Genomic DNA, 55,849 nt, shown 5'->3' with positions numbered 1-55,849 from the left:
GCGCAGTTTTGCCCGTATCCAATCCGCCGGTGCTGAAGATACGGTCACATTCGATGTGGGTGAAGGCATTTTGGATCAACTGGCGGGCAAGACGGCGACCTTCGATATCGTGGCGCGTGCTGATGATGGCAAGATGACCCAGATGTCGGTCAACTGCGATTTCGGCGGTCTCGGCGATTGCGGACGCAGGCGCTATGACGTGCGCGATTCCGCGAGCGATTTCCTTTTCGACATGGATATGCCATCGGGCAAGAAGGCAGGCCGTGCAGGCACGATCACGGTCAATTCGGACCTCAGCGGTTCCGGCAAGCCGGTCAACATCTACGAAATCCGCGTTTCCACGGCGGCCGAATAATCAGGTCAGCAGTTTTTCCAGTGTTTCAAGCCGGTCCGCTTCGCGGGGCGGCTTGTCCCAGCGAAGCCGCGAGAACCGCGGAAAGCGCATGGCGACGCCCGATTTGTGGCGCGTGGAGCGGTTAAGGCCTTCAAAGGCGACCTCCACCACAAGCCCATGATCGGGTTCGGCGCGTACGGATCGCACCGGCCCGAAGCGTTCGGTGGTATTCTCGCGCACAAACTTGTCCAGCAATTTCAGTTCTTCGTCGGTAAAGCCGAAATAGGCCTTGCCGACCGGCACGAGCACGGGTTCATCTTCCGGCCCTGTCCAGACAGCAAAGGTGAAATCGGAATAATAGCTGGACCGCTTGCCATGTCCGCGCTGGGCATAGACGATCACCGCATCGACGGTGAAGGGATCGCGCTTCCATTTGAACCACGGCCCCTTGGGGCGGCCGGGAAGATAGGCGCTGTCATGGCGTTTCAGCATGACGCCTTCGATGACCGGATGGGGCGGATTGGCGCGAAACCGCGCCAGTTCCCCAAAGTCGGCGAAAGGCAGGACGGGTGAGAGGTCGAACCGGCGTGGATCGAGCCTGCTGACGAAACTTTGCAGGCGGGCACGGCGCTCCAAGAAGGGAAGGGCGCGCAGATCGGTGCCGGTCTGCTGGTTGCCTTCCTGCAACAGGTCATAGGCCCGCACGAAAGCCGGATAGTCGCGTAGCTGCTTTGCGCTTACGGTCTTGCGGTTCAGCCTTTGCTGGAGGTCGGAAAAGGTAGCGGTTTCTATGCCGGTTTCGCCGTGATGGCCGACGAGCAACTCGCCGTCGATTGCACCTTCGAAATCCATGGCTTCCAGAATATCCGGAAACGCGCCGGAAATATCGTCCCCGGTGCGTGAATAGAGACGGCGTATACCGTTTTCGGCGACGGCCTGAACGCGAATGCCGTCCCATTTCCACTCGGCGGTAAAGGCGGATGCGTCGAGCGCGGGAATTTCCGCTTCATCAAGGGCCGTCGCCAGCATGACTGGGCGAAACGGCGCGGCTGCGGTGGCTGCCGGTTTTTCACCGCGACCTTCCAGCCATGCGAAAAGCGCTTCATAGGGCGGTGACTGGCCGTGCCAGAGTTCTTCTATTTCCACGACGTCGACGCCACCGAAATCCGCCAGGGCCTGTTTGGCGAGACGGGCGGAAACACCGACGCGCAGGCCGCCGGTGACAAGCTTCAACAGCGCGTAACGTTCAGAAATGCCAAGTATGTCGAGCCACCCGGCTACGAGCATCGGACCTTCGCGGCGCGACGCATTCTGTAATTCGTGCACCAGAATGCCAAGCGGCAGATCGGTGCCCGGAGCCGTTTCGCTGGGGCCGGGCCAGATCAGCGAAATCGTTTCGGCAAGGTCACCGACATAGTCGTAGGAATAGGCAAATAATGTCGGGTCTGTCCGCTCGGCGATGAGCGCCCGCAACATGGCCGGTTTTACGCTTTGCAGTTCAAGATCGCGGGTGATCGCGGCCAGCGCCACCCCGCGATCAGGATCCGGCGCGGTGCGGAAATAGTCGATGAGCAATCGCAGCTTGCCGTTGCGCTGCGGCGTCAGAACCAGCCGGTCGAGAAGTTCGGCGAAAGCGCGCATCAGTCGCCCTCATCCTCATAGCCGACGAGGTGCAGCGGCTTTGCCGCTATGTTCTGCAACTCGCACCAGCGAACAAGGGCTTCTTCCCGCCCATGTGTGACCCACACTTCCGCGGGAGCGATTTCCGTTATGGTTGCCGTCAGCTCATCCCAGTCGCAATGGTCGGAAATGATCAGCGGCAGTTCCACGCCTTGCTGCCTGGCGCGCTGGCGAATGCGCATCCAGCCGGAGGCGAAGGCTGGAACGGGATCGGGAAACCGCCGCGCCCAGCGGTCGGAAAACGCCGATGGCGGGCCGACGATGATCTTTCCTGCAAAATCCGGCTGTGCCTCGTTGCGTTCCAGTGTCGCCGGTTCGAGAGGCCCGAGATCGATACCTTGCGTTTGATAATACTCGCAGATCTTTTCCAGCGCGCCGTGAATGTAGATCGGCTCGGCATAGCCCGCATTGCGTATGAGTTTGATGACCCGCTGTGCTTTTCCCAGCGAATAAGCCCCGACAAGATGCGCACGCTCGGGAAATTGCCGGATTGATTTGAGAAGCGTCGCGATCTCGTGGGATGCCTCCGGATGACGAAATACCGGCAGGGCAAAGGTTGCTTCGGTGATGAAGACATCGCAGGCGACAGGTTCGAAAGGCGCGCAAGTCGGATCGGCTGCGCGCTTGTAATCGCCGGAAGCGACGATGCGGACGCCGTCCATTTCCACCGCGATCTGGGCCGAGCCAAGCACATGGCCCGCACCATGAAAACTTATCCGGACGCCGTTGATCGTCAGGCTCTCGCCGAGGTGTATCGGTTGCGTCGCTTCCGCGAAGTTTGCGCCGTAGCGCAGCGCCATGATGTCGAGGGTTTCGGGAGTTGCCAGCACATGCGAGTGGCCCGAGCGTGCGTGATCGGAGTGCCCATGGGTGATGAGCGCGCGTTCCACCGGGCGCACCGGATCGATGTAGAAATCGCCGGGCGGGCAATAAAGGCCTTTGGGAGAGGAGCAAAGAAGCTGATTGAAGCGCATGGCTTCAAGATAGGTCACGAAGTTTGCGACGCAAAGGGAGGGAACCCTTTGCTGCTGACAAAATGAGAACAAAAGTGAACAAACATCTTGGCGGCTTGCCTTGCTGCGATTAGATTGGCGGTGTGACACTGAACCTGAAACCCGCCGCCGCATCTGCCGCTTTCCCCTTGCCGGACCGTTTTCTCGAATGGTTTGCGGCCAAGGGCTGGTCGCCGCGCGCGCATCAGCTGGAGCTTTTGGCGCGTGCCGAACAGGGGCAGTCCACGCTTCTGATCGCGCCGACCGGAGCGGGCAAGACGCTGGCTGGCTTTCTGCCTGCGCTGGTGGACTTGGAACGAAATGGCCGAAAAAAACCGGGTATGGCGAAGCGCGGCGTGCATACGCTTTATATCTCGCCGCTAAAGGCGCTTGCGGTCGATATTCATCGCAATCTCACAGTGCCCGTCGAGGAAATGGGCCTCGACATCACCATCGAGACGCGCACCGGCGACACGCCAGCGCACAAGCGCCAGCGCCAGAAGCTGGCTCCCCCGGACATTCTGCTGACGACGCCTGAGCAGCTTGCGCTGTTGATCGCATCCAAGGGTGCGGAACAGTTCTTCAAGGGGCTGCGCTATGTGGTGCTGGACGAGTTGCACTCGCTGGTGATTTCCAAGCGCGGGCATCTTCTGGCGCTTGGGCTGGCGCGGCTGCGCCGCCTGCAACCACAATTGCAGACCATCGGCCTTTCCGCCACGGTGGCGGAGCCCGATGAGTTGCGCCGCTGGCTGGTGGAGCAGGATGGCACCGGCTCCATGGCTGGCCTTGTGACGGTCGATGGCGGTGCCAAGCCCGAGATCACCATTCTCGATTCCGAGGAGCGTGTGCCATGGGCGGGACATTCCTCGCGCTACGCGATACCCGATATTTACGAGGCGATCCGTCAGCACAAGACGACGCTTTTGTTCGTCAATACGCGCAGCCAGGCGGAGATGCTGTTTCAGGAGCTCTGGCGGATCAACGAGGACACGCTGCCGATTGCGCTGCATCACGGCTCACTTGATGCAAGCCAGCGTCGCAAGGTCGAGCAGGCCATGGCCGCCAACACATTGCGCGCTGTCGTTGCGACCTCGACGCTCGATCTCGGGATCGACTGGGGCGATGTCGATCTGGTCATCCATGTGGGCGCGCCAAAGGGCGCGAGCCGCCTTGCGCAGCGTATCGGCCGCGCCAACCATCGGATGGATGAGCCAAGCCGGGCCATTCTCGTGCCCGCCAACCGCTTCGAGGTGATGGAGTGCCGTGCCGCACTCGACGCCAATTATCTGGGCGCGCAGGACACGCCGCCCTTGATCAACGGCGCGCTGGACGTGCTGGCGCAGCACGTCCTCGGCATGGCCTGTGCCGAACCTTTCAATGCCGATCAGCTTTATCGTGAGGTGCTAAGTGCTGCACCTTATTCGACCCTTCCGCGGGACACGTTCGACCGCATTCTGGAATTCGTGGCGACGGGCGGCTATGCGCTCAAGACCTATGAGCGGTTTGCGAAAATCCGCAAGACGGTGGACGGCACATGGCGGGTGTCCAATCCGCGCATCGCGCAGCAATATAGGCTCAACATTGGCACGATCGTCGAAGCGCCGGAATTGAATGTGCGGCTTACACGCGGAGGAAAGGGCGGAAATGCCAGGGGCGGACGAGTCCTTGGCCGCATCGAGGAATATTTCCTGGAAACGCTGACGCAAGGCGACACTTTCCTTTTCGCGGGCAAGGTGCTGCGTTTCGAAGGCATCCGCGAAAACGAATGCATCGCCTCCAATGCTGCGGGGCAGGACGCGAAAATTCCCGTCTATGCAGGCGGCAAGTTTCCGCTTTCCACCTATCTCGCCGCGCAGGTGCGCGCCATGCTTGCCGATCGCACACGGTGGCAGTTTTTGCCGGAACAGGTGCGGGAATGGCTGGAAGTGCAGCAATGGAAATCCGTGCTGCCAGCAACGGATGAGCTGTTGATCGAAACCTTTCCGCGCGGCAATCGCTTCTACATGGTCGCCTATCCGTTTGAGGGCAGGCTGGCGCACCAGACGCTCGGCATGTTGCTGACGCGCCGTCTGGAGCGCATGGGCGCGCATCCGCTTGGCTTTGTCGCCACTGATTATTCGCTGGGTCTCTGGGGCCTCAAGGATATGGGCGCGATGATCGGCACGGGAAAACTCAGCCTCACCCGCCTGTTCGACGAGGACATGCTGGGCGATGATCTCGAAGCATGGCTTGATGAAAGCTACCTGTTGAAACGCACTTTCCGCAATTGCGCCGTGATTTCCGGGCTTATCGAACGCCGTCATCCGGGACAGGAGAAGACAGGCCGTCAGGTTACGGTTTCCACCGACCTGATCTATGACGTGCTCAGGACCCACGAACCGGACCACATTCTGTTGCAGGCGACGCGCGCGGACGCAGCGACCGGACTTCTGGATATCAAGCGTCTCGGCGACATGCTGGCGCGCGTGAAAGGCCATCTGCTGCACAAGCCGCTCGACAGGATTTCGCCATTGGCGCTGCCGGTGATGCTCGAAATCGGGCGCGAGCGCGTGGCAGGCGAGGGCGATGAAATGCTGCTTGAAGAAGCTGCGGACGATCTGATCAGGGAAGCAATGCAATGAAGACTGCGGTGTGGGGAAATGGAGAGGCCTACAATATGGCCCATGCCGAAGTGCGCGGCGTCGCGGCTCTATGCGATCCATCCGGCGCGCTGTTCCTGCCCGACCTGCATATACTCATCGTTTCCGACCTGCATCTGGAAAAAGGCTCGTCCTTTGCCCGGCGCGGCCAGCTTATCCCGCCCTACGATACGGCAGCAACGCTCGACATGCTGGCGCTTGCAATCGCGCGCTATCAGCCGCGAACCGTCATCAGCCTCGGCGACAGTTTTCACGATGCCAAGGCCAGCGAACGCCTGCCGTCGCTTTATGCCATCCGGCTGAAGTCGCTGATGGAGCATCGCGACTGGTTCTGGATTACCGGCAATCATGATCCCGATCGCCCGGTCGATCTGCCGGGCGATTGCGTGGAGGAACTGGCAGCCGGGCCGCTCACTTTCCGGCACGAGCCGTCACGCAAGGCGGGACAGGGCGAGATTGCAGGCCACCTTCATCCCGCCGCCCGCATCGTCAGGCGCGGCCGGTCGGTGAGGCGCCCCTGTTTTGTGAGCGACGGCGAAAGGCTTATCATGCCGGCTTTCGGGGCCTATACGGGCGCGCTCAATATTCTGGATCGCGCATTCCGTGGGCTGTTCGCCGACGAGACCCTGCGCGCCTATATGCTGGGGCAGGGCAAGGTTTATCCGATTGCGCGCGGCGCCCTTTACGGGGGTTAATCCCGCCGGAACAGAATGCGTCCGAACCAGCCGGTGAAGACGGCAAGGAAAACCGCAAACAGACCGTAGAGAAAGCTGTTCTGGTGGGCGGCGTTGTAGATGCTCTGTTCGAAACCCGCCTTGACGATTTCCAGGCTGGCATTGGCTTCCCGCAGGAAAACGCCATTGCGAAACAGAAGCGCCCGGGCCTTGTGACGGCCGACCGGGACATTGGCGGGCAGGTTCAGCGTGGCGCGGAACAATGTGCGTGAAATGAACTCCACGCCACCGACGCGCTGCGTATAGAGACCTTGCCGGATTTTCATTTCGCGCAGTTCATTGCCGAATCTCGGAATATTGCCCGACAGGCTGGCGGGATCTTCCGGCACGAGATAGAAATTACGCACCCCCACCGAAAGCTGGCGATAGGTTTTCTCGTCCGTAATGTCCTGCAGGTTGCGGGTCGAAGCCAGCGAATAGGAGAGCGGCACGCCCATGAAGGTTTCCGAAACCGCATTTACCCACACGCCGAGATAACGGTCCTTCTTGCGCACCACCAGATCGCGGGACGGGCCTTGTAGAACCACGACGATATCGTAACGGCCCTGCCGCTGAATGGACGGATCGGCATTGTCGAGCGCGCCGAATATGGTGAGATCGGTGCCGCCGAAATTCGATGTGATGGCGATGGTTTCGGTCGAAAGGCCGATTTCGATGGTTTCATCCGCCGGGTTCTGCAACTGCGGAACCGTATTGCCACTGCCGCTGGAATCGACCTGCGCCAGCGCACTTCCTGCCGTCAGGAGCAGGAACAATGCGGAGAAAAGCGTAAGGCTCCGCATGTCAGATATCCGCAATCGAGATGGAGAACAGATTGTCCGGCCGCACGAACAGGCCGAAGGCAAGGCGCAGGCCGACGGCAAGCACGAGAAGCGCAAGCAGGAGACGCAACTGTTCGCCGCGCAGTTTTTGTCCTGCGCGTGCGCCATATTGCGCGCCGATCACGCCGCCAACCATCAACAGGAAGGCAAGCACGATGTCGATGGACTGGTTGGTCGTCGCTTGCAGGACGGTCGTTACCGCCGTGACGAAGGTGATCTGAAAAAGCGAGGTTCCGACTACCACATTGGTCGGAACATGCAGCAGATAGATGAGCGCCGGCACCATGATGAAGCCGCCGCCGACACCCATGACCGAGGAAAGAAGGCCGATGAAGAAGCCGATGCCCAGCACCGGAATGATGCTGACATAGATTGTGGACGCGCGAAACCGCATCTTGAAGGGCAAGCGGTGTATCCACGTGTGCTGGCCGGAGCGCCGTACCGCACCGCCCTGACCCTTCTTCACCCGGCGAAGCGCACGCAGGCTTTCGACCAGCATCAGTCCGCCGACTGTGCCGAGAAAGAAGACGTAGAGAATGGAGACGATGAGGTCCAGCTGGCCGAGATCGCGCAGCCAGGAGAATACAAATATACCAACGAGGGAGCCCAATATGCCGCCCGCCACGAGAAACAGGCCCAGCTTGATATCGAGCGTTCGACGTTTGAAATGCGCAAGCGCGCCGGAAACCGACGAGGCGATGACCTGATTGGCGCCTGTCGCGACCGCGATTGCAGGCGGGATGTTATAAAATATCAGCAGTGGCGTGATGAGAAAACCGCCGCCGACGCCGAACAATCCGGATAGAAATCCCACAGCGGCGCCCATGCCGAGAAGAACCAGCATGTTGACCGATAATTCCGCAATGGGAAGATAAATACCCAATTCCCAACCCGGCTTTCACGAACGCATGACATACAGCTGCTTGCGGTCGCGTTTCTCCGCAAGATATCTCAGCTTACCAAAACATCTCCGGCAACATTATGAAACTGTTCTGCGCACGGAAATGCATGAAAACAAGTAGTTAGGCTTTAGTTCGCTCGTGAGTTCCAGCCTTGCCACTCCTGATAATGTCTTGCTCTGTCGCTGCCGCGAAGTCAAATGCCGATTGCCGATAAGGTTACCTTGCAGGAGTATATTGAAGGAAAAATTCGAACTGTTGTTTGAGAACAACAAAAAGAGCGCCAATGATCATAGAAAACAGCTTTCATCGATATAATCCCACCGATTATATAGGATATACTTCAGCGGCTCCGGTGCTGATGCGCTTTGAATCAGTCAGCTGCGTTCTGGCGATTACTGATGACGATATTGATATCTTCTTTCGGCGTGATGACCGAATAGCCGGACGACGGATAAAACTGCGCACGGATTGAAATGTTGTCCGACATTTTACTGTCGGTCAGGCTGCCGTTCTTTATGATGTAAAGATAGGGATTGGTCAGGTTAACACTGAAATTTCCGGCAAAGCGGCTGCTGGATTTGAAGCCGAAGCAGTTCATGCTTTCGGCATAATAGCTGCCGTTCATCACATTCCAGTCTTCCATCGGGCTGGAGCGCGTCAGGCAGGTTTTCTTGCCGTCGGGCGTGGTGAAATTGGCATTGAACGACACGGCTATGAAGATGTTCTTCAGTTCAAAACTGCCGGAGAGAACCTTGAAAATGGATTTGTAGGGATGAATGTCCTCGGCAGGGATAAGTTGCTTGTCGCCGGAGGAAATTTCAAAGTCGATCGCGTCCCCCTGGAAATTCTTTATATCCTTGTCGAGCGCGAGAGGGATTTTCGCGATGACACCGTTTTCCATGTCGTTGTTTACATGCAAGAGCATAGTCTATCCCCTCGTTGATAGGGCCTAGATAATAAGCCTCAACGAGTCGGATCAACCTGTCACTTCTTTCAGACGATTGCTGCCGGAACGTAAAAAGGGCAGCATGCCGCCCTTGCAAATACTCTTATGTCTCCAACGAGTTACTTGTTTTTCTCAAGAAGAAGCTGCACCAGTTTCTGGTCGACATCGCCCGTGGGCTTCTGCCCGTTCGCCTTCTGGAAGGCAGCAATCGCTGCACGGGTCTTGCCGCCCATCAGCCCATCCGGTGAACCGACGTCATAGCCGTTTTTCTGAAGGATGAGCTGGATGTTGCGAACGGCCTTCTTCATGTCCACCGAGCCGGTGGTGACCGGCTTGCTTTCCGTCCATGCGTCCGGCACGTCAATGGAATTGGTCGCCTGATCGAGCGGCTTCGCCTTCCACAGCTTCACAATATCCTTGGCGCGTTCGAGCTGTTCGGGCTTCAACGCCTTGGCGATCTGGTCGCGCTTGTCGGCGGCATCCTTGTCGCCGGCATTGGCGGCGAGCGAGAACCACTTGTAGCTTTCTTCCAGATTGACCGGCATGCCCAGCCCCTTGGCAGCAAGAATGCCGAGATTGAACTGACTGTCCTTGACGCCGAGTTCAGCTGCATCGGTGAACCAGCGCACGGCTGAAGCATTGTCCGGATTGCCGTTGGCACCGGTTGCGAAAAGGACGGCGAGATTGTGCATCGCACTCGCATTGCCCTGCTGCGCCGAGAGCTGATACCAGGTCTTGGCCTTCTCCAGATCGCGGGGCATGCCAAGGCCCTTTTCATTGAAGTTGCCGAGACGATACTGCGCCGGAGCAAAACCCTGGCCCGCTGAAATCTCGTACCATTTGGCCGCCTTGGCAAAGTCGGCGGCAACGCCACGACCTTCCATGTAACGATTGCCGACTTCAAAGAGCGCGCGCGCGTCGCCCTTGGCGGCGGCTTCACGAAGCGCTGCCGGACCGGCTTCTTCCGGCACGGGCGGAATGGGGGTCTCAGATTGGGCGTGGGGTTCGCTCGATGCCGCCGTTTCCACGGGCTTTACTGGCTGGGCGGCCGTTTCGGTCGGTGCGGCGGCTGGCTGTTCGATCCGCGTGGGGATTTCCATCGCCGCCTGTTGCTCGTCCGCCTGCGCAGCTTTTTCTGCGCGCGGTTCCGTGATCGGAGCCGTAGCTGCGGGGGCAGTTTCAGCGTTTGGCTCTGGCGCGGCGGTGGTATCGGACGCGATCTTGGCGGCGATTTCGTCGGCGGGCGCAGGCGCGACGTCGGCGGCAGTGGTGTCGATCTGCGCTGGCGCAGTATCGATTGCCGTTTCCACCGGTTCGTCACGGTTGAGGAAAGCGGAACCGATCTGCAAGCCGGCCATGGCGATCATCACCGCGCCGATAGCCATCAGGATAGGCTTGCGCTGGCGCTGTATCATGTCGCCGACAGACGATTTCTTCTTGTTCGTGCGCTTGGCCGCACCCTTCTGGAGCTGTTCGGACTCGGCAGCGGCCAGCTGGGCGGCGCGCCGGGCGGCGGTTATGAAGTCCACCTTGCCGTTGGCGGCAAGTGCTGCATCGGCGGCGTCTTCGCGCTGGCGGCGTTCTTCGCGCACCCGCTTCATGATCGAATTGAGGTCGGGCATGCCTTCGCCCTCATGGCGAGGCGATGGGGTCCTTTCCAGCTCGGGTTCCTTACGGGTGATCGCTTCGACGGCGGCAAATTCGCTGTCGAAGGCGGGCGCGTCGAGTGTCGCATCGAAGCCGCCTGCTTCAAGCGTTTCGCTGTCCTTTCCGGCGGTTTTGTCGGCGCGGCGACCGCGTATCGCCCTGGCAAAACCGCCGAAGAGCGATGACTTTTCAGCCGTGTCACCTGCTCGCATATCGGCGGAGCCGGTTTCGCTCTGGACGGTTGCGAAGGCCGCTGCCGCAGCCGCTGCGGCGGGCGAGCGAGGTGCCGACGGGCGCGGCGAAGTGGAATGGGGGCTGGCAAAGGTCTGTTTTTCGCCAGATGATCCCCCGGCGACGTCCTGTTCAAGCCGCGCCAGACGGTCGACAATCTTGACCAGCGTATCGTGGACGGTCTCGAATGTCTTGCCGTTACGCTCGTCGGAATTGCGCGCCAGGGCCTCGAGCGATTTCATGTCTTCGGCCAGTTGCCGGGCGATCGCGCCGTCATTGTGCGATCCGTGCTGCAGAACGCGTGCAACCGCGCTTTCGGCTGCTTCACGCGCGGCATCAAGCACGGTTTCCCGATTGGAAGCGATGGAACGCTCAATGGAATCGAGACGCGGCTTCAGTTCCGCGATCTCGGCAACCGGTTGCGCAAGATGGTGGGCGATACTCGCAATCTGATCCTCAAGGCTGCGGATCGCCTTCACGTCCAGCCCCGGACCGTCATAGGCAGGCGCCTGAAGGAAGCCCAATGAAATCTGCTGCGAAAGATCGTCAATACGGCCTTCGAGCGTATGGAGCGCGCTGGTGTCGACATGCTGCGTGGTATATTGCGCGTCGAGACGCTCGGTCAGTTCCGCAAAGCGGCGGTCGATCTTGTCCAGAACCGAAGGATGCGGCTCTTCTGCACGGCGTTCAGCCGCTTCGAGCTTCTGGCCGATGGCTTCAAGGCGTGCTTCAACCGCGTGATAGTCGGACTGGCTGAGATTTTCCATCACCTTGCCGACCTGATTGGCAAGCAGGTTGATCTGGTGCGCCAGCTGGTCGATGACGCCGTCCGGCAGTGCCGAACCGCCCGAAAGCCCGTCGATACGCGAGGAAAGTTCGCCGAGCTTGCGGTAGAGCGCGTCGGAGTTCTGCTGTGTTGCCGAAGTTGCGAGTTGTTCCGCCAATTCCGCCAGCCGGCTTTCGATCCGCTCCAACCGGCGGGCGCCGTCCTGATCGGGGCGCTGCGCGCGGCTTGTCGCGATGATGGCGCGGCTGATTTCGTCCAGCCGCTCGTCGATCTGCTGCAGGCGGTCCTGTTCGAGCGACGCCGCGTGTTGCGGGCTCAGCGATTCCTCGATGGAGTTCGCGAGCTGGCCAATGCGCTCTTCGATCGCGCTCAGGCGGTTCGATTGCGGCAAGGTGCCGATTGCATCGCGCACCTGCTCAAGCCGCGAGCCGATGGCGTCCAGCGCTGGATCGACGGCGTTGTGGCGCTGCTCGAATGCCTCGAAACGGGCATCGAAGCTGTCCCAGCGATTGTTGAGGCGGTGCAGGGTTTCCTCGCGGGCAAGGCTCCGGACGGTGCGGTTGAGCTCTTCGAGCTGGCGGCGCAACGCCTGCGCATTGGCCTCGCTGCTGCGATCCGCGAGATCGCGCACACTGTCGCTGATGCGTTCGAAGTCGTCGCTCACCCGTTGCGAGAAGCCTTCTTCGCTTGCGGCGCGCTGAAGGCGGGCCATTTCACGGCTGGCGTGGCTGACCTCCACACTTGATGCATATGGCCGCGGCTCTTCATGGCTTCCGCGCATGCGGCGAAGATTTTCGGCGATTTCGGCAAGGCCCGTGACGGTCTCGTCCGCATGGCGTACCGGCTGCCGCTCCGAGCGCAGAATATTGCGCATGTCGGGGGAGCCATCCTGTTCCAGGTCCATCAGGCGCTTCTCAAGGCTTGCCAAAGTGCGATTGAGTTCCTCCATCGCTGGCGAAGGCGCCCGGCGCTCGCGGCGGGCGTTCAATTCGTCAATGATGGATCGTGAACCTGACGCCAGATCTGGGTTTGCCATGAGAAATTCACTTTTTCCAATGATAGAGACCGCCGGGGCACATTTCGCCAACGCAACTGGCAAGAATTTGCTCTGCCTACATTTGTACAAACGTGGTAAACAACTCGTTAATATATGCGGCTAAGTGAATGCTTTCGTGGGGTTGAACGACATCCCACGGTTGAGCGGACCGAATTTGGCATGCCCGACCCGAGGCTGCATGAAGGCGGATCAATCAAGCATCATAGGCGGGTGAATTGCGGCGGCGAATGTAAATCGAAGCTGTGGCACTGACGGCAATGTCCATGTGAGCTGTCATCAACGGTGGTTCCATCGCGCAAGCGTGCGGTGACCGGGCGTTTCCGGGGGCGGAAACAGGGTAGAAGATGAGTGAACGGTCAAAGGTGCCGGAGCAGGCGGCAGATGTAGCGATTGCGGATCTGCTGACCGGTGCAGGTGGTAATGCGCGGAAGGAAAACCAGACAGGCGGTCAACTATACCGGATCGGTGATCTTGCCGAGGAATTCGATCTGACGTTGCGGGCCTTGCGCTTTTATGAAGACAAGGGATTGCTCAATCCGCGCCGCGCGGGCGTGACGCGGCTTTACGATTATAAGGACCATACAAGATTGCGTCTGATCTTGTTCGGGCGCCGCATCGGCTTCACGCTGGGCGAGATGGGGCAGTTGATCAGTGTGTGGGAAAACGGCATCGCCGACCCCGCCGAGATCGAGAGGCTGCGCAAGCGCTTCAAGGAAAAGCTCCACGAACTTGAGAAGAAGAAGAGCGAGATAGACCGGTCGGTCGATGAGCTTCGGGCTATTCTGGCGCGAATGGCACAGGCGCCGATCTGATCTCGACCTCGGAGGCAGCGAACCCGGTGGGGCGGCCCCTACACTGGCCTTAATGTTTCAGCCTGTCGCATGAAGTGTGCCGTCCAGCAGGAACTTAGGCGCCCCAGGCCAGTTATTTCAGCCTTGCGACCCGTAGCGCATCCCGAAGCGACTTTCAGGACGCGCGTCAACGAACCGACAGAGCGCCGATCTGATCCAGATCAGGGTCATTCCGCTCTGATGCGAAAGTGAGGCTGAAAATGAAAAAGGCTCTTGTTCTGACCGCAGCGGTATTTCTCGCCAGTTCCGGTTTTGCGCTGGCGGAGGACCGGGTGCTTATCGAAGTGCCTCAGGCAGCACGCGACTATGTCATTGCAAATCCTTCGGACCCTGTCGTCATTGATGGCGAAATCCGCGATGGTTATGTTCTGCCCGACGCAATCGCCGTGCACCCGATCCCGGATAATCCGGATTTCGGCTACGTCTATGTCAACGGCGAGCCGGTAATCGTATCCATGCAGAACCGCCAGGTCGTCTATTATACCGAGGGGCCGAATGCCGGGCCGCCGGTGCCCAATGAAGTCGTGACCTATATCGAGACCAACCCGGTCGATCCGGTCGTCATCCAGGGGGAGATCGCTGAAGGCACGATAATTCCCGAAGACGTGCCTCTGGTGGCCGTGCCCGACCAGCCGGCCTATTCCTATGTCTATGTGGAAGATCGGCCGGCCCTGATCGATACGCAGACGCGCCGCGTCGTGTGGGTCAAATAAGCACCCGATAAGGTCCGGGGCATAAAAGGAAGGCGGCAATTCTGCCGCCTTTCACACGGCGAGAAGCAAGTTGCCGCGGTGTCGCCATTTGTGGCCGCTTTGCCGGAGCGAGCCTTTACAAACCGGCAAATTTGACCGCAACGCCGCGCTGGCGAAAATAAGCCTGCATGAGCTTTCTGCCGGAACGGTTGTTCTGAACCAGTTTGGCCGGATCGAATACCGCCTCTTTCAGCCCCGCGCGCTCCAGAGCGGCCTTCAGGGCGGCGATATGCAAGTCCAGATCGAGGTTATCGGCCCGAAGCGATTCATAAATCTGGTCTGTCGCTTCCGCTACGGTTAGTTCGCTCACCGCTGTACTCCTGTTGTTGACTGGCAGGCGCTTATCATACTTTCCCCCGGTCCACTATCAGCACTGAACAAGCCGTTACATACAATTTCCTTATCCCGCACGAACTTGTGTAATTTTTGACGTTTACGGAAACGTCAAAGTAGGTTAGCTTCGGTCCGAAATTGACGGGGTGGACGCGGATTCCGTGATGTGCTCGGTCAAAAAAGCGGCAAAAAGGACTGTTTTTCGAAGAAATTCATCCGGTTTTGCTGCAACATGCGCGCTGTCACAACATTTCGCTATAATGTGGCATGCAGGCATGAAACGCGGTCAAGGGCTCGTTCCAGTCATCGCGGAACGGCTCAGGTGGTGAATTTGGAGGATTTCTATGCCGAGCTATCGCGCGCCAGTTGAGGATACGAATTTCGTTCTCAACGACGTTCTGAACTATCAGCGCTACAACAACCTGCCGGGCTTTGCCGACGCGTCGCCCGATGTCGTCGAGGCGATCCTGTCGGAAGGCGCGAAGCTTGCTGAAGGCACCCTGTTCCCGGTCAACCACACGGCCGACCGCGAAGGCTGCAAGCGTTCGCCGGATGGCTCGGTCACCACGCCGAAGGGTTTCAAGGAAGCCTATAATCTCTATCGTGAAGGCGGCTGGCTCGGCCTTGCCGTGCCGGAGCAATATGGCGGGCAGGGGCTTCCCTATCTGTTGCACACCGCTGTCGGCGAATATATGTCGTCGGCCAATATGGCGCTCACCATGTATCCGGGCCTGACGCAGGGCGCGATTGCCGCCATCCTGACGCATGGCACCGACGAGCAGAAGGACACCTATCTGCCGAAGATGGTGGAAGGCACCTGGACCGGCACGATGAACCTGACCGAGCCGCATTGCGGCACGGACCTTGGTCTGCTGCGCACCAGCGCCACGCCGCAAGGCGATGGCAGCTACAAGATTTCCGGCCAGAAGATTTTCATCTCGGCTGGCGAACATGACATGTCCGAAAATATCATCCATCTGGTGCTGGCCCGTATCGACGGCGCGCCGGAAGGCGTGAAGGGCATTTCGCTGTTCATTGTGCCGAAGTTCATTCTGGACGAAAACGGCAATCCGGGCGAGCGCAACGGCGTTTCATGCGGTTCCATCGAAGAAAAGATGGGCATCCATGGCAATGCCACCTGCGTCATGAATTATGACGAGGCAACCGGCTATCTGATCGGCGAGGCCAACAAGGGCCTGCGCGCCATGTTCACCATGATGAACGAAGCGCGTCTTGGCGTGGCCTTGCAGGGTCTTTCCATTGCTGAAACCGCCTATCAGAACGCCGTGATTTATGCGCGCGAGCGCATTCAGGGCCGTGCGCTTTCGGGTGCTGCGGCACCGGACAAGAAGGCCGATCCTATCATCGTCCACCCGGATATCCGCCGCAACCTCATGGATATCCGCGCTTTCAACGAGGCTGGCCGTGCGCTTATCCTCTGGACGGCACTCAACTCCGATATTGCGCACCGCTCGGGCGATGAGGCCGAGCGTCAGGCTGCCGACGATCTCGTCGGGCTTTTGACGCCTGTGCTGAAAGGCGTTCTGACCGACAAGGGTTTTGAGCACGCCGTCATGGCGCAACAGGTCTTCGGCGGTCATGGCTATATCGAAGAACACGGCATGAGCCAGTATGTGCGCGATGCGCGCATCGCCATGATTTATGAGGGCGCCAACGGCATTCAGGCGCTCGATCTGGTGGGCCGCAAGCTGGCGCTGAATGGTGGACGCGCCATCACCGCGTTCTTCAAGGAAGTGGGTGAGTTCTGCGAAAGCAATCGTGAAAACGAAAAGCTCTCCTTCTTCACCAAATATCTGAAGAAGGGTCTCAACGATCTTCAGGCCGCCACTATGTGGTTGATGCAGAATGCGATGGCCAAGCCCGATAATGCCGGTGCTGCCTCCAATGACTATATGCATCTGTTCGGCCTTGTCGCGCTCGGCTTCATGTGGGCGCGCATGGCCAAGATCGCGGAAGAAAAGCTGGCCGCGGGTGAAGGCAACAAGGCATTCCTCGAAGCCAAGCTTGTCACGGCACGCTATTATTTCGAGCGGATCATGCCGGAAAGCGCTGCACATCTCGCACGTATCCAGTCGGGTGCGGATTCGATGATGGCGCTCGACGCGGACACTTTTTGATTATCTGCAAAATGAGGAGGGGCGCATGGCTACAAAAGGCGATTTGGTGGATTGGGTTCAGGCTGCTTTGAAGTCAGCAGGAGGTACAGCGAACATCTTGTATGTGGCTCAGTATATCTGGAAGCACCATAGAAAGCAGTTAGAGGAGAATGATCTTTTCTACACTTGGCAGTATGACATGCGTTGGGCGGCGACGGAGCTACGAAAACGAGGAATGATGGTGCCTGCCGAAGATGACTATCGGGGTAGATGGACTCTGAAAAGCTGACTCTAAGCCTAGCAAAAGCAAATTTGGTTCAAACAAACTCAGTGAAGAGACCACAGGTAGTGGTCGAATTGCGAATATGTTGACAGGAGGGCCCAGGATGGCTGAGGCTTATATTTACGATCACGTGCGCACACCGCGCGGGCGTGGCAAGAAGGACGGGTCCTTGCATGAAGTGCCAGCCGTTCGTCTGGGCGCGAAGGTTCTGGAATCCCTGCGCGACCGCAACGGTATCGACACGGCCAAGGTCGATGACATTATTTTCGGCTGCGTCGATCCGGTCGGTGAAGCAGGGGCGGTCATCCCCCGTTCCGCCGCTTTCGAAGCTGGTTACGACTTCAAGGCGCCGGGCATGCAGATTTCGCGCTTCTGCGCTTCCGGTCTCGATGCCATCAATCTGGCGGCTGCAAAGGTCGCTTTCGGTTCCGACGATCTGGTGATCGCAGGCGGCGTCGAAAGCATGTCGCGCGTCGGCATGGGCATGTCGGGCGGTGCCTGGTACATGGACCCATCGGTCGGCTTCCCCGGCTATTTCATGCCGCAGGGCGTTTCCGCCGACCTGATCGCCACCAAATACGGTTTCAGCCGCGATGACGTTGACGCTTATGCTGTCGAAAGCCAGAAGCGCGCGGCCAAGTCGTGGGAAAAGGGCTACTTCAAGAACTCGGTCATCCCGATCAAGGACCAGAACGGCCTCACCATTCTCGATCATGACGAGCATATGCGCCCGTCAACCGACATGCAGGCGCTGGGCCAGCTCAACCCGTCTTTCGTTATGCCGGGCGAAATGGGCGGCTTCAATGCTGTCGGCATTCAGGCCCATCCGGAAATCGAGACCGTCAATCACGTTCACCATGCCGGTAATTCGTCGGGTATCGTCGATGGTGCGGCGGGCGTTCTGGTTGGCTCCAAGAAGGCAGGCAAGGCATTCGATATCAAGCCGCGCGCCCGCATCCGCGCTTTCGCCAATATCGGATCGGAACCGGCGCTCATGCTGACCGGCCCGGTCGATGTGACGGAAAAGCTTCTCAAGCAGGCCAAGATGAAGATTTCGGATATCGACCTGTTCGAACTGAACGAAGCCTTCGCCGCAGTCGTCCTGCGTTACATGCAGGCCTTCGACATTCCGCATGACAAGATCAACGTCAATGGCGGCGCTATTGCCATGGGCCATCCGCTCGGCGCGACCGGCGCGATGATCCTCGGTACGGTGCTGGATGAACTGGAACGCCGCGATCTCAATACCGCGCTGGTGACCTTGTGCATCGGTGCCGGCATGGGCACGGCAACGATCATCGAGCGCGTTTGAGGCGAGGGAGGTTTTACGAATGGCTTACACGAATTTCAAAGTTGAAACCGACGCCGACGGCATTGCTCTCGTCACATGGGACATGCCTGAAAAGTCGATGAACGTCTTCACCGTCGAGGCGATGCAGGAACTGAACGCCATCATCGACGCAACGACTGCCGATGACAAGGTCAAGGGTGTTGTTATAACATCCGGCAAGGAGAGCTTCTCCGGCGGCGCGGACCTGACCATGCTGGAAAGCATGTTCAAGACCTTCCAGAAGCAGAAGGCCAAGGACCATCAGGCCGCTGTACAGTCACTGTTTGAGAATGTCGGCAAGATGAGCGGCCTGTTCCGCAAGCTCGAAACCTGCGGCAAGCCCTGGGTTTCGGCTATCAACGGCACCTGCATGGGCGGCGCGTTTGAAATGTCGCTCGCCTGTCATGCCCGTGTCGTGTCGGATGCTCCGGGCGTGAAAATGGCTCTGCCGGAAGTCAAGGTCGGTCTGTTCCCGGGCGCTGGCGGTACGCAGCGCGTTCCGCGTCTTGCCAACCAGCAGGACGCGCTCCAGATGATGACGACCGGTTCCAGCCTGACGGCGCAGCGCGCCAAGGCAATGGGTCTCGTTACGGAGATCGCTCCGGCCAAGAAGCTGGTCGAAACCGCCAAGAAGCTCATCAAGGGCGGCCTCAAGCCGGTTCAGCCGTGGGATGAAAAGGGCTTCAAGCTGCCGGGCGGAGCGATCTATTCAGCCGCTGGCGCCAATCTATGGCCTGCCGCAACGGCCATTCTGCGCCGTGAAACCTCGGGCAATTACCCGGCGGCGCTCGCTATTTTGAAGTCGGTCTATGAAGGGCTTCTGGTGCCGTTCGATACCGGCCTCAAAATCGAGCAGCGCTATTTCACGGAAATCCTCCAGACGACCGAAGCCGGCATGATGATCCGCTCGCTCTTCGTGTCCTTGCAGGAACTGAACAAGGGCGCACGCCGCCCGGCAGATGAAAAGCCGACAAAGCTCAAGAAAATCGGCGTCATCGGCGCTGGCTTCATGGGCGCAGGCATTGCCTATGTGACGGCGAAGGCGGGCATTCCGGTGGTGCTCATCGACCGCGATCAGGAATCAGCCGACAAGGGCAAGGCGCACACTGCCGATCTCGTCACCAAGGAAATCCAGAAAGGCCGCGCCACTGAGGCCGACAAGGAAAAGCTCCTGTCGCTCATCACGGCAACGCCGGATTATGCCGAGCTCGATGGCGCCGATCTTGTGATCGAAGCCGTGTTCGAGGACCGCGAAGTCAAGCGCGTTGCGACCGAGAAGGCCGAGGAAGTACTGAAGTCTTCGGCGGTCTTCGCGTCCAACACCTCGACCCTGCCGATCACCGGCCTTGCAAAAGTCTCGAAGCGTCCGAAGAACTTCATCGGCATCCATTTCTTCTCGCCTGTCGACAAGATGATGCTGGTGGAAGTGATCCTCGGCAAGAAGACCTCGGACAAGGCTCTGGCTGTCGCGCTCGATTATGTCCGTGCGATCAAAAAGACGCCGATTGTCGTCAATGATACACGCGGTTTCTACGTGAACCGTTGCGTGCTGCGCTATATGTCGGAAGCCTACAACATGCTGGTTGAAGGCGTTCCGGCTGCCATGATCGAAAATGCCGCCCGCATGGCTGGCATGCCGGTTGGTCCGCTGGCGCTCAACGACGAAACGGCCATCGACCTGTCGCAGAAGATCCTGAAAGCCACGCTTGCCGATCTGGGCGAAAAGGCCGTTGATCCACGCCATGTGGAACTGGTGGACCGTCTCGTCAACGAGTTCGACCGCAAGGGCCGCAAGAATGGCAAGGGATTCTACGACTACCCGGCCAAGCCCGCCAAGAAGCATCTGTGGCCGGGCCTGAAAGACCTCTATCCGCAGCAGAATCCCGACAAGATCGACGTGAACGAACTGAAGCAACGATTCCTCGTCACCATCGCTCTGGAAGCTGCCCGCGTGATGGAAGAAGGCATTGTCACCGATCCGCGTGAAGCCGATGTCGGCTCCATCCTCGCCTTCGGTTTCGCACCTTATACGGGCGGTACGCTCTCCTATATCGATGGCATGGGCGCGAAGAAATTCGTCAAGCTCGCCAAGGATTTGCAGAAGAAATACGGCCAGCAGTTCAAGGCGCCGAAGCTTCTGCTCGATATGGCCGAGAATGGCGAGAGCTTCTACCAGCGTTTCAATCCCTATAAGGCTGAAACGAAGAAGGCGGCGTAGGCTCCATCCCTCCCTGGATCATCGGGCGCGGCGTGTTTCACGCCGCGCTTTGTTTGGATAAGAAAATTTTCCCTGTAATTTCGCACATCTTGCGTAAAATGGGGTTTTCCGGTAGGTTTGCCACAATATAGGATAGGATATTAGGTTTAAAATCCTCTTGCGTGGGTCATAAAATGTTTTCTCATGAGAGCGTCTGGGCAGCTATAGATGCCCTGGCTGAACGTCATTCCCTGAGTGCGTCCGGGCTTGCACGCCGCGCGGGACTGGACCCAACGACCTTTAACAAATCCAAACGTTATGCCGCCGATGGGCGCGCGCGCTGGCCTTCGACGGAATCGCTCGCCAAGGTGATGGAAGCAACCGGCTCTACCTTCGATGAGTTCACGCGGCTCATAGGGGGTGAAAATCGCACGCCGCAATTTGGCGAATATACGCAGGACATGCAGTCGATCCCGCTGCTCGGCATGGCCGAAGCGGGTGCGGGCGGTTACTTCGATGATGCCGGTTTTCCGGCAGGGCAGGGCTGGGATATCGTGGAATTTCCCGCCAGCACGGGGGAAGGCGTGTATGCGCTGGAGGTTTCGGGCGACTCGATGTTGCCCCTTTACCGTGATGGCGATACGCTGATCGTTGCGCCCAATACCGCCGTGCGCAGGGGCGACCGCGTGGTGGTGCGAACGAAAGACGGAGAAGTGATGGCCAAAATCCTGCATCGCCAGACACCGCGAACTATTGAGCTGCATTCGCTCAATCCTGAACATCCGAACCGTATTTTCGAATCCAAGGATATCGAATGGGTCGCCCGCATTTTGTGGGCGAGCCAGTAAATGGCGCAGTCGCAGGACAGGAGCCATGCGCGCGCCGTTTTCGGCGGGTTAGCTGGCATAACCGGAGCAATTTTGGTAGCAGCCTTCGTGGCGCCGTTCTATGGCGCGCTGGACCGGCCCGTCGTCGTCATCGATTCCGGTGATGCACAGAAGAAGACCGGTACAGGCAACGGCATCGTCGTCGAACAGTTCGATTATGATGAACCGGACGCTTCGGCGGGCGGAGGCCATCCGTCTGGGGCGCAGGAAAATGGCAGCGCAAGCGATCCGGCCAATGAAGGCGGAATGGAACGCGAAGCACCGCGCCCTCCGCTGAGCGATCTCGGCCTCGCATCCACGCCCAAGCCGCCCGAGCCACCGGCACCGGCTACACCCGTTGACGCAGGCGAGCAGATGCAGCTTTTGCAGCGTCCCGTCGCGGTGGCGGCCGGACGGCTGGAAAGCCAGGGCCGCACAATCGAGTTGCAGGGCATTGAAATCGTGCCCGTCGAACAAACCTGCCAGACCGCTTCCGGCGAAAGCTGGCCATGCGGCATGCAGGCGCGCACAGCCTTCCGGCAGTGGCTGCGCTCCCGCGCCGTCATGTGCCGCCTGCCGCAGAACGACAGCGGCAGCGCGGTCGCAACCGCATGCACACTTGGCAATGAAGATGCAGCCGCGTGGCTGGTCGCCAATGGCTGGGCGAAGGCCACGCCCGGCGGTGCCTATGACGAAGCGGGGCACAAGGCCGTGGAAGCGCGCCTTGGCATTTTCGGCGACAAGCCCGATACGTCTTTGCCCAATCTGGAACCTGGCAGCGGCAATATGCCGGATAATCCTTCGCCGCTGGCCCCCGAACCGGAACCGCAACCCTCTTCGCCGTCCCCGCAGCCGCTGGATAATTTTCCGCCCGCGCCGCCTGCACAATAGAGCGAGATGAATTTGGAACGGGTTTCCAGCGACAAGCCCTATCCTGAGCCGGTGCGAAGCACCGTGTCGAAGGGGCGGACTTGAGCTTTCTGAACTCTCGTCCTTCGATCCTTCGACAGGCTCAGGATGAGGCTACGCTTCGCTCCACACTCAGGGCGTCGCTATAAACAATAAGGGCGGCTCGAAGCCGCCCTTATTGTTTGCATTTATTGGTCTGGGTTAAAGCATGTCTTGATGGTTTACGCCAGTTCGCCAGCCAGCGCCTTTTTGATCAGCGCGCGGGTTTCATCGATGCCGTAAAGCGCGACGAATGAGCCGAAACGCGGGCCGCGTTCCTGGCCGATCAGCACTTCATAGAGCATCTGGAAGAAGGAAACCGAAACGCCGGGGCCACCTTCCGGGCTCTTCTTGCTGTGATCCTGATAGCGCTCGATGGCGCGGGCGACATCGAGAATGGCGTTCTGGATGTCGTTGCCATCGGTTCCCGCAGGCAGCGTTGCGAGCTTCGCATCCAGCGCTTCCAGTGCGCCGCGCTCCACATCGTCCGGGGAGCGGAACTGCTTGGTGGGCTTCACGAAATCGTTGAAGTAACGGATCGCATAGCCGACGAGAGCATCGAGTTCCGGATTGTTTTCCGGCGTGACGCCCGGCACGTGCCGCGAGATGAAACCCCACAGAACCAACGGGTTTTCCGCATTCGATGCGCTCACCAGATTGAGCATCAGCGCGAATGTAACCGGCAGGTCCACCTTCGGCGGATTGCCGTAATGGATGTGCCAGACCGGATTGTTCAGCCTGTCCTTCCATTCCACATTTCCTTGGCGGTGATAAGCCGAGAGATAGCTGAAATATTCGTCAACCGCCTTCGGGATGACGTCGAAATAGAGCCGCTTGGCGGTCTTCGGCTTCTGGAAATTGTAAAGCGCAAGGCTTTCGGTCGGCGCATAGGCCAGCCATTCGTCGATGGAAATGCCATTGCCCTTCGACTTGGAAATCTTCTGGCCAAGCTGGTCGAGGAACAGTTCATACACGAAATGTTCCGGCGCGCGCCCGCCGAGGATTTCGCAGATGCGGTCATAGATGCCGGCATTGGTCTGGTGATCCTTGCCGAACATTTCGAAATCGACGCCGAGCGCCGCCCAGCGCATGCCGAAATCCGGCTTCCATTGCAGCTTCACATTGCCGCCCGTGACGGAAAGGGTCGTTTCTACGCCGTCCTCATCGTCGAAGGTGATTGTGCCAGCCTTGGCGTCGACCTTCTTCATCGGCACGTAAAGCACGCGGCCGGACTTGGGGGAAATCGGCAGGAACGGGCTGTAGGTCGCCTGGCGCTCTTCGCCCAGCGTCGGCAGCATCACCTTCATGATGTCGTCATAGCGCTCGACGGCCTTGAGCAGCACGGCATCGAACTTGCCGGACTTGTAATAATCGGTGGCGCTCGCAAATTCGTAGTCGAAGCCGAAAGTATCGAGGAATCGGCACAGCATGGCGTTGTTGTGGTCGGCAAAGCTCTTGTAATCGCCGCCGAACGGGTTCGGGACGGAAGAAAGCGGCATTTGCAGATAGGGTTCGAGGGCGGCCTTGTCCGGCACATTGTCGGGGATCTTGCGCATGCCGTCGAGATCGTCGGAGAAGCAGATGAGGCGCGTCTTGACCTTGTCGCCGGTCAGGATGCGGAAGGCATGGCGCACCATCGAGGTGCGCGCCACTTCGCCGAAGGTGCCGATATGCGGCAGGCCCGATGGACCGTAGCCGGTCTCGAAGATCACCGTGTCCGGCAAGCCGGTCTTCTCATAGCGCTTGAGGATTTTCTTCGCTTCTTCAAAGGGCCATGCTTTCGCCTCCGCAGCCGCCGCGGTCAGTTCCGGGGTCAGCGTGATTTCGGGAAGGCGGTGCGAAGTCATGATTTTTTCCTGATATCCTGTGAAGGGCTTTATTCTTTGAAAACGATGCGCGAAATGCGCGCTCCTGCTCTATGGCGCGGCAACCCCTTGCCGTCAACGGTCAGCGCCGAATTTCCTTGCGTAACTGCGTGAGGCTTCCTAATTTTCCGGTCAATTCCAATGGAAATGTTGATTCCGATCATGTTGTACAGGAGTAGCCCGATGAAAAAGATCACGCCGCAGGATGCGCTTGTCTACATCATGATCACGACGTCTGCGGCAGACACGACGATGACCGATGCTGAACTGTCGTCCATTGGCAATGTCGTATCCCGCCTGCCGGTGTTTCAGGGCTTCGACAAGGAGCGCCTGCCGAAGCTCGCCAGCGATTGCTACGCGCTCTTAGCTGACGAGGATGGCCTGGAAAAAATCCTCGATCTCGCGCATGACGCGTTGCCCGAACGCCTCTACGATACGGCCTATGCGCTGGCCGTCGAAGTGGCCGCCGCCGATCTGCATGTGGAGCAGGAAGAGCTTGAATTTCTCCAGATGCTGCGCGACCGCTGGACGCTGGACGAACTGACCGTCGCCGCCATCGAGCGCAGCGCCCGCGTACGCTTCCGCAAGCTGGCCAACTAAGGCCGCTTGCCTCATCCTGAGCTTGTCGAAGGCTCGATGAACGGGGATAATATGGTTCTGGATGAATGCAAAACGGGCGGAAAATCCGTCCGTTTCCTTTTCTGTATCGGGACGATCAGCACACGACCGGGAGCAGTCGTGCCTTGCGCCTTTCCAGAGCAACGCGCATGATGCGGGCAGCTTCTGCGAATGTGGGCGTTTCCTTCCAGTGTTCAGCATGAATAATGCCGGTCGGGACAATGTCTTTCAGCGCTTCCAGCGTGTGGCGGGGCACCATGTCGGTGCAGTTCCACAGGCGGCGGAAGACGACGCTGATCCGGGTCACCTTGCCGTTGACCTGCACGGATGGTTCCCCCGTCTCCGAGGTCCAATCCTCATAGGCATCGACTGCATCCTGAAATGCGTGATGCAGATAGATCGGTGCGTGACCGTCATGAAGCGGGGGCAGCAAACTGGACATTTCTGTTTCCTCTCTTCCAATGTGGTTTAGCTTCAAAGCGCATCCCGAAAAGTGAAACGCTTTCGGAACAAGATGCGCAGCAAAACAAGTAATCAGGGGGCATTTGCCGCCAGATGAGTGAATGGGCGCACAAATGCATTTCAAACAAGAGCTATGAATGGCTCTCCACTGTCTATGTGTGCCGTGTCGAAATGGAAGCTCACGAAATACGACAACACATAATTAACCATGATCTACGGAGGAGACCCTGTTTGACAAGAGGGGAATTTCTTTAATTTAGCTCTTGGAGAAAAAATAATTTAAACGTTCAGGTTGAATTACTGCAATAATAAGCTAGCAAATCACTGAAATATTATCTTTACTTGGCGGTCATAAATACCGGAAAACGGAGTGTTTTTCGATATTTATTGTCACCGTAACAGGTTTTAATCCTGTCATTTGCGGATGGCTGGTATAAAAATGCGGACGACTGAAATGTGATTGCGGGGCAACGAATATGGTTCAACTGGTTCTGTCGCGTAGGGCTTTTCTGGCGGGATCGACCGCCTTGGCCGCCGTCGCCGTCTGGCCGCGAGGGTCGAAAGCGGCAGGTACGGCGCAGAAAGGCGGGCGGCTGGTCGTGGCCGCAGATTCAGAGCCGCGCAATCTGAACCCGGCCATTGTGGCATCCAACGGCGTTTTCTTCGTTGCAAGCAAGGTCATTGAGCCTCTTGCGGAAGCCTCCTTCGAGGGCGAAAACGGTCTCGCGCCACGGCTTGCCACGGGCTGGGAGGGCTCCGCCGATGGGCTGATCGCGACGTTCCGTCTGCGCGATGGCGTCAAATGGCATGACGGCACGCCCTTCACCTCGGCCGATGTCGCCTTTTCGGCCATGGAAGTCTGGAAGCCGCTGCAGAATCTTGGCCGCGTTGTGTTCAAGACGCTGGAAAAGGTTGAAACGCCGGACGACCTTACCGCCGTCTTCCATTTTTCTGAACCGACGCCCTTCCAGCTTATTCGCAATGCCCTGCCGGCGCTGACCGCTGTGTTGCCGAAGCACGTCTTTGCGGGCAGTGACATCATCGCCAATCCGGCCAATGAAAAGCTCGTCGGCACCGGCCCGTTCAAATATGCCGAACACAAGACCGGCGAATATTACCGGCTGGCGCGCAATGACGATTATTGGGGCGAGGGCGAGCCTTATCTGGACGAGATCGTCTATCGCGTGCTGCCGGATCGGGCGGCAGCGGCTGGCGCGCTGGAGGCGGAAGAAATCGACTTGGCCGCCTTTTCTGCCGTGCCGCTCGCCGATCTGGACCGCATCTCGAAAGTTTCGGGCCTGACGGTCATCTCCAAGGGTTATGAGGCGCTTACCTATCAGTTGGTGCTGGAGATCAACCATCGCCGCAAGGAGCTGGCCGACCTGAAGGTTCGGCAGGCAATCGCGCACGCCATCGACCGCGATTTCGTGGTGAAGACGATCTTCCTCGGTTACGCCAAGACCTCGACCGGTCCTGTGCCGCGCTATGACAGCCAGTTTTATACTGGTGACGTGCCATCCTATCCGTTCGACGTTGCGAGGGCGAATGCGCTGCTGGAGGAGGCCGGATACAAGCGGGGCAAGGACGGCACGCGCTTCACGCTCAGGCTTCTTCCCGCGCCCTATTTCAACGAAACCAAACAGTTTGGCGATTATCTGCGGCAGGCGCTTGCTGCTGTCGGTATCGATGCGCGCATCGTCAATAATGATTCCGCCGCGCACCAGAAGGCGGTTTATACCGATCATGATTTCGATCTGGCCATCGCGCCGACTGTTTATCGTGGCGATCCGGCCATATCGACCACAATTCTGGTCGAAAGCGGTATTCCGGCGGGCGTGCCGTTCTCCAATCAGGGCGGCTATGCCAATGCCGAACTGGACGCGCTGATCGCCAAAGCCGCGCGCGAGATTGATGAGAAAACGCGCACGGCGCTTTACCATCAGTTCCAGCAGATGGTGGAGGCAGATTTGCCGCTCATCAATGTCGCGGAATGGGGTTTCATCACCGTTGCGAGCGACCGCGTGCAAAATGTTTCCAACAATCCGCGCTGGGCTGTTTCCAACTGGGCGGATACATGGCTGGAGCAGTGACGAAGCAGTCAGATTGATTGTATCCTGCCATTGTGAAACAGATTCTGTCCCTTTTCCGCAGGCGACTGGTCGGCAGCATTCTCGTGCTGCTGATTGTCATCGTCGGCTGCTTTTTTCTGGCAGAAAGCGCGCCGGGTGATGCCGTGGACGCCTATGCCGTGACATTCGGCGGCGATGCGGCGACGATTGCTGAAATGCGGGCGCGCTGGGGGCTGGACCGGTCCGTCTGGCATCGGCTTGGAGCCTACCTCGCGGCACTCGCGCAGGGTAATCTCGGCTGGTCGGTCAGTTTCAACCGGCCCATCCTCGACGTCATTCTGGAACGCCTGCCCAACACGCTGCTTCTGATGGGGGCGGCGACAGCCTTGTCTTTTGCCGTGGGCTCGCTTCTTGGCATCGTTGCCGGTGCCAGACCCGGAAGCTTTCGCGACCGGTTCCTTTCCGTGGCATCGCTCGTCCTTTATGCGATCCCCGGTTTCTGGCTGGCGCTTGTGCTGGTCATCCTGTTTTCGATCCGGCTGCGCTGGCTGCCATCGAGCGGCATTGAAACAATTGCTTCCGGCAAGCATGGGCTGGCGCGGGCGGGCGACATTGCGCTCCATCTGGTGCTGCCGGTGGTCTCGCTGGCGGTGATCTATCTGGCGCTTTACCTGCGTGTCATGCGCGCCGCCATGGCCGATATATGGCGCATGGATTTCGTGCGCGCCTTGCGGGCGAGGGGCATTTCGCATTCGCGCATTGTCCTGCGTCACGTGGCGCGCAACGCCGTGCTGCCGCTCGTCACCGTGCTGGGCTTGCAGGCGGCATCCATGCTCGGCGGCAGCGTGGTGATCGAAAGCGTCTTCGCCGTGCCGGGGTTGGGAAGGCTCGCGCAGGAAGCCGTAGCAAGCCGTGACACGCCGCTTCTGCTCGGCGTCATTCTGGTGAGCGCCATCATGGTTATCGTGGTCAATTTCCTTATCGACCTGGTCTATCTCTGGCTCGATCCACGTATCGCTACCGGGGGCGGCAGGGCATGAGCCGCTTTAAATGTTATTTCAGAACGGGTGAAGGTATAACGGGCACAATCCTGCTCGCGCTGCTCGGCATGGCGGCGCTTATGGCACCTCTCATCTTTCCCGGCGATCCTTTAAGCATTGTCTCAGCGCCGTTGTTGCAACCTTTTGAAAATCCGCATTTTCCTTTCGGAACCGACCGGCTTGGACGCGACGTTCTGGCAGAGCTTTTCTATGGTGCGCGCACCTCGCTTGGCGTTGGGCTGGCCGCGGCATGTGCCTCGGTCGTTCTTGGCAGCATCGTCGGAACGCTGGCCGGCTTTGCCGGTGGTATCGTCGATGAAGTGCTGATGCGTATCACCGAAGCCTTCCAGACAGTGCCGGGCTTTCTGCTGGCGCTGGCTCTGGTCAGCGTCGCCGGGCCGTCGCTGCCGGTGCTGATTGCTGCAATCGCCCTTTCAAGCTGGACACAGGCTGCGCGTCTGACGCGTGGTCAGGTGCTATCGATCCGCGAAAGCGATTATGTGGCATCGGCCCGCGTCATCGGCATGCATCCGATGGAAATCGCCTTCCGCCAGATATTGCCCAACGCCCTGCCGCCGGTTCTGGCGCTGGCGCCGGTGATCGTCGCTTCCGCCATCTTGATCGAAGCGGCCCTGTCTTTTCTGGGCCTCAGCGATCCGAACCGTGTCACCTGGGGCGGCATGATCGCCGAAGGGCGCACGGTCCTGCGCTCCGCGCCCTGGCTTTCGATCCTGCCCGGTCTGGCGCTGGCATTGACTGTTGTCGGCGTCTATCTGGCAGGCGAAGGGCTGACGAACGCCATATCCCGACGCGAGGTGCAGTCGTGAGCAGCCTTGTCCGCCTTGAAAAGCTCTCCGTATCCTACGGCAGCGAGCCCGCGCTGGAGAATATCGATCTCGATATAGGGCAGGGCGAAACGCTGGCGATCATTGGCGAGAGCGGTTCGGGCAAAAGCACGCTGGCGCTGGCCTTGGCCTCTCTTCTCCCGAGTAATGCGCACATTTCCGGTCAACTGGAGTGGGCGAATGGCAAGCCGCGACCGGGACGCGATATCGGCTTCGTGTTTCAGGACCCGGCGTCGAGTTTCGATCCGCTGATGACGGTGGGCGCGCAGCTTGTCGAGACCATCCGCGCCCATGCGAAAATCGACAGGCTGGCGGCGAAAGCCAAAGCAATAAGCCTTTTGGAGCGGGTCCATATTCCGCAACCTGAGACAAGTTATTCGCGCTATCCGCATCAGTTTTCCGGCGGGCAGAAGCAGCGCATCGCGATTGCGCTCGCCATTGCCGCCCAACCGCGCCTGCTGATCGCGGACGAACCGACGAGTGCGCTCGACACCATCGTGCAGAAGGAGATCGTCTCCCTCCTGCGCGAACTGGTGCGCACAGACGGGATGACACTGATATTCATCACCCATGACATCGCGCTGGCCTCGGGACTGGCCGACCGCATCGCCGTTTTCCGGCAGGGCGAACTGGTGGAACTCGGTTCCGCCCGAACGATAATTTCAGACCCGCAAACGGATTATACAAAAGCGCTGATCGCCGCCGTGCCGGTGCTGGAGGCGGCGCATGGCTGATCCGCTTTTGCAGGCCGACGATCTGATCTTGCGCTATGGCGAGGCCCTTGCGCTCGATGGCGTCAGCCTCACGGTCCAGCCGGGCGAAACGCTGGCGCTGGTCGGTCCGTCCGGCAGCGGCAAGTCCACACTGGCGCGGGCGTTGCTGCGACTTCACCCGCTTGAAAGCGGTACAATCCGTTTTGCAGGCGAGGACTGGCTGGCACTCAAGGGAGCTGGACTGCGCAGGCAACGGGCGCGCATGCAGATGGTATTTCAGGACCCGCTTTCAGCCTTCAACCCGCGTGCGAGCGTTTATGATCTCTTGCGTGAGCCGTTGCGCATTCATGGGCTGAAGCGTGACATTGCAAGCCTTTTGCAAATGGTCGGGCTTGATCCGGCACTTGCAAGGCGCGGCGTTCATGAGATTTCCGGCGGGCAGCGTCAGCGGGTGGCGATTGCACGCGCGCTTGCGACCGGCCCGTCGCTGGTCGTGCTGGACGAGGCGGTTTCGGCGCTCGATGTCACCGTGCGCGGTGCTATTCTCAACCTGTTGCAGGACATACAAAAAGCCGAGCAGACGGCCTATCTTTTCATCACCCATGATCTGGCGGTCGCGGCACAGATGGCGGATCGTATCGCGGTGATGGAGCGCGGGCGGATTGTCGAATGCCGCCCGACGCGGGAACTGATTGCCGCACCGCAAGCGCCCGTAACGAAAGCGCTCATTGAAGCGGTGCCGGGATTGTCTGTTTAAACCTTGCCCAGTTCCACCGACCGCTTGCGGGCGGCTTCAACAGCCTCTGCCACGAGCGTCTTGAGGCGGTCGCCACCCATCAGCACGTCAAGCGCGGCAGCGGTGGTGCCATTCGGGCTCGTCACCTGTTCGCGCAATTTCGAGGGCGTGTCGGTGCTGGCATCGGCGAGAGCGCCTGCGCCCATCACCGTCTGCATGGCCAGAAGTGCGGCCGTTTCCTGCGGCAGACCGGCGGTCACGCCTGCATCGGTCAGGGCCTCGATGAAGTGGAACACATAGGCCGGACCCGATCCCGAAACGGCAGTCACGGCATCCATCAGCGCTTCATCGTTCACGCTTGCGACCTTGCCTGATGTTTCAAGCAAGCGTGCAACGAAAGCTTCGTTTTCGTCAGTCACATTGGCGTTCTTGAACGTGACCAGCATGCCCTTGCCGATGGCGGCAGGCGTGTTCGGCATGCAGCGAAGCACTGCCGCATCCTGACCGAGCAGGCTTTCAAAAACGGCGACCGGAATGCCTGCGGCAACGCTGACGAAAGTGGCAGCGGGTGCGAAACGCTGATAGGCTGGCAGAACTTTTGCCATGACCTGCGGCTTGACCGCCACGAGAACCATGCGCGGCTTCAGATCGCCGGGCAGGGCGTCGGCATCGGCAAAGGCATGGACGCCAGCGCCGGCGGCGCGATCGCGAAGCGCTTCGGTCGGCTCCACGACATATACATCTTTCGCCTTGAGGATACCGCTATCGAGCCAGCCCTTGAGCATCGCAAAGCCCATATTGCCGCAACCGACCAGAATTACCGTGTCATGCATATTGATTGTTCCACCTGTGTGTTTCCCCCGCGCACTTATCGAAAGGATCATGCGCGCCTTTTCTTTCCTTTCGGGGTATAGCCCCGTGCGGCTGCGACCTGCAAGGCGATCTGGCGAAAAGCACGATATTTCTCCCGAAATACTGTCCGCTTATTGCAATGCGATTTACTGGTTGCTCATAAGGTACCGGCCATTATGCTTGCCATCTGGAATTATGGACAGAGCAACGAAGCAGATTCTGCTTGCGTTGCTGGAATGGGGAGACAATGGATCCGGCTTTGACGACAGGCGTTCCACCGGCTGAGGCCTTCGGCCACGTCCGCATCATCATAGGCATGATTCTTGGCCTGTGCGTTTCGCGCCTTTTGACTGGATTGGCGCGCTTTATTCAGCATCCCGGCAAGCAGAAGATTTATCCGGTTCATCTGGCATGGGTCGGTTTCATTTTGCTTTCGGTCATTCATTTCTGGTGGTTCGAGTTCGGCTTGCGAACCATTCCGCTCTGGACCTTCGAGAAATATCTCTTCGTGATTTTTTACGCCGGCCTCTATTTCCTGCTCTGTACGCTGCTCTTCCCCGACAGCATGGAGGAATATACCGGCTATCGCGATTATTTCATTTCCCGCCGCAAGTGGTTCTTCGGCATCCTGGCACTGGTTCATGTGGTGGATGTGATGGATACGCTGCTGAAGGGCCATGACCACTATCAGCTCTATGGCATGGAATATCCGATCCAGATCGTCGGTTTCATCCTGTTCAGCCTCGTCGCGGTCTTCTGGGACAACCGGCGCTATCATGCGATTTTCGCTGCAGTTGCGCTGGTTTACCAGATTACCTTCACACTTCGCCACTTCGCGACGCTGAGTTAACGCTTTTCCGCATTGCGCCGGGTTTCCGCATCCACGATTTCGCGGAACTGGCGCAACAGCGGATGACGGGCGGTTTGCCTGACGCCGTAACCCAGATTGAAAGCATAGTCGAAATCGGGCGGATTGAGCCCGATATTGTGCTGCATCATGGTTTCAAGCTTGTCGAAGCCCTTGGCGAAGATAGCTTCCGGCGAACTGCCTTCGCTGTACTCTGCCCAAAGCGCCATGATTTCGGCGCGCAGATCGTCGGGCAGGGGTTCGCACAGCGTCATGAGGTCAGCTCTTTCGCGCGCGGCTCGCCCGTCGTCAGCGGATTGATGGATGGCAGGAACATCGCCGGAAATCGCCTCGCCCAGATCGTGGACGATGCACATCTTGATGAGTTTCAGCCGGTCGCACTCACCCAGTTCCCGGTCGAACAGTGACACCAGCAGACAAAGCCGCCAGCTATGTTCGGCGGTGCTCTCCGGCCGCCCCTCGGAAGTATGGCCGGAACGCAATGTGCTTTTCAGCCGTTCTGCATTCTGGATAAACCGGATGATGCCGTTAAGCCGGACTGGATCAATCGCATATTCCATTTCGGCGCTCACGCTGGCCTCCTGATTTATCTGTATGAAATAACGTATATAATTGCAATTTTAACGGTTTATTTGCCATGATGAATATTAATCTGGATCAATAGCCACGGTGTAAGCGGGACGGAACGATGGTGGAAAGGGACAGAAAGGCGACACGTGCGGCTGCTCGCCCGCTGCTGGCCTATGCGCCGGAATTCCTTGAGACTGTGTCCTTGTCCCGCGTTTTCCTGAATGACGAAGAGCGCGAACATCAAAGGCGTCGGGAGGAATTGCTTCGTCGCAAGCAGGAACTGCTGGACGCCGAGCAAAACGGCAAGCTTGATCCGGCGGCGGATATGCAGGGCCGGATGAACGCCGTGCGTGAGGCGTTGCAGGCCAATCTCGAAGGCGCAGCGGTCAGGGCGCAACCCGCGCCGGAAATTTCCGCGGAGCCTGAAAGTGAGCCGGTGACGGTACCACGCCGCCGGCGGCGCTGGGGGCTTCTGGCCGGTTTCACGCTGCTGGGCGGAATTATCGGAACCGCCTATGCCTTTCTCGTGCCGCCCCAATATGCAGCGACGGCTTCCATGCAGGTTTTTCCGCCGGAACGGCGCAGCGAAATCGCCTCCAATGCCGTTCTGGAACGCGCCGCGCAGATGGCGCGCATAACGCGCGCGGAGGACCTGGGTAAGCCCTCATTTCAGGAGGAATTGCGCGCTCGCCTGAACCGGTTGCTGCCGGAAGATTTGCAATCTCCGGCGTCAAAAGCGTCAGGTGTTGAATTGCTGCGCGAACGCCTTGATTTCACGCAGGCGCTAGACAGCGGCACGGTGAATGTCGAGGCCACAGCCCACAGGCCGGAAACGGCGGCGCTTCTTGCCAATGCGGTTGCGCACGCGTTTCGCGATCATCTGCAGGGCGGTGCTCCATTGAGCGGGGCTGAAGGGAATCTTCCGGCGCGGCTGCAAAGTCTGGAGGCGGACGCTGAAGCGGCGCGACAGGCGGCGGCCACATTTCGCGTCAGCCGGGATTTCGGTGATGACGATAACAAGGCCGCGCTTCAGCGCGAGTTTGCTGATAGCAAGGCCGAGACGGCGCGCATTGCTGCGGAGGCCAACAGCCTGAACGGGGCGAGTGCCGAAAGTCTCGCCCGTGAAGGCGTACCGGAAAGCATGCGTTCCGGAGCATTGGGCGCGCTGGTGGAGCGCTATCGCACGGCAGGGCAGGGAGCGGAAGCGAAGCAGATTGAGGTGGAGGTCGATAAGGAGATTTCCAGTCAGCGCAGCATCTTGCAAGCCGATCTTAAGAATGCGGTTGAACGCGAGCAGAAAGCAGCCGCAGCCATTGCCGGTTTTGGTTCGACGCCTGCCACGGATGAAGACAAAGCCCGCCTGCAAATGCTGGAGCGCGCTGCGGCGGCAAAGCAGGCGCTGTTTGAGGATTTGCAGATGCGCGCAGCGCGAGGAGAAACTTCCGCGGCGGGTTCCGCCGCGACGGTGCGGATTATCGCGCCAGCGCTGGCGGAAGCGAACCGACGCGATCTCCCGCCGCAATGGATCATCGCCGTTGGTTTTCTGGGCGGGTTTTTGCTTGGCCTTCTTTCGATGGCGCTGGCCGGTCGCAAGGCCCCTTCGCCGCGAAAGACAGACGCCGAGCTGGAAGAAGTGCTGGAACCCTACGGCGAGACCCGTCTTGCTGCGGTTATCCGCGAAGCCAATGCGCGCTGGGAAGCGGAGAATGAAGGTCCCCGCCGACCGAAGGAAAATGCAGCCCTCGGTCGAGCCATCGACGACGTGCGTTCGTCCCGCGCTTCCCGGCCTTGACAGGACTTTGCGTTCTGAAACTTCATAAAATCCTGCATTGTCGCGCATTCGCCAATTGTCATCGGGCGTCATGACGCTTATGGGCATGTGTGCGGAAAATATCTCGTGTATCTCCCAGACAATCACGAAAGAACGGAGCGCTCGCTATGGCTCAATTGATTGATGGCAAGAAGCTCGCCGAGGATGTGGTTTCCACGGTGAAGACCGAAACCGAAAAGCTCGTGGCTGCGACCGGCGTCGTTCCGGGCATTGCCGTCGTGATCGTCGGCGAAGACCCGGCGAGCCAGGTCTATGTCGCATCCAAGAGCCGCAAGGCCAAGGAATGCGGCTTCCATTCCGTTCAGCATGACCTGCCGGAAACGGCGTCGGAGCAGGAACTTCTCGACCTGATCGAGAGCCTGAACAACGATCCCGGCATCCATGGCATTCTGGTGCAGTTGCCGCTGCCGAAGCACATCGATTCAGGCCGTGTGATCCAGACTATTTCGCCCGACAAGGATGTGGACGGTTTCCATTTCATCAATGTCGGCAAGCTTGGCACCGGCGAGGTCGAAACGGCCTTCGTCCCCTGCACGCCAGCGGGTGCGATGATCATGATCGAGCGTGTTCACGGACGCGACCTTTCGGGTCTGAATGCCGTGGTGATCGGGCGTTCCAACATCGTCGGCAAGCCGATGTTCAATCTGCTGCTCGCCGCCAACGCTACGGTTACGGTTGCGCATAGCTGCACGAAAGACCTTCCCGCGATTGCCCGCACGGCGGACATTCTGGTGGCGGCGGTCGGGCGTCCGCAAATGGTCAAGGGTGATTGGATCAAGCCGGGCGCCACTGTGATCGATGTCGGCATCAATCGCATTCCGGCCCCTGAAAAGGGCGAAGGCAAGACGCGATTGGTCGGTGACGTCGATTTTACGGAAGCCGAAAAGGTCGCCGGAGCGATCACGCCGGTTCCGGGCGGCGTCGGCCCGATGACCATCGCCATGCTGATGGCGAACACGCTTACGTCGGCATGCCGCATTGCTGGCGTGAAAAAACCAGTTTTTTGACACAATTGAACTGCGCTTTTCGTGCAGTTTCATTCCGGTTTTGATGGTTTGAGAGGCAAAACAGTGTGAATCACTGTTTTGCCTTAATTTCATTCGGGCCTTTTCAGAACACCGAAGCGCCTTCGTCGGCCCGTCCGGCGATCTGACGGAAAGCGCGGAACAATTCGCGTCCCATGCCATGCTCATTGCCGGAAAGATCAGGCCGATCCTCGCCGCGATCATTCAGCAGCGCGATATTGGCCAAAACTTCCAGCGTACCATTGACCGCATCGAGGCGGATAACATCGCCGTCGCGGATTTTCCCGATGACACCGCCATCAAGCGCTTCCGGCGTGACATGAATGGCGGACGGAACCTTGCCCGACGCGCCGGACAGACGGCCGTCAGTGACAAGGGCAACACGCTGGCCGCGATCCTGCAGAATGCCGAGGACGGTCATCAGCTTGTGCAGTTCCGGCATGCCGTTCGCTTTCGGTCCCTGATAGCGGACCACGGCGATGAAATCTCCGGTCAGCGCACCAGCCTTGAACGCGGCCTGCATTTCCGCCTGATCGTTGAACACCTTGGCAGGCGCTTCAATGATCTGGCGCTCGGGCTTCACGGCGGAAACCTTGATGATCGCATTGCCGATATTGCCGGTCAGGACCTTGATGCCGCCGGTCGGCTGGAATGGCGCGTGGATCTTCGCCAGAACCTTGTCGTCGCCGCTTTTCTCCGGCACCGGCTCGCGTATGACAGTGCCGTCAGCGCCAAGCTTCGGCTCGATGGCGTAAGGCCGCAGACCTTCGCCCCAGACGGTGCGCACATCTTCATGAAGAATGCCGCCATCGAGAAGCTCGCGGATGAGAAAGCCCATGCCGCCAGCCGCATGGAAATGGTTCACATCGGCAAGGCCGTTCGGATAGACACGCGCCAGAAGCGGCACCACGTCCGAAATCTCGGAAATATCGTGCCACGTCAGCTTGATGCCGGCGGCAGCCGCCATGGCGATCAGATGGATGGTGTGGTTGGTCGAGCCGCCGGTCGCATTGAGGCCGATGATGCCATTGACGAAGGAGCGTTCGTCCAGCATTTCGCCGACCGGCGTATATTCATTGCCACAGGCGGTGATGGCCAGCGCGCGCTTGGCGGCTTCGCGGGTCAGGGCATCGCGCAGCGGCGTGCCCGGATTGATGAAGGATGCGCCCGGCAGATGCAGGCCCATGATTTCCATCAGCATCTGGTTGGAATTGGCCGTGCCGTAGAAAGTGCAGGTTCCGGGGCCGTGATAGGACTTCGATTCCGATTCCAGGAGTTCGGTGCGACCGACCTTGCCTTCGGCATAAAGCTGGCGGGTCTTGGCCTTCTCGTCATTCGGCAGGCCGCTGGTCATCGGCCCGGCAGGCACGAACACGGCGGGAAGGTGCCCGAAGGTGAGCGCGCCAATGATGAGGCCGGGCACGATCTTGTCGCAGACACCGAGATAAACGGCTGCATCGAACATATCGTGCGACAGGCCCACAGCGGTCGCCATCGCAATGACTTCGCGGGAGAACAGCGACAGTTCCATGCCCGCGAACCCTTGCGTAACGCCATCGCACATGGCGGGCACGCCGCCCGCAACCTGTGCGACGCCGCCTGCTTCGCGCGCAGCCTGCTTGATGAGTTGCGGGAAGGTCTCGAATGGCTGATGCGCCGACAGCATGTCGTTATAGGCGGTGATGATGCCGAGGTTCGGAATCTCGTCGCCGGTCAGCGCCGCCTTGTCATGCGGCCCGCAGGCAGCAAAACCATGCGCGAGGTTGGCACAGCCCAGAACGGCTCGCTTCGGCTTGTTGGACGAGGCTTCCCGCACACGGCCAAGATAGGCTTCGCGCGTCGGCTTGGACCGTTCGCGAATGCGCGCGGTGATTTCCTGAATGCGTTTGTGAGCGGACTGCATGGGCATGGGTATCACCTGTGCCAATCTGGCCTGAATGGAATTAACTGGTCCAGTAAAGCTGGATGGGTGTGCGCGCATGGTGGAAGACAGCGCGCACGGGCATTTCATTCTCGTCGTCGCCGGAAAGCGCCTTCTCCAGCGTTGCCTGCTTGGCCGCACCTTCGATGTGAAGGACCACCATGTCGGCCTCAGCGATGAGCGGCAGGGTCAGCGTCAGGCGCTTTTCGCCAGCGCTCTCGGCATGAATAGGCAATACGAGGGCGCGTGTTGCCGGATCGATCGCCTGATCGAGCCGGTCGGCGTCGGGAAAGAACGAGGCGGTATGACCGTCATTGCCCATGCCCAACACCACCACGTCAAAAGGCCGGCGCAATGCATCGATGCGGCTGGCGGCGGCAAGCGCTGCCGTTTCAACCGTCGCCGCCGGATTATACAGGCCGACGAACCGGGCCACACCTGCATGATCGCGCAAAAGATGCTCGCGCACCAGCCTTTCGTTGGAACGGTCGCTTTCGACTGCTACGAAACGCTCATCCACGAGGGTTATCGTGACGAGGTTCCAGTCGATCATCTTGCGGGAGAGCACCTCGAACAGTTTTAGCGGCGTGGTGCCGCCGGAGACGGCGAGCGTTGCCTGTCCCCGTTCAGCGATGGCGGCATTCAGCTTGTTCGCAATGGCCTCCGACAATGCCTGGGCCAGTTCCGTTCCGCTCGTGAAATCATGCCGTTCGATGCTCATTCCATTCCTTTCCAAAGCAGTAGCCGGAGCGCGCGGCTCCAGTGTCACAGGCTTTCGTGCCACGTGCGCCCGTCACGCTCGATGAGCGCGATGGACGATGATGGACCCCATGTCCCTGCTGTGTAACCCTGAACGGGCTGGCTGTTCAAATCCCATCCCTGAAGGATCGGATCGACCCAGCGCCATGCCGCTTCCACCTCGTCGCGCCGCATGAACAGGGTCTGGTTGCCGCGCACCACATCCATGATGAGGCGTTCATAAGCATCCGGATTGCGCTCGCTGAAGGATTCGGCAAAGCTCATGTCCAGCGGCACGTGGCGCAGGCGCATGCCGCCCGGACCCGGGTCCTTGATCATCAGCCACTGCTTCACGCCTTCATCCGGCTGCAGGCGGATGACGAGCTGGTTGGCTATGACCTTGCCAGCACTTTCACCGAAGATGGAATGCGGGATCGGCTTGAAAGTAACAACGATTTCCGAAACGCGCGTGGCAAGCCGCTTGCCGGTGCGCAGGTAGAAAGGCACGCCCGCCCAGCGCCAGTTGGCGATTTCGGCTTTCAGCGCCACGAAGGTTTCGGTATTGCTGGTGTCGCTTTCCAGATCTTCCAGATAGCCGCGCACCGGACCGCCTGCGGAAGCTCCGGCGCGATACTGGCCGCGCACCGTCACGTCTTCGACATTCAGATTGGTAATCGGCTTCAAGGAGCGAAGAACCTTGACCTTTTCATCGTGCACGGCATCGGCTTCAATCGATGAAGGCGGCTCCATCGCAACGAGGCAGAGAAGCTGGAGAATATGGTTCTGCACCATATCGCGCAGCGCGCCCGCCTTGTCGTAATAGCCTGCGCGCCCTTCAAGGCCCACGGCTTCGGCAACGGTGATCTGCACATGGTCGATATGGGCGGAGTTCCACAGCGGCTCATAGAGCGCGTTGGCAAAGCGCAGCGCCATCAGGTTCTGCACGGTTTCCTTGCCCAGATAGTGGTCGATGCGGAAAATCTGGTCTTCGCGGAAAACGCTGCCCAGCGTGTCATTGAGCGCCATGGCGGATTCGAGATCGCGGCCAATCGGCTTTTCAACGATGATGCGCGTATCGCGCGTGATGAGGCCATGCGCCTTCAGGCGCGTGGCAATATCGCCAAACAGGGTAGGGCTGACGGCGAGATAGAAAGCGCGGATCTTTTCGGGCTTCTTGCCGATCAGGGTCTTGAGCGCATCCCAGCCTTCTTCGGACTTGGCATCGACAGCCACATAGCTGAGGCGGGCGAGAAAGCTGTCGACTTCCTTCTCGTCGACTTCCTCCGCCTTCACATGCTCATGAATGGCAGCACGTGCGAACTGCCGGTACTCATCGTCCGTCATGGCGCTGCGCGATGCGCCGATGATGCGCGTCGGGTCGGTGAGCTGGCCTGCACGCTGACGCTGATACAGCGCCGGGATGAGCTTGCGCTCGGCAAGATCGCCGGAACCGCCGAACACGATGCAGTCGAAGGGCTCTACCGGAATTGTCTGGCTGGTCATCTATCGCTCTCTTCTCTTCTGGCGCAAATCAGTCTGTCCAAATCAGTCTGTCCATGGGCAGCATGCGATTTTCACGCTGCACTTGTCTATTATCTAATCGATTTAAATTCAACCGTCGCAATGCCGCATTCTCGCGAAATTGAACGCGCCCTGCGATAATTGACGGATTAACGGCTTGTGCACACATGACATGTTCATCTTAAGGCCATATTGGAACAAACAATCTGGATTCAAGTGATTTGGCCAAGATGGACGGTATCTTGGTTATGCCAAAGGAGAATGACATGAAGAGGCTGCAGGATAAGGTCGCAATCATCACCGGTGCCGGTTCGGGCTTCGGATCGGGCATGGCGCGTCGTTTTGCAGCCGAAGGCGCCAAGGTCATTCTCGCAGATGTGAATGTGAAGCGTGTAGAGGACGAGCTTGCCGATATCGGCAAGAGCGGCCTTTCCGTACAGGCGGATGTTTCCCGCAAGGACGACATGGAGCGCGTGGCGCGCACGGCTTTTGAGGCGTTCGGCCGCATCGATATCATGGTCAACAATGCCGGTTTCACGCATCGCAACATGCCGCTGACCGAAGTGACGGAGGACAGTTTCGACCTGATTGCGTCCGTGAACATGAAGGCGCTTTATTATTCAACGCAGATCGTTGTGCCGATCATGGAGCATCAGGGCGGCGGCGTCATCATCAATACGGCTTCGGCGACCGCGCTGCGTCCGCGCAAGGGGCTTGTCTGGTACAGCGCTTCCAAGGGCTGGATCATCAGCGCGACCAAGGCGATGGCGCTTGAACTGGCGGAGAAGAATATCCGCGTGAACTGCATCTGCCCCGCTGAAAGCGACGGCGAGGCATTGAAGCTGTTTCTGGAGGAAGATACGCCGGAGGCGCGCGAAGCGCTTAAACGCACCATTCCGCTCGACCGCTTTTCGACGCCGGAGGATGTGGCCGAAGCCGCGCTCTGGCTGGCGTCAGACGCGGCCTCCATGGTGACGGGGACGGCGCTTAATATCGACGGTGGCTATTCGATCTAGCCGTCGGCTTCAGCGAGGAAGTCATCAAAAAAGACTTCCAGCCGCTTGTGCCGTTCGGCGGCCATCCGCTTTCCTGTTTCCGTCTTGAAGCCGGAGGCGAGGCCGAACAGCTTGGTGCGGAAGTGGTCGAGCGCGAAGCGCTTGTCATCCAGCGGACGGTTTTCGGCATGAGGGTCGCGCCAGTCGTAGAGCGCGCTTCCCATGCGGCCAGCAATGTAAAAGCACCGCGCCGCGCCGATTACGCCTATCGCGTCGAGCCGGTCGGCGTCCTGCAAAATCCGGGCTTCCATTGTGACAGGTTCGATATTGGCCGAGAAGCTATGGGCCTCGATGGCGTGGGCGGCAAGGCCGATGCGCGCCTCATCCCATCCGAGACTGCGCAGCAGCGTTGTCGCCTTTTCCGCCGCCAGCCGCGAAGCGCGGTTCCTGTCGGGCGAGTTCTTCTCCACGCTCACGCAATCATGCAGCAGGGCGGCGGCGCAAAGCACTTCGGCATCGCCCCCTTCCTGACGCTGGATCGCGGCGGCATTTTTCCAGACGCGGGCAAGGTGGGAGAGGTCGTGCGAGCCGTCCTCGCCATGTTCCAGCGCGTGGGGCAGAAGAGCTTCCGCCAGCTTCTCGAAGGGCACAAAAATCTGGGCTGTCATTTGCTGTCTCGGGGAATCGAAGGGTACAGACCGATAATCCTTCGCCGTGTCAGTTCTGTGAAGCGCGGCGCAGCACAGCCCAATTATAAACCGCGCCGGCGGCCATGATCAGGCATGTGGCGAGGAAGACGGAACGCATCCCGAAATGCCCGCCGACAAAGCCCCCCGCCACCGGCCCTGCGACCTGTCCGACATATTGCGACGAGACCGAAAGCCCGAGAACGCCGCCCGCCACGCGGTCGGGGACGTTGTGCCTTATGACGCTGCTGATGCAGGGCAGCAAGCCGCCGAGCGCCAGCCCCATCAGGAAACGCAGCCCGATCAGCTGCCAGGCTTGCGTCACGAAGGCTTGCGGGATCAGAAGCAGGGCAGAAACCGACAGTGCGCCGATGATGACGCGCGTGTGGCCGATGCGGTCGGCAAGGCGACCCAGCCGTGAGGAAGACATGATGCTGCCAAGTGCCGCCGCAGCCATCACCACGCCGGAAATCAGTGTCACCTTCGTCTGGTCGTCCATCAGCTGCATCACATAGACGGTGATGATCGGCTCGATCGACATATTGGCGAAAAGCAGCAGCATGCCCGTCACCAGCATGGCGATGACCGGTTTTCTGTCCGGGACCGACGCCCAGATGGATTCCGCCTTCTGTTCCCTGGTTGGTTTCGGCGGCTTGCGCTCTTCGCGGATCAGGAAGGTGGTTGCCAGAAAGGTGAGGAAGATCACGCCGCCCGCCAGCCAGAAGGTGGCGCGGATGCCGATCAGCGGCGGCAATGCGCCGCCGAGCAGCGGCCCTGCCAGGTTGCCCGCCATGATGCCCGCCGACAGCGCGCCCAGCGCCCAGCCGGTCTTGTCCTTCGGCGTCTGCGTGGCGACGAGGATCATCGAGCCGGAGGAATAGCCGCCAGCAATGCCAACGAAGAGCCGCAGGGCCACCAGCTGCCACACGCTCGTCACCATGCCGATCAGTGACATGGCGACGGCCATGCCGAGGCTGGCGCGGATCAGCATCAGCTTGCGCCCGTAACGGTCGCCGAGCTTGCCCCAGAGCGGCGCGACGAAGGCTGCGGCCAGAAAGGTCGCGCCATAGGCAATGCCCGACCATTGCACGATGGCCGCGTGGTCCGCGACGCCGAGCTGTTCCACATAAAGCGGCAGGAAGGGCAGCAGCAGCGACATGGCGATAAGCGTGGTGAATGAGCCGACGAGGCAGATCGCGAGGTTCTGCTTCCAGTAGCGTTCGTGACTTTCTGCATCGCTCATTCCGGCGGTGTCATCCCCGGCGGCGGATTGTGTGGCGCTCATATTGTTCTCTGCGGGTTGTATTGTATTCCATTTTGGGATACCAAGTTGGAATACATCCATGCGCCTGTTGGCCTGGCTTGTCAATCGGTGCACGGCGGTGCGCGTGCAAAAGGAGAGCGGGTTTCAATGTCCCAGATGCAGGAAATCGAAGCGCAGCTTCGCGACAGGATTCTCGGGCTCGAACTTGGGCCGGGCGAACGTTTGACCGAGCGCTGGATCGAGGCGCAGTTTTCCGCATCGCGCACGCCGATCCGGGCGGCGCTCCTGCGGCTGGAGGCGGAGGGGCTCGTCTGCCGGGAAGGGCGGGGCTGGACGGTTTCGCCGATCAATCTGGGCGAAATCGAACAGATTGGCGTTTATCGGGAGGCGCTGGAAATTGCCGCTTTAAAGCTGACCTGCGCATTGGAAGATCGCAGCGGCGTCGAGCCGATTGCGGCAATGCTGGACAGTTGCGACGCCGATACCTCGCGGGAGGAATGGCACCGTATCGGCATGGATTTTCATATCGAGCTGGCGCGGCTGTCCGGCAACGAGTTTCTCAGCCGCGGCGTGCGCGATGCCATGCAGCGCCTTTCACGGGCGCGCTGGCTGGAGGTGCGCGACGAGGCGGCGCTCGCCCGGGCTTGGGCTGAACACCGCGCCATTCTGGACGCGGTGCGCGAAGGCGACGCCGACAGGGCGGCGGCGCTGATGAGTGCGCATCTGGATGGAAGCCGCAGCCGCCTCGTCAGCAATCTGCACGAGGATCGACGCGGCCTCAAAGCGCGGGGTTTTGCCGTAATAGGCACGTGACCGTTACCGCCATTCGGGTAGCTTGTGGCCGTCACGCGAATAATATTGCCGGCGCCCGTCGCGCAGCCCGATATCGTGCAGCAAATATTCCGGCGAATATTCCGTGACGACGAGCCGGGCCTTCCTGCGGACGAAAAGGCGTCCGATGAGTGCGCCGAGGCCCGACCGGCTTTCCGAGACAGGAGGGGCGGCTACGCAGATGGTGTCGGTGTTTTTCATGATCTCACCCATGAGCTGTGGCGGCGACTGTGGGAGGCGGTCGCGGTTAAACTGCTCCTATCCATATGCGCGTGAAATGCGTTGTTTTCCAATTGAATGTCGAGTAGCATGCATAAGGAGAACTTATGCATCATGACGTTGCCGCTGCCGCCGCTTTCCGCCATACGCGTCTTTGAATCGGCTGCCCGCCATGCGAGTTTCACGCGTGCGGCGGAAGAGCTTGGCATGACGCAGGCGGCGGTGAGCTACCAGATCAGGATATTGGAAGAGCGCGTCGGTGCGCCGCTTTTCCTGCGGCGTCCCCGGCAGGTTGTGCTGACCGAACTCGGCCAGCGTCTCGCCCCGGCGCTGACCGAAGCCTTCGAAACGATGCGCAATGCCTTTGCCAGCCTGCGGGAAGATACTGAGGGCGTGCTGACGATCAGCGTTCTGGCGACCTTCGCGGCCAACTGGCTGGTGCACCGGCTGGGTTCGTTCCAGATGTGCTATCCTTCGCTTGCCGTGCGGCTCGAAACATCCGACCAGCTGATTGACTTCGCGACAACGAACGTGGATGTGGCCATCCGCAGCGGCCAGGGAAATTGGCCGGGGCTTGAGGCGCATGAACTGATAAAGGCTGAATTCACGCCGATGCTGAACCCGGCGCTGGCTGAAAGCGTCGGCGGCATCCATGAGCCCGCCGATCTGTTGAAGCTGAAGGCCATCGACGCGAGCGACCCGTGGTGGAAAATCTGGTACGCGGCCGCCGGCATTGATGATCCGCAAATTCAGGGCAACACGCAGAACCGCTTCGGGGCGCAGCACCTGGAGGGACGCGCCGCCGCGTCGGGGCAGGGCGTGGGCATCCTGACGCCTGCCTTCCATACGCTGGAAGTCGCGTCCGGCCAGCTTATCCAGCCCTTCGACCTGCTTTGCGACGATGGCCGCGCCTATTGGCTGGTCTATCCGAAAAACCGCCGCAACGTGCCGAAGATTCGCGCCTTCCGCGAATGGATATTGGGGGAATTGCGCGGCGGGAACTGAGCGCGAAATTCTGAAAGCGAAAATTTTTTGCACGCATGTCACATTCGGTGACGCTGGTTCGTCATGACTACAGCATCGGCCCAAAAATCGGAATCGAATTTTGGAGCACGATGCGCAGGTTCAATAAGTTAGTGCGACCTTTGTGCGTCCGAATGGACGCACGGCGCTCTAATGAAATCAACATCCAGAAAGGAACGATAGAATGACCGCTCGACTAGATCCGTTTCAGGCTGCCCCGGCTGCGATGAAGGCATGGCTGGCCGCTTCCGAGGCCGCCGCTGCGGGACTGGATGCAAGCCTGGTTGAACTGATAAAAATCCGTTCTTCGCAGATCAATGCCTGCGCCAACTGCATCAATATGCACACAGCCGACGCCCGCGCGCATGGCGAAACCGAGCGGCGCATCTATCTTCTGTCGGCCTGGCGCGAGGCGCCGTGTTATTCCGAACGCGAACGCGCAGCGCTCGGCTGGACGGATGCGCTGACGAAACTGTCGCAGGGGCACGATTTCGCGCAGGCGCGCGACGCGCTGGAAGCGCATTTCACCAAGGAGGAACAGGTGAAGATCACCCTGATGATCAACATCATCAATGGCTGGAACCGCCTCGCGGTCGGTTTCGACCTCTGGTACGAAACCCCGGCCACAAAGGCTGCCGGGTAATGGCGGGGGCGCCCGAACATGGTCGCGCGGCGGAGATTTTCGATCCGCTGCGCCCGAAACTGATCCGTGTGGCCTATCGGATGCTCGGCTCGGTCGCCGATGCGGAGGATATGGTGCAGGAGGCATTCATCCGATGGATGAATGCCGACCGTAGCGACGTGCGCGAGCCGGAAGCCTTTCTGCGCCGCACCGTCACGCGACTGTGCCTCGACAGGCTGAAATCCGGCCAGAAGCAGCGCGAAACCTATTTCGGCCCATGGATTCCCGATCCGGTGGTCGAGGAGGAGGCGGACGAGGATGTTACGCTGCCGCTGATGCTGGCGCTGGAGCGCCTTTCGCCGCTGGAGCGTGCGGCTTTTCTGCTGCATGACGTGTTTGGGCTCGATTTCGAGGAAATCGCACAGACCATCCAGCGCGACGCCGCCGCCTGCCGCCAGCTTGCGGCGCGGGCGCGCAAGCATGTGCGCGAGGAGCGTCCACGCTTTCAGGTCGACAAACAGCATGGGCTGAAACTGGCGGAGGCATTCTTCGCCGCCTCGCGCAGCGGGGACATGAAGACGCTCGGCACCATGCTGGCGGCGGATGTGCATATGCAGGCCGATGGCGGCGGCAAGCGCCCGGCTTTCCCGAGGCCGGTGCTGGGTTTCGCCAATGTCATGTCGATTCACCAGAAGCTGGCGGCTTATTACGCGGCCAAGCGCTCGGAGTTTATTCGCGCGGTCTATATCAACGGCTTGCCGGGTTTCATCACGCGCGAGGCGGACGGAGAAATCCAGACGACCGCCCTCGACATCGAAGACGGCAAGATCGCCGGCATCTATGTCGTGCGCAATCCCGACAAGCTGAAACACCTACATTGAGCGGCGTGCACCATTCGCCTTCGAGCATGTCTCCAAAAACCGGTTCCGGCTTGGAGACATGCTCTACCCGATCAGGTAACGGCAAAGACCTGCCGCGCTAATGCCGATCAGCACGGTGGGTAGCATGGAAAAGCGCGTTGCGGCAAAGATCGTGATTGCAAGCGCGATCAGGTCCGCAGGCTTGTCTGACACGAAATCGGGCGCGATGACCGAGATCAGGACACAGCCCGGCGCTGCTTCCATCACCGCCGTCGCGCGCTTGCTGAGGGTGCGGTTGCGCGGCAGCACATAGCCGCCGATGCGGGTGAGATAGGTGACGCTTGCCATCAGAACGATGGTCAGTACGGCTAACGGATCGATCATTCTTCACCTGCCAGCAAATAGGCTGCAAACATAGTCTGGCAGGAGCGCAGGAGTTTGGTGGCAATCACGCCAAGGAGGCAAAGGTGCTGACGATTAGGAGGGAGGGAAGGGATATCAGATAAAGGATCTTGCCAAGAAGAACCCTCAGGGGCGCGAAACCGTTTAGATTGCCGATCTTTGATTGCACGGGGCTTTGCGGGTAAGCGTAAATACTCAATGAACAAATCTATCCTCTAAAATCCTTGCCCTTCGCAGGTTATTCCCTCCCGTGCAGCTGCAAAGGGCGATAGGTGCTGCATCAAGCTTCCAGAACCGCATTTCTGAAGCCGAACGCCATAAAATTCAGAGATAATACAGTGTATACTATGTTGATTCATGTCCGTAAACTTACCGGGTTGCTATCCGTTTCAGATGCACAATAATGAAATCGTTATGAACATTTTATTGTTGAGGATGCATGTTAAATAACGTTGTTAGGGCTGCTGCCATATTTACTGCCGTTTTTTCGACTGCATATGGATCGTATGCAAAAGAGTTTTCCGAATTGTGTGCCGAACACGGAGGGGTGGCGAGTATATATCAAGACATAGTTCCTGATCGAATTGTCGATTATAGTGACTATACTGATTTTTACGTATCAAATAGTTTATTTCGGTTGCCAAATATCAAGAGTAATGCATATATAAGAGATCAAATTTCTAAATCTATTGAAAATAAAATTCCAATTTCTGTTTGTTATAATACGACATCTGGTCCTAATAATACTGTTCTTGGTGTCTCTATGTATTTGAATTGAGAAATGTTTTTTCTTAGCAATAAAAAAATAATCGGTGATTCTTTCATGAGAAAAACGCTTAGCAGGATAATTATCGCATCGTCCATTGCAATTGTATATCAATATGATGCGGTTGCGGGGGATTTTTCACAGACATGTGCAGAGCACGGTGGTGTTTCTACTCGATATCAGAACTATATTCCAAATTTAATTATCGATTTCAGCGATTATACCGATATATGGATGAGTGGTAGTGTATTCCGGCTACCTAACATTAGCAGTAATGCGTATATACGGAATCAAATATACAAATCGTTTAAAGATAAAATACCTGTTTCTCTATGTTATGATACGCGGACGACGCCTTACTTTTTTTTAGTTGGTATATCCTTAAAGTTGCAATAGTTTGTATGCTTAACCCGAATAGACTTGTGGAATCTTGTTTGACCGGGCTTAATCTCACCCTACCTGCCAGTCTATTCCAGCGGCAATTAGTCCACGCTTTTGCGCACGGCTTTACCTAACGGCTTGCCGGGTTTCATCACGCGCGAGGCGGACGGAGAAATCCAGACGACCGCCCTCGACATCGAAGACGGCAAGATCGCCGGCATCTATGTCGTGCGCAATCCCGACAAGCTGAAACACCTACATTGAACGGCGTGCGCCATTCGCCTTCGAGCATGTCTCCCAAAACCGGTTCCGGCCTGGAGACATGCTCTACCCGATCAGGTAACGGCAAAGACCTGCCGCGCCGATGCCGATCAGCACGGTGGGCAGCATGGAAAAGCGCGTTGCGGCAAAAATCGTGATCGCAAGCGCGATAAGGTCCGCAGGCTTGTCTGAGACGAAATCGGGCGCGATGACCGAGATCAGGACACAGCCCGGCGCTGCTTCCATCACCGCCGTCGCGCGCTTGCTGAGCGTGCGGTTGCGCAGCAGCACATAGCCGCCGATGCGGGTGAGATAGGTGACGCTTGCCATCAGAACGATGGTCAGTACGGCTAACGGATCGATCATTCTTCACCTGCCAGCAAATAGGCTGCAACGAGACCGGACACGGCGCCAGCAGCGACATACCAGGCGCCGGGAACGGTGAGATAGGTCAGCGCGGCCACCACGAGACTGACCAGCCAAGGCCGCGCCGCCGCGAAGCCTTTCCACATGCCCGCCAGCAGAACCAGAAACACCGCCGGAAACGCCATGTCGAAACCATAGGGGCGCAAATCGCCCATCATCGGGCCGAAGGCGGCGCCCAGCGTCGTGAAGACCACCCATGCGAGATAGAAAGGTATGGCAACACCGGCATAGAAGGTGAGGCTCAGGGCCGGGTTCACGCCTTTTGACTGACGTTGCTTCGCATCCGCAAGGCCGAGCGCCCAGCTTTCATCGCACATGAGGAACAGGCTGGCGAAGGCCTTGCGCTTGGGCAGATGGCGGATGAACGGCGCCAGAGCCGCGCCCATCAAAAGATGGCGGCTGTTGACCAGAAAGGTGATCGCAACAATCAGCAGCACATGCGGCGGCGAGGTCCAGAGCTGGATGGCCGCAAATTCCGATCCGCCGGCAAAATTCAGGCCGGTCATCAGAGGCACTTCGACAAGGCTGAGACCCTTCTGTGCGGCTTGCGCGCCCAGCACCAGCGCATAGGGAATGATGCCAAGCAAAACCGGCAGGCCGGCGGCAGCCCCGCGACGAAATTCCGAGCCGCGCCCGGATCTGCTTTTTTGAGGCACATAGGCCTGTGAAATATCCATAAAATTCCTGCTGGCTGGCCGGGTCATCGGCTGCCCCTTGCTCGGTCTCGTGCGGGTTTGCTTGAGAAGTTCTGCACTATAACCAATCTGTTGAGCAATTTGGTTGCGAATTGCGTCCGTTTGCATCAATCTTTGGCAGGAAATGCCAGAGAGATCGCCATAAATGGAATCGGACGCCAATGAAGCTCGATGAGATCGACAAAAGGATTCTGCGCGTGCTGCAACGCGATGGGCGCATCGCCAATAATGATCTCGCAAGAGAGGTTGGCCTTTCGCCTTCGCCCTGCCTGCGGCGGGTCAAGCTTCTGGAAGAAGCGGGCGTGATCGACCGCTATGTCGCGGTGCTGAACCCTGCCAAGGTGGGCAAGGGTCTCACTTTTTTCACCCGCATCCGGCTGGACCAGCAGGATGAGGAAACGCTTCAGACCTTCGCCAAGGAGATATTGAAGCTGCCGCAGGTGCTCGAATGCTATTTCATGCTTGGCGATTACGATGCGATGATCCGGGTGGTTGCGGCGAATATTGAAGACTATCGCCGCTTCCAGTCGGAATATCTGAGCCGGATCAAGGGCGTTCAGAACCTGAAGACCGACGTGCCGAGCCAGACGGTCAAGCAGACTTCCGAAATGCCCCTTTAGGATTGGTCATGCGGCCTGCTCTTTTGCAATGTCCGGATCGAGCCGCGCCAGTTCCTCATTGACCTGATCTGCCAGCGCGAAGAAGCGCTTGCGCATCTTCGCAGCATAGGGATTGGCGTGCTCGATGGCCTGAAAAACTTCCGGCGCGTCGTGGCGCACCATGCCGACCGCCTGCATCAGAAGATCAAAGCTCTTCGTTGTCATGCGGGTGGGCAATGGTTCCATCTGCACCAGAACCCTGGCGATGAGATGGGTCAGGCCCTGCACCATGGCCGCCTCGCGGTCGTGATCTTCCGGGGTGGTGACGATGACGTCGAGGCCGAGGCGGTCTTTCAGGAAGGCCGCGACGCTTCGCGTCCGGTTGCCCCGCACAGGACAGACGGCGATCTTCAGGCCAGCGATGCCGTCGCGCGCGCTTTGCGGGCCGAAAAGCGGATGTGTGGCGACGATATCGACATGCGCGGGCAAGCACCGCCGCATGATGTCGGCAGGCCCGACCTTGACCGAGCCGACATCGAGGACGAGCGTGCGGGGATTTAAGTGCGGCGCGATCATTTCCGCCACGCGGGTGAGGGTTGCGACCGGCGTCGCGAGGATGACGATATCGCAGCCCGCAGCTTCTTCCCGGCTGGTGAGTTCGACGCCATGCATTTGGGCCGTGTGTTCAAGGCCCGCGGCGGGATCGTAGGCATACAAGTGGAAATACGGTTTCAGATGACGAGCGATAAGCTGCCCGAATGCACCAAAGCCGATAATGCCAATTTTTGTATGCTGATTGTTGTCGCGAGACATGGACTGACCTCTTAAGGGCCACATGGCCAGAGGCGCTGTCCTTGAAAACTCAACCGCTGGCAATGCAGCGGTTGAACTATGACAAAGCAAACCCGCCGCTATGTGAGCGGGGCGTAATAAGACCGGGTGCTGATGAGTGCTTTGTTCATGCTGCCTAGCTATTCCCGCTTCCGACGGATGTCAACACGTTGTCTATTTCAAATAGGCGCGGACCACATCGACCAGTTCGCCAGCGCCTTCGTCACGTTCCTTCTGGGGCAGGTCGCCGTCGGCCACATGCATCAGGATATGGTCCTCGATCACTTCCGCCATCAGGCCGTTGACCGCGCCGCGAACCCCGGCAATCACCTGCATGACCTCGGCGCAGCCCTTTTCGTCCTCCAGCATCCGCTCCACACCCTCGAGCTGTCCGCGAATGCGGCGCACGCGGTTGATCAGCTTCTGCTTCTCGCGAATGGTGTGAGTCATGAATGCTCCTGAAATCTGGACGGTCAGGCGGGACGCGCTTCCACCTCCACAGTCACATGCGACAAATCATGGATGGCTGCAAGCTTTTCGCGATAATAGGAGGGTGCGCGCGGATTGGCGGCGACGATGGACACGATTGCGCTGTGATGGCCCGGTCCGATCTGCCAGACATGCAGGTCGGCGATTTCCGCGCCTTCCTTCGCGATGATTGCGCCTATTTCCTCGGGCAAGTCCTCATCTTCGGGAATATAATCGAGAAGCGTTGCGCCTGCCTCGCGGATGAGGCTCCACGACCAGTTTACGATCACCAGCGCGCCGACAATCCCCATCGCGGGGTCCAGCCAGAGCCAGCCGTAAAGGCTGCCGAGCAGCAGTGCCACGATGGCAAGCACCGATGTCAGCGCATCGGCCAGCACGTGAATATAGGCCGCGCGCAGGTTCTGGTCATGTCCGTGATGGGCGTGCTTATGCCCATGGTCATGTCCGTGATGGTGATGCGCGTGATCGTCTTTCAAAAGCCAGGCGCAGACGAGATTGACCGCCAGTCCGATGCAGGCGATGAAGATGGCCTCACGAAAATCGATGTTAACAGGCGCGCTGAGGCGCCGGAAACTCTCCCAGCCGATCAGCAGCGCGATCATTGCGAGAACGATGGCGCTGGCGAAAGCGGCAAGGTGGCCGAGCTTGCCCGTGCCGAAGGTGAAGCGCGGATTGTTGGCGTGTCTGCGCGCATAAAGATAGGCGAAGCCGGCGATCAACATAGCCGCCGCATGGGTGGACATGTGCCATCCGTCCGCAACCAGCGCCATGGAACCGTAGATGTTTCCAGCGACAATTTCGATCACCATCATCGTGGCGGTAATGGCGATAACCATCCATGTCCGCCGCTCGTTGCGCTGGTGGCTGTCGCCCAGGAAAACGTGGTCATGCCGGGAGGTGAAGCGTTGCGCGTGGTGTTCCGAATGAATTTCGTCATGCATGATGCCGGTCTCCGTAATATAATAGGGGGGTATACTATTTTTAACAGTCGCGCAAGCCTGCCCGTGCGAAGCTGCTTCTGGCAGCGGCACGGTCGGCTCTGCTTTCCGAGGGCGGGCAGTTTCACAATTTTGCCGGCTGCTCTGTCTGACCCTACTGGAAGATGTGCAAAGGACGTAGCGGTTCGCCTTTGGAGGTAGGGCTGACGCCTATTCGGGGTGGCTCCTTTCCCCATTGCCCGAATCTTCTCGCAGTTTTGTTCGGCTAATATGGTTTCTCAGTCTTGGGGCAGAACCATCGGAGCACCGCTGTCCGGCTACGGAAAACGGCGCTTCCAGTTTTGAAGCTGCGCATCGCGCCTGCAAAATCCACGCCGGGCATAGGGACCGGCCGGGCAGATGCGGCGATGAGCGAAAAGCGGAGGGATTTATGTCTTCAGACGGAAATGGTCATACGCCTCGCAACCGCGCGCGACGGCATTTTCTGGGGCTTGCAGCGTCTACTGCCGCAAAGGTTGCGGCGCTGGGCGTGTTTGCTGCCACGGTATCATCGCGTCCGTCACAGGCGCTGGGCACGAAATGGTGGCATGGCCATGGCGGGGGCGGAGGAGGCGGCACGGGCGCCAACTGCCTCCTGAAAGGAACGCTGATCGAAACGCCCGGCGGCCCGGTGGCGGTGGAGACATTGTCAGTTGGCGATCTCGTGACCACGGTCCGGGGTGAAGCGCGCCCGGTCAAATGGGTCGGCTGGCAGAGCCACAGAAAGGGCGGCACGCAATGGAATGAAAGCGTGATGCCGATCCGCGTCAGGCGCCATGCCATCGACGGGAAAACACCGCAGCGCGACCTTTATCTTTCGCCCAACCACGCGCTACTGATCGATGGCGTGCTGATCCGCGTAAAGGATCTGGTCAACGGCCAGAGCATTGCGCGCGTGTCGATGGACAAGCCAATCGACTATTACAACATCGTTCTCGACAGCCATGACGCCATACTGGCGGAAGGGGCTGCCGTGGAGACCTACCTGATGCGCGGCGACAGCTACAGGAGCTTCACCAATTTTGCCGAATATCAGGAATTATATCCGGATGAAGCCAATATCATCATGCAGCCCTGTGCGCCGCTGATGGGCTACGAGGGTGCCCGCCAGCACATACATGCGCTGCTGTGCATGAGCGGCCTTCTTCCTGTGCGGGACGTGGTTGAGGAAACCTATCAGCGTCTGGCCGCGAAGGCAGGTGCAAGCGTGGCGTAGAACATGAAGCACCGGACGATGGTAAGAATGGCGGGGTGCCGACTGCACCTCGCCTTTTTCCTGAGAGCGGGCCGGCCTATATCCTGTCCATCAAGGCATACCATGACAGGGCAAGGAACAGCAGCGGCGAGCGGAAGGTGCGTCCACCGGGGAAGGCGGGAATGCGCAGTTCCTCGAACAGTTTCAGCCTGTCGCGGTTGCCTGCAAGGGTCTCCGCATAGAGCTTGCCCATGTAATTGGCCAGCATGACACCATGGCCGGAATAGCCGCCCGCTGAAATGACGCCCGGCATCACCTCGCGCACGAAAGGCTGGCGCGGCATGGTTATGCCGACCGAACCGCCCCATGCATGGGTGATCTCGACCTTGTCCAGCGCCGGATAAATCTCGGCGATCTGGCGGCGGATATGGGTGCTGATGTCGCGCGGGTTGTCGGCGGTATAGGCCTCACGCCCGCCGAACAGCAGTCTCCCGTCCTTCGAGCGGCGGAAATAGCGCACCACGAAGCGGGAATCGTCGATGGATTCACCGCCCGGAATAACCGGGCTGTCATCGCCAAGCGGCACTGTCGCCCCGATGAAGGAGCGGATCGGCATCACATGCGATGCGCTTACCGGCTCCAGCAGCCCGCCATAAGCATTAACGGCGATGAAGGCGTTTTTCGCGACGATCGTTCCGCGATTGGTTTCGACCTCGACCCGCCCGCTCGCTGTGCTGATTTTGGTGGCTCGGGTGTCTTCAAACAGCTTTGCGCCTGCCGCATGCGCCGCTTTTGCGGTTCCGACAAGCAGTTTCAGCGGATGGATATGGCCGGTGCCAGCATCATAGACCCCGCCAAAATAGCGTTCGGACCCAAGCAGCCTCGCCGTTTCCCCACGGTCGAGCAGACGCAGATGCGGATAATTGAAGCGGCTTGCCATCAGCTCGACATGGCGCTCATACGACTTCAGATAGCGTGGCTTGTGCACGACCGAAATCTGGCCGGGCACATATTCCATGTCGATCCTGTGTTCGTCCGCAAAAGCGAGGAGATAGGCCTTGGCTTCCTCCGCTACGTCGAACAGCGCCTTGGCGCGCTCGAAGCCATATTCGGCTTCGAGGTCTTCTGCCCATGTGCGCTGGCCGGTGCCGAACTGGCCGCCATTGCGCCCCGACGCCCCATCCCCAAACCGTGCGCCATCAATGAGTGTCACATCCACGCCTTGCCGGGCCAGATGATAGGCCGCTGAAAGCCCCGTATAGCCGCCGCCGATGACGACGACATCAGCCTGCCGCGAGCCATCCATTTCGGGATATTGCGGGCGGTCCGGAACGGTCGCCTCGTACCAGGAATAGCCGGGCGAGATTGGGGACTGGTAGGGCATTGGCGGCTCCGGGTGGGTAGGGCAGTAAGGCAGTAGGGCAATAAGGCAGTATGTTATTGATCGGAGAGTTTCCGGATCAGAAGCCTGAGAAGTTTGCCAATACTTTCGCTTTTCACCAACATTGAATTGATTGTTTCGTTCTGCATAAAACCAAGCCTTTCGGCGATGAGGAGATGCGTTTCCATTTCCTTGAGAGAGCCTTGGGCAATGCGCAGGAATTGCTGGTAAGAACCGCGATTTTCTCGCCCAAATCCTTCAGCGATATTCGCAGGAACAGAAACGGAGGCGCGACGAACCTGGCTTGTCAGGCCGTAGATTTCTTCCTTAGGCCAGCAATCGGTCATCTGGTAAATTGAGATGACCATCTCCATCGCCTGCTGCCAAACAAGGAGATCACGATATGAATTGACTGTCATGATCCCCCGTTTAGTTTTTCCCTACTGCCCTACTGCCCTACTGCCCTACTGCCCTACTGCCCTACTGCCCTACTGCCCTACTGCCCTACTGCCCTACTGCCCTAAAACTAAACATTGAGCAGCAGAAACTCCCGCTCCCACGGGCTGATGACTTCCATGAAGGTTTCAAACTCGGCGCGTTTGATGGCGGCATAGGTGGTCACGAAGGAACTGCCGAACAGATTGCGCAGTTCCGCGTCGTCCTCGAACAGTTCCACAGCGTCGATCAGGCCGCGGGGCAGGTCAATTTCCTTGGTATTGACGCTCGTGGTCGCAGGCTGTTCCGGTTCGATCTTGTTCACAAGACCGATCAGGCCGCAGGCAAGCGAAGCCGCCAGCGCAAGGTAAGGGTTTGCATCGGAGGAGG

54 protein-coding genes and 1 pseudogene (2 of these 55 cut by a window edge) are annotated in these 55,849 nt (G+C 59.1%); 29 read left to right on the top strand and 26 right to left on the bottom strand.

Annotated elements, in window-relative coordinates; genetic code table 11:
• A protein-coding gene (locus J9800_RS03980; RefSeq protein WP_114214667.1) for a hypothetical protein crosses the window boundary here: on the top strand, positions 1-355 show its end. It extends 671 nt beyond the left edge of the window; only the last 355 of its 1,026 coding nucleotides appear in the window; its start codon lies off the left edge, out of view; it ends in the stop codon at positions 353-355.
• Here J9800_RS03980 and J9800_RS03975 read toward each other — a convergent pair whose 3' ends face one another.
• Entirely contained in the window at positions 356-1,975 is a 1,620-nt protein-coding gene (locus J9800_RS03975) for a cisplatin damage response ATP-dependent DNA ligase (RefSeq protein WP_114214668.1), read from the bottom strand. It abuts the gene before it with no gap.
• The gene (locus tag J9800_RS03970) at positions 1,975-2,988 is read right to left on the bottom strand and encodes a ligase-associated DNA damage response exonuclease (protein ID WP_114214669.1); all 1,014 of its coding nucleotides are present in this window, start codon (positions 2,986-2,988) and stop codon (positions 1,975-1,977) included. The genes J9800_RS03975 and J9800_RS03970 overlap by 1 nt, the downstream gene beginning before the upstream one ends.
• A gap of 122 nt (positions 2,989-3,110) precedes the next feature.
• Here J9800_RS03970 and J9800_RS03965 point away from each other — a divergent pair, with 122 nt between their 5' ends.
• Positions 3,111-5,627, top strand: a complete 2,517-nt coding sequence (locus J9800_RS03965; protein WP_114214670.1) for a ligase-associated DNA damage response DEXH box helicase — start codon at positions 3,111-3,113, stop codon at positions 5,625-5,627.
• The gene (gene pdeM / locus J9800_RS03960) at positions 5,624-6,340 is read left to right on the top strand and encodes a ligase-associated DNA damage response endonuclease PdeM (protein ID WP_114214671.1); all 717 of its coding nucleotides are present in this window, start codon (positions 5,624-5,626) and stop codon (positions 6,338-6,340) included. Before J9800_RS03965 ends, pdeM begins: the two co-directional genes overlap by 4 nt.
• Here the strand turns inward: pdeM and J9800_RS03955 are convergent.
• The 4 genes from J9800_RS03955 to J9800_RS03940 all read right to left on the bottom strand — a co-directional run bounded on the left by J9800_RS03955 (position 6,337) and on the right by J9800_RS03940 (position 12,425).
• Positions 6,337-7,161: a TIGR02186 family protein gene (locus J9800_RS03955; protein ID WP_112587080.1), complete on the bottom strand. Its 825-nt coding sequence runs from the start codon at positions 7,159-7,161 to the stop codon at positions 6,337-6,339. The two genes, pdeM and J9800_RS03955, sit on opposite strands and share 4 nt — an antisense overlap.
• A 1-nt stretch (position 7,162) precedes the next feature.
• On the bottom strand, positions 7,163-8,044 hold the full coding sequence (locus tag J9800_RS03950) for a sulfite exporter TauE/SafE family protein (RefSeq protein WP_025090993.1): 882 nt from the start codon (positions 8,042-8,044) through the stop codon (positions 7,163-7,165).
• A 428-nt stretch (positions 8,045-8,472) separates the two neighbouring features.
• Complete coding sequence (locus J9800_RS03945) at positions 8,473-9,027, bottom strand: hypothetical protein (protein ID WP_114214672.1); 555 nt, start codon at positions 9,025-9,027, stop codon at positions 8,473-8,475.
• A gap of 140 nt (positions 9,028-9,167) precedes the next feature.
• The gene (locus tag J9800_RS03940) at positions 9,168-12,425 is read right to left on the bottom strand and encodes a peptidoglycan-binding protein (protein WP_502696702.1); all 3,258 of its coding nucleotides are present in this window, start codon (positions 12,423-12,425) and stop codon (positions 9,168-9,170) included.
• A 689-nt stretch (positions 12,426-13,114) separates the two neighbouring features.
• Between J9800_RS03940 and J9800_RS03935 the strand changes: the two genes are divergently transcribed.
• Positions 13,115-13,582, top strand: coding sequence for a MerR family transcriptional regulator (locus tag J9800_RS03935; RefSeq protein ID WP_114214674.1), 468 nt, complete (start codon positions 13,115-13,117; stop codon positions 13,580-13,582).
• 239 nt (positions 13,583-13,821) lie between these two features.
• A complete protein-coding gene (locus J9800_RS03930) occupies positions 13,822-14,334 on the top strand; it encodes a DUF1236 domain-containing protein (RefSeq protein ID WP_112587089.1) in 513 nt (170 codons plus the stop codon).
• Between the two features lie 115 nt (positions 14,335-14,449).
• Here the strand turns inward: J9800_RS03930 and J9800_RS03925 are convergent, their stop codons facing one another.
• Complete coding sequence (locus J9800_RS03925) at positions 14,450-14,683, bottom strand: hypothetical protein (RefSeq protein ID WP_112587091.1); 234 nt, start codon at positions 14,681-14,683, stop codon at positions 14,450-14,452.
• Between the two features lie 367 nt (positions 14,684-15,050).
• Here J9800_RS03925 and J9800_RS03920 point away from each other — a divergent pair, with 367 nt between their 5' ends.
• The 6 genes from J9800_RS03920 to J9800_RS03895 all read left to right on the top strand — a co-directional run bounded on the left by J9800_RS03920 (position 15,051) and on the right by J9800_RS03895 (position 22,390).
• Positions 15,051-16,844, top strand: a complete 1,794-nt coding sequence (locus tag J9800_RS03920) for an acyl-CoA dehydrogenase C-terminal domain-containing protein (RefSeq protein ID WP_114214675.1) — start codon at positions 15,051-15,053, stop codon at positions 16,842-16,844.
• A 25-nt stretch (positions 16,845-16,869) separates the two neighbouring features.
• On the top strand, positions 16,870-17,112 hold the full coding sequence (locus tag J9800_RS03915; protein WP_114214676.1) for a hypothetical protein: 243 nt from the start codon (positions 16,870-16,872) through the stop codon (positions 17,110-17,112).
• A gap of 97 nt (positions 17,113-17,209) precedes the next feature.
• Positions 17,210-18,418, top strand: coding sequence for an acetyl-CoA C-acetyltransferase (locus J9800_RS03910; protein WP_112587095.1), 1,209 nt, complete (start codon positions 17,210-17,212; stop codon positions 18,416-18,418).
• Between the two features lie 19 nt (positions 18,419-18,437).
• Positions 18,438-20,654, top strand: coding sequence for a 3-hydroxyacyl-CoA dehydrogenase NAD-binding domain-containing protein (locus tag J9800_RS03905; protein ID WP_114214677.1), 2,217 nt, complete (start codon positions 18,438-18,440; stop codon positions 20,652-20,654).
• Positions 20,655-20,827: 173 nt separating this feature from the next.
• Positions 20,828-21,481, top strand: a complete 654-nt coding sequence (locus J9800_RS03900) for a S24 family peptidase (RefSeq protein WP_112587099.1) — start codon at positions 20,828-20,830, stop codon at positions 21,479-21,481.
• Positions 21,482-22,390, top strand: a complete 909-nt coding sequence (locus J9800_RS03895) for a thermonuclease family protein (RefSeq protein WP_114214678.1) — start codon at positions 21,482-21,484, stop codon at positions 22,388-22,390.
• A 239-nt stretch (positions 22,391-22,629) separates the two neighbouring features.
• Here J9800_RS03895 and J9800_RS03890 read toward each other — a convergent pair whose 3' ends face one another.
• A complete protein-coding gene (locus J9800_RS03890) occupies positions 22,630-24,294 on the bottom strand; it encodes a lysine--tRNA ligase (protein WP_114214679.1) in 1,665 nt (554 codons plus the stop codon).
• Between the two features lie 201 nt (positions 24,295-24,495).
• On the opposite strand from J9800_RS03890, the gene J9800_RS03885 reads away from it, so the two are divergent.
• On the top strand, positions 24,496-24,912 hold the full coding sequence (locus J9800_RS03885; RefSeq protein ID WP_112587105.1) for a tellurite resistance TerB family protein: 417 nt from the start codon (positions 24,496-24,498) through the stop codon (positions 24,910-24,912).
• A 115-nt stretch (positions 24,913-25,027) separates the two neighbouring features.
• On the opposite strand, the gene J9800_RS03880 is transcribed toward J9800_RS03885, so the two are convergent.
• Positions 25,028-25,372: a BRA0787 family protein gene (locus J9800_RS03880; RefSeq protein WP_112587107.1), complete on the bottom strand. Its 345-nt coding sequence runs from the start codon at positions 25,370-25,372 to the stop codon at positions 25,028-25,030.
• 496 nt (positions 25,373-25,868) lie between these two features.
• Between J9800_RS03880 and J9800_RS03875 the strand changes: the two genes are divergently transcribed.
• Genes J9800_RS03875 through J9800_RS03855 form a run of 5 tightly spaced genes read left to right on the top strand, consistent with a single transcriptional unit; the run spans position 25,869 to position 30,816 of the window.
• Positions 25,869-27,482 carry an ABC transporter substrate-binding protein gene (locus J9800_RS03875; protein WP_114214680.1) on the top strand — a complete coding sequence of 538 codons (1,614 nt, stop codon included), beginning with the start codon at positions 25,869-25,871 and terminating at the stop codon, positions 27,480-27,482.
• Between the two features lie 17 nt (positions 27,483-27,499).
• A complete protein-coding gene (locus J9800_RS03870; RefSeq protein ID WP_114214681.1) occupies positions 27,500-28,501 on the top strand; it encodes an ABC transporter permease in 1,002 nt (333 codons plus the stop codon).
• On the top strand, positions 28,498-29,328 hold the full coding sequence (locus J9800_RS03865; protein WP_114214682.1) for an ABC transporter permease: 831 nt from the start codon (positions 28,498-28,500) through the stop codon (positions 29,326-29,328). The genes J9800_RS03870 and J9800_RS03865 overlap by 4 nt, the downstream gene beginning before the upstream one ends.
• Positions 29,325-30,080, top strand: a complete 756-nt coding sequence (locus J9800_RS03860; protein WP_114214683.1) for an ABC transporter ATP-binding protein — start codon at positions 29,325-29,327, stop codon at positions 30,078-30,080. The genes J9800_RS03865 and J9800_RS03860 overlap by 4 nt, the downstream gene beginning before the upstream one ends.
• On the top strand, positions 30,073-30,816 hold the full coding sequence (locus tag J9800_RS03855; RefSeq protein ID WP_114214684.1) for an ABC transporter ATP-binding protein: 744 nt from the start codon (positions 30,073-30,075) through the stop codon (positions 30,814-30,816). The genes J9800_RS03860 and J9800_RS03855 overlap by 8 nt, the downstream gene beginning before the upstream one ends.
• Here J9800_RS03855 and proC read toward each other — a convergent pair.
• Positions 30,813-31,628, bottom strand: a complete 816-nt coding sequence (gene proC, locus J9800_RS03850) for a pyrroline-5-carboxylate reductase (RefSeq protein WP_114214685.1) — start codon at positions 31,626-31,628, stop codon at positions 30,813-30,815. The two genes, J9800_RS03855 and proC, sit on opposite strands and share 4 nt — an antisense overlap.
• A gap of 266 nt (positions 31,629-31,894) precedes the next feature.
• Here proC and J9800_RS03845 point away from each other — a divergent pair, with 266 nt between their 5' ends.
• Positions 31,895-32,497, top strand: a complete 603-nt coding sequence (locus tag J9800_RS03845) for a hypothetical protein (RefSeq protein ID WP_112587121.1) — start codon at positions 31,895-31,897, stop codon at positions 32,495-32,497.
• Here J9800_RS03845 and J9800_RS03840 read toward each other — a convergent pair.
• The gene (locus J9800_RS03840; protein WP_112587123.1) at positions 32,494-33,087 is read right to left on the bottom strand and encodes an HD domain-containing protein; all 594 of its coding nucleotides are present in this window, start codon (positions 33,085-33,087) and stop codon (positions 32,494-32,496) included. The genes J9800_RS03845 and J9800_RS03840 overlap by 4 nt on opposite strands.
• A gap of 116 nt (positions 33,088-33,203) precedes the next feature.
• Between J9800_RS03840 and J9800_RS03835 the strand changes: the two genes are divergently transcribed.
• Positions 33,204-34,877, top strand: a complete 1,674-nt coding sequence (locus J9800_RS03835) for a Wzz/FepE/Etk N-terminal domain-containing protein (RefSeq protein WP_114214686.1) — start codon at positions 33,204-33,206, stop codon at positions 34,875-34,877.
• Between the two features lie 146 nt (positions 34,878-35,023).
• Complete coding sequence (gene folD, locus J9800_RS03830; protein WP_114214687.1) at positions 35,024-35,923, top strand: bifunctional methylenetetrahydrofolate dehydrogenase/methenyltetrahydrofolate cyclohydrolase FolD; 900 nt, start codon at positions 35,024-35,026, stop codon at positions 35,921-35,923.
• 103 nt (positions 35,924-36,026) lie between these two features.
• Here the strand turns inward: folD and edd are convergent, their stop codons facing one another.
• The 3 genes from edd to zwf are packed head-to-tail and all read right to left on the bottom strand — an operon-like array spanning position 36,027 to position 40,103.
• A complete protein-coding gene (edd, locus tag J9800_RS03825; protein WP_114214688.1) occupies positions 36,027-37,850 on the bottom strand; it encodes a phosphogluconate dehydratase in 1,824 nt (607 codons plus the stop codon).
• Between the two features lie 34 nt (positions 37,851-37,884).
• Entirely contained in the window at positions 37,885-38,583 is a 699-nt protein-coding gene (gene pgl, locus J9800_RS03820) for a 6-phosphogluconolactonase (RefSeq protein WP_114214689.1), read from the bottom strand.
• A 44-nt stretch (positions 38,584-38,627) separates the two neighbouring features.
• Positions 38,628-40,103 carry a glucose-6-phosphate dehydrogenase gene (zwf, locus tag J9800_RS03815; protein ID WP_112587133.1) on the bottom strand — a complete coding sequence of 492 codons (1,476 nt, stop codon included), beginning with the start codon at positions 40,101-40,103 and terminating at the stop codon, positions 38,628-38,630.
• A 284-nt stretch (positions 40,104-40,387) separates the two neighbouring features.
• Here zwf and J9800_RS03810 point away from each other — a divergent pair, with 284 nt between their 5' ends.
• A complete protein-coding gene (locus J9800_RS03810) occupies positions 40,388-41,137 on the top strand; it encodes an SDR family oxidoreductase (RefSeq protein ID WP_114214690.1) in 750 nt (249 codons plus the stop codon).
• On the opposite strand, the gene J9800_RS03805 is transcribed toward J9800_RS03810, so the two are convergent.
• Together J9800_RS03805 and J9800_RS03800 are read right to left on the bottom strand one after the other, a co-directional pair.
• The gene (locus J9800_RS03805) at positions 41,134-41,784 is read right to left on the bottom strand and encodes an HD domain-containing protein (RefSeq protein ID WP_210845534.1); all 651 of its coding nucleotides are present in this window, start codon (positions 41,782-41,784) and stop codon (positions 41,134-41,136) included. The genes J9800_RS03810 and J9800_RS03805 overlap by 4 nt on opposite strands.
• A gap of 49 nt (positions 41,785-41,833) precedes the next feature.
• On the bottom strand, positions 41,834-43,087 hold the full coding sequence (locus J9800_RS03800; protein WP_112587138.1) for a multidrug efflux MFS transporter: 1,254 nt from the start codon (positions 43,085-43,087) through the stop codon (positions 41,834-41,836).
• A 126-nt stretch (positions 43,088-43,213) separates the two neighbouring features.
• Between J9800_RS03800 and J9800_RS03795 the strand changes: the two genes are divergently transcribed.
• Positions 43,214-43,879, top strand: coding sequence for a GntR family transcriptional regulator (locus J9800_RS03795; RefSeq protein ID WP_112587140.1), 666 nt, complete (start codon positions 43,214-43,216; stop codon positions 43,877-43,879).
• A gap of 3 nt (positions 43,880-43,882) precedes the next feature.
• Here J9800_RS03795 and J9800_RS03790 read toward each other — a convergent pair whose 3' ends face one another.
• Positions 43,883-44,098, bottom strand: coding sequence for a hypothetical protein (locus J9800_RS03790; protein ID WP_112587142.1), 216 nt, complete (start codon positions 44,096-44,098; stop codon positions 43,883-43,885).
• Positions 44,099-44,230: 132 nt separating this feature from the next.
• Between J9800_RS03790 and gcvA the strand changes: the two genes are divergently transcribed.
• The 3 genes from gcvA (at position 44,231) to J9800_RS03775 (ending at position 46,642) form a co-directional block, all read left to right on the top strand.
• Positions 44,231-45,121: a transcriptional regulator GcvA gene (gene gcvA / locus J9800_RS03785; RefSeq protein ID WP_114214692.1), complete on the top strand. Its 891-nt coding sequence runs from the start codon at positions 44,231-44,233 to the stop codon at positions 45,119-45,121.
• A gap of 202 nt (positions 45,122-45,323) precedes the next feature.
• Positions 45,324-45,782, top strand: coding sequence for a carboxymuconolactone decarboxylase family protein (locus tag J9800_RS03780; RefSeq protein ID WP_112587146.1), 459 nt, complete (start codon positions 45,324-45,326; stop codon positions 45,780-45,782).
• Complete coding sequence (locus J9800_RS03775; RefSeq protein WP_114214693.1) at positions 45,782-46,642, top strand: sigma-70 family RNA polymerase sigma factor; 861 nt, start codon at positions 45,782-45,784, stop codon at positions 46,640-46,642. The genes J9800_RS03780 and J9800_RS03775 overlap by 1 nt, the downstream gene beginning before the upstream one ends.
• Positions 46,643-46,705: 63 nt before the next feature.
• On the opposite strand, the gene J9800_RS03770 is transcribed toward J9800_RS03775, so the two are convergent.
• Positions 46,706-47,005 (bottom strand): AzlD family protein, encoded by a 300-nt coding sequence (locus J9800_RS03770; RefSeq protein WP_210845532.1) that lies wholly within the window; start codon positions 47,003-47,005, stop codon positions 46,706-46,708.
• 457 nt (positions 47,006-47,462) lie between these two features.
• Between J9800_RS03770 and J9800_RS03765 the strand changes: the two genes are divergently transcribed.
• Together J9800_RS03765 and J9800_RS03760 are read left to right on the top strand one after the other, a co-directional pair.
• Positions 47,463-47,801, top strand: coding sequence for a hypothetical protein (locus J9800_RS03765; protein WP_162792617.1), 339 nt, complete (start codon positions 47,463-47,465; stop codon positions 47,799-47,801).
• Between the two features lie 474 nt (positions 47,802-48,275).
• A pseudogene (locus tag J9800_RS03760) lies at positions 48,276-48,434 on the top strand (RNA polymerase sigma factor SigJ); the annotation flags it as partial.
• A 63-nt stretch (positions 48,435-48,497) separates the two neighbouring features.
• Here J9800_RS03760 and J9800_RS03755 read toward each other — a convergent pair.
• The gene (locus tag J9800_RS03755) at positions 48,498-48,797 is read right to left on the bottom strand and encodes an AzlD family protein (RefSeq protein WP_105544018.1); all 300 of its coding nucleotides are present in this window, start codon (positions 48,795-48,797) and stop codon (positions 48,498-48,500) included.
• Positions 48,794-49,534, bottom strand: a complete 741-nt coding sequence (locus J9800_RS03750) for an AzlC family ABC transporter permease (protein ID WP_112587150.1) — start codon at positions 49,532-49,534, stop codon at positions 48,794-48,796. Before J9800_RS03750 ends, J9800_RS03755 begins: the two co-directional genes overlap by 4 nt.
• A gap of 179 nt (positions 49,535-49,713) precedes the next feature.
• Here J9800_RS03750 and J9800_RS03745 point away from each other — a divergent pair, with 179 nt between their 5' ends.
• Positions 49,714-50,172 carry an Lrp/AsnC family transcriptional regulator gene (locus tag J9800_RS03745; RefSeq protein ID WP_114214695.1) on the top strand — a complete coding sequence of 153 codons (459 nt, stop codon included), beginning with the start codon at positions 49,714-49,716 and terminating at the stop codon, positions 50,170-50,172.
• Between the two features lie 6 nt (positions 50,173-50,178).
• On the opposite strand, the gene J9800_RS03740 is transcribed toward J9800_RS03745, so the two are convergent.
• The 3 genes from J9800_RS03740 to dmeF all read right to left on the bottom strand — a co-directional run bounded on the left by J9800_RS03740 (position 50,179) and on the right by dmeF (position 52,412).
• Entirely contained in the window at positions 50,179-50,964 is a 786-nt protein-coding gene (locus J9800_RS03740) for a prephenate dehydrogenase/arogenate dehydrogenase family protein (RefSeq protein ID WP_114214696.1), read from the bottom strand.
• Positions 50,965-51,156: 192 nt separating this feature from the next.
• The gene (locus J9800_RS03735; protein ID WP_112587154.1) at positions 51,157-51,432 is read right to left on the bottom strand and encodes a metal/formaldehyde-sensitive transcriptional repressor; all 276 of its coding nucleotides are present in this window, start codon (positions 51,430-51,432) and stop codon (positions 51,157-51,159) included.
• Between the two features lie 23 nt (positions 51,433-51,455).
• Positions 51,456-52,412, bottom strand: coding sequence for a CDF family Co(II)/Ni(II) efflux transporter DmeF (gene dmeF, locus J9800_RS03730; protein ID WP_112587156.1), 957 nt, complete (start codon positions 52,410-52,412; stop codon positions 51,456-51,458).
• A gap of 427 nt (positions 52,413-52,839) precedes the next feature.
• On the opposite strand from dmeF, the gene J9800_RS03725 reads away from it, so the two are divergent.
• Positions 52,840-53,664, top strand: a complete 825-nt coding sequence (locus J9800_RS03725) for a Hint domain-containing protein (RefSeq protein ID WP_114214697.1) — start codon at positions 52,840-52,842, stop codon at positions 53,662-53,664.
• 76 nt (positions 53,665-53,740) lie between these two features.
• Here the strand turns inward: J9800_RS03725 and J9800_RS03720 are convergent, their stop codons facing one another.
• From J9800_RS03720 to J9800_RS03710, 3 genes are all read right to left on the bottom strand, one after another.
• On the bottom strand, positions 53,741-55,027 hold the full coding sequence (locus J9800_RS03720; protein WP_114214698.1) for an NAD(P)/FAD-dependent oxidoreductase: 1,287 nt from the start codon (positions 55,025-55,027) through the stop codon (positions 53,741-53,743).
• 53 nt (positions 55,028-55,080) lie between these two features.
• Positions 55,081-55,443 (bottom strand): four helix bundle protein, encoded by a 363-nt coding sequence (locus tag J9800_RS03715; protein ID WP_114214699.1) that lies wholly within the window; start codon positions 55,441-55,443, stop codon positions 55,081-55,083.
• A 107-nt stretch (positions 55,444-55,550) separates the two neighbouring features.
• Positions 55,551-55,849 carry the end of a glutamine synthetase family protein gene (locus tag J9800_RS03710; RefSeq protein ID WP_114214700.1) on the bottom strand. It continues 1,132 nt past the right edge of the window, so only the last 299 of its 1,431 coding nucleotides appear in the window; its start codon lies off the right edge, out of view; it ends in the stop codon at positions 55,551-55,553.

Origin of the sequence: Ochrobactrum sp. AP1BH01-1 (assembly GCF_018066705.1) — a bacterium.
Lineage (GTDB): Bacteria > Pseudomonadota > Alphaproteobacteria > Rhizobiales > Rhizobiaceae > Brucella.
Note: the sequence above shows the minus strand (reverse complement) of the source record. Positions and strands in the feature narration are given on the sequence as shown.

What these genes read in the sequence shown, in the direction of transcription:
- J9800_RS03775 (WP_114214693.1), top strand. Translation starts at nt 45,782, where the DNA reads ATGGCGGGGGCGCCCGAACATGGTCGCGCGGCGGAGATTTTCGATCCG.
- J9800_RS03740 (WP_114214696.1), bottom strand. Translation starts at nt 50,964, where the DNA reads ATGTCTCGCGACAACAATCAGCATACAAAAATTGGCATTATCGGCTTT.
- J9800_RS03910 (WP_112587095.1), top strand. Translation starts at nt 17,210, where the DNA reads ATGGCTGAGGCTTATATTTACGATCACGTGCGCACACCGCGCGGGCGT.
- J9800_RS03735 (WP_112587154.1), bottom strand. Translation starts at nt 51,432, where the DNA reads ATGACTCACACCATTCGCGAGAAGCAGAAGCTGATCAACCGCGTGCGC.
- J9800_RS03770 (WP_210845532.1), bottom strand. Translation starts at nt 47,005, where the DNA reads ATGATCGATCCGTTAGCCGTACTGACCATCGTTCTGATGGCAAGCGTC.
- J9800_RS03755 (WP_105544018.1), bottom strand. Translation starts at nt 48,797, where the DNA reads ATGATCGATCCGTTAGCCGTACTGACCATCGTTCTGATGGCAAGCGTC.
- J9800_RS03930 (WP_112587089.1), top strand. Translation starts at nt 13,822, where the DNA reads ATGAAAAAGGCTCTTGTTCTGACCGCAGCGGTATTTCTCGCCAGTTCC.
- J9800_RS03920 (WP_114214675.1), top strand. Translation starts at nt 15,051, where the DNA reads ATGCCGAGCTATCGCGCGCCAGTTGAGGATACGAATTTCGTTCTCAAC.
- pdeM (WP_114214671.1), top strand. Translation starts at nt 5,624, where the DNA reads ATGAAGACTGCGGTGTGGGGAAATGGAGAGGCCTACAATATGGCCCAT.
- J9800_RS03950 (WP_025090993.1), bottom strand. Translation starts at nt 8,044, where the DNA reads ATGCTGGTTCTTCTCGGCATGGGCGCCGCTGTGGGATTTCTATCCGGA.
- J9800_RS03900 (WP_112587099.1), top strand. Translation starts at nt 20,828, where the DNA reads ATGTTTTCTCATGAGAGCGTCTGGGCAGCTATAGATGCCCTGGCTGAA.
- J9800_RS03855 (WP_114214684.1), top strand. Translation starts at nt 30,073, where the DNA reads ATGGCTGATCCGCTTTTGCAGGCCGACGATCTGATCTTGCGCTATGGC.
- J9800_RS03955 (WP_112587080.1), bottom strand. Translation starts at nt 7,161, where the DNA reads ATGCGGAGCCTTACGCTTTTCTCCGCATTGTTCCTGCTCCTGACGGCA.
- J9800_RS03935 (WP_114214674.1), top strand. Translation starts at nt 13,115, where the DNA reads ATGAGTGAACGGTCAAAGGTGCCGGAGCAGGCGGCAGATGTAGCGATT.
- J9800_RS03745 (WP_114214695.1), top strand. Translation starts at nt 49,714, where the DNA reads ATGAAGCTCGATGAGATCGACAAAAGGATTCTGCGCGTGCTGCAACGC.
- J9800_RS03720 (WP_114214698.1), bottom strand. Translation starts at nt 55,027, where the DNA reads ATGCCCTACCAGTCCCCAATCTCGCCCGGCTATTCCTGGTACGAGGCG.
- J9800_RS03880 (WP_112587107.1), bottom strand. Translation starts at nt 25,372, where the DNA reads ATGTCCAGTTTGCTGCCCCCGCTTCATGACGGTCACGCACCGATCTAT.
- J9800_RS03865 (WP_114214682.1), top strand. Translation starts at nt 28,498, where the DNA reads ATGAGCCGCTTTAAATGTTATTTCAGAACGGGTGAAGGTATAACGGGC.
- J9800_RS03790 (WP_112587142.1), bottom strand. Translation starts at nt 44,098, where the DNA reads ATGAAAAACACCGACACCATCTGCGTAGCCGCCCCTCCTGTCTCGGAA.
- J9800_RS03895 (WP_114214678.1), top strand. Translation starts at nt 21,482, where the DNA reads ATGGCGCAGTCGCAGGACAGGAGCCATGCGCGCGCCGTTTTCGGCGGG.
- proC (WP_114214685.1), bottom strand. Translation starts at nt 31,628, where the DNA reads ATGCATGACACGGTAATTCTGGTCGGTTGCGGCAATATGGGCTTTGCG.
- gcvA (WP_114214692.1), top strand. Translation starts at nt 44,231, where the DNA reads ATGACGTTGCCGCTGCCGCCGCTTTCCGCCATACGCGTCTTTGAATCG.
- pgl (WP_114214689.1), bottom strand. Translation starts at nt 38,583, where the DNA reads ATGAGCATCGAACGGCATGATTTCACGAGCGGAACGGAACTGGCCCAG.
- J9800_RS03800 (WP_112587138.1), bottom strand. Translation starts at nt 43,087, where the DNA reads ATGAGCGCCACACAATCCGCCGCCGGGGATGACACCGCCGGAATGAGC.
- J9800_RS03975 (WP_114214668.1), bottom strand. Translation starts at nt 1,975, where the DNA reads ATGCGCGCTTTCGCCGAACTTCTCGACCGGCTGGTTCTGACGCCGCAG.
- J9800_RS03905 (WP_114214677.1), top strand. Translation starts at nt 18,438, where the DNA reads ATGGCTTACACGAATTTCAAAGTTGAAACCGACGCCGACGGCATTGCT.
- J9800_RS03750 (WP_112587150.1), bottom strand. Translation starts at nt 49,534, where the DNA reads ATGGATATTTCACAGGCCTATGTGCCTCAAAAAAGCAGATCCGGGCGC.
- dmeF (WP_112587156.1), bottom strand. Translation starts at nt 52,412, where the DNA reads ATGCATGACGAAATTCATTCGGAACACCACGCGCAACGCTTCACCTCC.
- J9800_RS03970 (WP_114214669.1), bottom strand. Translation starts at nt 2,988, where the DNA reads ATGCGCTTCAATCAGCTTCTTTGCTCCTCTCCCAAAGGCCTTTATTGC.
- J9800_RS03835 (WP_114214686.1), top strand. Translation starts at nt 33,204, where the DNA reads ATGGTGGAAAGGGACAGAAAGGCGACACGTGCGGCTGCTCGCCCGCTG.
- J9800_RS03875 (WP_114214680.1), top strand. Translation starts at nt 25,869, where the DNA reads ATGGTTCAACTGGTTCTGTCGCGTAGGGCTTTTCTGGCGGGATCGACC.
- J9800_RS03795 (WP_112587140.1), top strand. Translation starts at nt 43,214, where the DNA reads ATGTCCCAGATGCAGGAAATCGAAGCGCAGCTTCGCGACAGGATTCTC.
- J9800_RS03725 (WP_114214697.1), top strand. Translation starts at nt 52,840, where the DNA reads ATGTCTTCAGACGGAAATGGTCATACGCCTCGCAACCGCGCGCGACGG.
- J9800_RS03810 (WP_114214690.1), top strand. Translation starts at nt 40,388, where the DNA reads ATGAAGAGGCTGCAGGATAAGGTCGCAATCATCACCGGTGCCGGTTCG.
- zwf (WP_112587133.1), bottom strand. Translation starts at nt 40,103, where the DNA reads ATGACCAGCCAGACAATTCCGGTAGAGCCCTTCGACTGCATCGTGTTC.
- J9800_RS03915 (WP_114214676.1), top strand. Translation starts at nt 16,870, where the DNA reads ATGGCTACAAAAGGCGATTTGGTGGATTGGGTTCAGGCTGCTTTGAAG.
- J9800_RS03715 (WP_114214699.1), bottom strand. Translation starts at nt 55,443, where the DNA reads ATGACAGTCAATTCATATCGTGATCTCCTTGTTTGGCAGCAGGCGATG.
- folD (WP_114214687.1), top strand. Translation starts at nt 35,024, where the DNA reads ATGGCTCAATTGATTGATGGCAAGAAGCTCGCCGAGGATGTGGTTTCC.
- J9800_RS03890 (WP_114214679.1), bottom strand. Translation starts at nt 24,294, where the DNA reads ATGACTTCGCACCGCCTTCCCGAAATCACGCTGACCCCGGAACTGACC.
- J9800_RS03885 (WP_112587105.1), top strand. Translation starts at nt 24,496, where the DNA reads ATGAAAAAGATCACGCCGCAGGATGCGCTTGTCTACATCATGATCACG.
- edd (WP_114214688.1), bottom strand. Translation starts at nt 37,850, where the DNA reads ATGCCCATGCAGTCCGCTCACAAACGCATTCAGGAAATCACCGCGCGC.
- J9800_RS03845 (WP_112587121.1), top strand. Translation starts at nt 31,895, where the DNA reads ATGGATCCGGCTTTGACGACAGGCGTTCCACCGGCTGAGGCCTTCGGC.
- J9800_RS03780 (WP_112587146.1), top strand. Translation starts at nt 45,324, where the DNA reads ATGACCGCTCGACTAGATCCGTTTCAGGCTGCCCCGGCTGCGATGAAG.
- J9800_RS03765 (WP_162792617.1), top strand. Translation starts at nt 47,463, where the DNA reads ATGTTAAATAACGTTGTTAGGGCTGCTGCCATATTTACTGCCGTTTTT.
- J9800_RS03805 (WP_210845534.1), bottom strand. Translation starts at nt 41,784, where the DNA reads ATGACAGCCCAGATTTTTGTGCCCTTCGAGAAGCTGGCGGAAGCTCTT.
- J9800_RS03940 (WP_502696702.1), bottom strand. Translation starts at nt 12,425, where the DNA reads ATGGCCCGCCTTCAGCGCGCCGCAAGCGAAGAAGGCTTCTCGCAACGG.
- J9800_RS03945 (WP_114214672.1), bottom strand. Translation starts at nt 9,027, where the DNA reads ATGCTCTTGCATGTAAACAACGACATGGAAAACGGTGTCATCGCGAAA.